Origin of the sequence: Rosenbergiella gaditana (assembly GCF_018494065.1) — a bacterium.
GTDB classification, from domain to species: domain Bacteria; phylum Pseudomonadota; class Gammaproteobacteria; order Enterobacterales; family Enterobacteriaceae; genus Rosenbergiella; species Rosenbergiella gaditana.
This window is the reverse complement of sequence record NZ_JABBFR010000004.1, coordinates 113,608-170,617: the sequence shown is the minus strand read 5'-3', so window position 1 is coordinate 170,617 and position 57,010 is coordinate 113,608. Positions and strand designations below refer to the sequence as shown.

The window sequence follows — 57,010 nt, the reverse complement described above, 5'->3', positions numbered from 1 at the left end:
TCAAACACTAAAGTCGAATTAGGTGGAATACCTGGCACGCCGTTTTGACCATAAGCTAGCGCTGGTGGGATCACTAACTGGATTTTACCGCCCTTCTTAATATGCTTTAACCCCTCAGTCCAACCTGGGATAACCCCATCAAGACGGAAAGATAATGGTTCGTGACGATCGTAAGAGCTATCGAACTGTGTACCATCGGTCAGCGTACCCTTATAGTTAACAACGACCGTATCACTGTCAGTAGGGGCTGCTCCGCTACCTAGCTTTTCAACCTTATAAAGTAACCCTGATGACGTTTTCTTCACGCCTTTTTCTTTGGCGAATTTCGCTGCGAAAGCATTACCTTTATCGGTATTCTCTTTGGCATCTTTTTCCATTTTCGCTTGTGCGGCAGCTTTTACGTTTCCTTCAAACGCTTTAAGTGTTTGCTCAACTTCGCTATCCGAAAGCTTGCTTTTCCCTGCGAACGCATCCTGCACACCTGCGATCAATTGCTTATTATCCAGCTTGATGCCTAATTTCTCTTGTTCCTTTAGAGAGTTCTCCATGTAGCGACCTAATGAGGCACCCAGGGCGTAGGCCGATTGTTGGCTCTGATCTTTAAATGCAGAGTTTACTGCAACTTGTCCTGAAGGCTGAGTAGTTGTCTCCGCAGCCATGACGAGAGGGGCGTTGAGGCCAACCGCTAAAGTTGCAGCCAACAATGAGACTTTAAACAATGATTTCATCCATATCTCCTAACCAAAGTCAGGTACTTTGGCGCTTTAAAAGTGTATAACACTACACAATGACTTTTTAATGGCTAAACATCAGAACCATTACGAGTTAAACGGCCCCTCTACGACAATACACTCACGATAAAGTTTCGAGGTTATCTCATCATATTGGGGCGAAAATTTATTTTTCAAGCGCTAATAAAATATAGCGAATTTCATAGGATTTCTTCTGGGAGTGAGCGGTATACTGTCGACAATTATCGTATTTTCAACGATGGAGACTAGATTATGAATGTTGAGGAATTGACTCAACGGCTGGACAGCCTTGAAACAAAGGTCGCTTATCAGGAACATACTCTCGAAGAATTAAACCAAACTTTGATAAGTCATGAACTTGAAATGGCAAAAATGAGAGAACATCTACGGTTGTTGATCAGTAAATTAAAAGCTGTTTCGCCTTCTATGGTTGCTTCCCAGTCAGAAGAAACACCCCCACCACATTATTAATAAAAAAGGCTGCATAAAGCAGCCTTCTTTACTTAGTGGTGACAACCACAGCCGCCAGTACCGCAACCTTCTTCGTTCTGGTCGTGGTCGTGGTCGTGATGATGGCCATCAGCACCGTGCACGTGACCGTGCGCTAATTCTTCTTCGGTCGCTTCGCGAATTGCAACAACTTCAACGTTAAAGCTTAAGTTTTGACCCGCTAGCATGTGGTTACCGTCAACGACAACATGATCGTCGCCAACTTCAGTGATTTCAACTGGAACTGGACCTTGATCGGTCTCCGCCAAGAAACGCATACCTGGTTGCAGCTCATCCACGCCCACAAAGACGTCTTTAGGAACGCGTTGAACTAAATTCTCGTCATACTGACCATAAGCGTCATTAGCAGGCACATTGATATCGAACTTATCACCGGCTTCGCGATTATCTAACGCGTTTTCTAAGCCAGAAATTAAAGAACCGTGGCCATGCAAGTAGTCCAGCGGTGCGGTAACAGGTGCTTCATCAACCAGCACACCATCTTCAGTACGTACTTGATAAGCAATACTCACTACCAAGTCTTTTGCAATTTTCATGATAACTCCTAACCGTTGAGCGCTGTGTTCCCGTCTCATTGGTCTATTTTTGCCTGCAATAATACCAACCAGAAAGGTCCTGACTATGTTGAAAAACTCTATCAGTTCTTCCGTAAACAATTATAGTGGGAATGATTGTAGCGAAATTCAATGCCTCAATCAGAAATTAGCGTAAAAAAAACTTACTCTGGCGTAAATACACCAATAATTTGTTCATCTTTACGTACCGCTGATTGCACTTGTTTATCCGCTTCACGCATTTGATCACCACATTTGACACATTCAACCACCTCCACGCCTGACTCTTTCCAGAGCGCTAAAGTATCTTTTGCTTGGCAGTGCCGACATATCGCTCCGGCAATAAAACGTTTACGCATAATATACCCTTAATGGTGGGGAAGAGAGACCGCATTAATCTGCAGCATCCCAGCGTCCCAATGTTTGTTTATCCTGCTGCATTTCCCTACGGAAAATATCTTCAAGCTCCCGCCGAGCCTCTTTAACTCGTGAGATATGGCCCGTTTCATCGTGATGCGGCATAAGGTCCTTCAGCATTTGTTCATCAAGTTGAGTAAAATATTGCTGAGCGCGCTCCGCTTGATAAGGGTGTATGCCTAAGGATACTAATGCTTTACCTGCTAATTGTACTGCGCTCAAAAAAGTCTCACGCGTAATATCTGTAATCCCGGCCTGTAATAGCTCATGGGCTTCCACCCGCCCTCTTGCTCGAGCCAAAACTTTTAAATGAGGAAAGTGTTGCTGGCATAGTGCTATCGTTGACATGGTATCGGAAGGATCGTCACAAGTAACAATAATCGATTGCGCTCGTTCAGCGCCAGCTGCCCGCAAGAGCTCTAGGTCGTTTGAATCACCGTAGTAGACTTTATACCCATAACTACGGGTCAAACTTACCACACTGATATCTTTCTCTAACACAGTAACCCGCATATTATTGGCCATAAGCAGGCGTCCAACCACTTGCCCAAAACGACCAAAACCGACCAAAATAACCTGCGGCTCATCGTCTTCGACGTAATGCTTTTCCGCGTTTTCATCATCTTGGTTATTAAACCGACGCACCAAAATGAGGTCAATCAACTTCATCAATAAGGGGGTAGTAATCATCGATAGCGTCACAATCACGAGAAGTAATGATAACTGCTCTTGATGGAAAAGACCCACACTTGACGCGGCAGAGAAGAGTACAAAAGCAAACTCTCCCCCTTGGCTAAGCACCCCTGAAAACTGTAAACGTTCCGAGCTTCTCATCCCATATAGACGCGCCAGCAGGTATAACACTAAGGCTTTGATTGCGACCAGTGTTACGACTGCTATCAAAACTTCAACAATATGAGTAAATAATACGCCAATGTTCAGCGCCATACCGACGGAGATAAAAAATAGGCCAAGCAGTAAAGCTTTGAAGGGATCAATAGCGACTTCTAACTCATGACGATACTCACTTTCCGCTAATAGGATACCCGCGATAAAAGTCCCCAATGCCATCGATAGCCCCAAGGCATCCATAAATAATGCGGAACCGATAACTAACAACAAGGCGGAGGCGGTAAAAATCTCTTTCACCCCGGATGCAGCAATATACCGAAAAATAGGTCGTAATAAGAAGCGCCCACCCACAAGCATTCCTGCAAAAGCGAGAACTTTCATTCCGATCTTCATCCAATCGGTTGGATGGCCAGAATCATTACCTGCTAGCAGCGGTACAAGGGCTAAAGCAGGTATCACGGCCAAATCTTGAAAGAGCAAAACCGAAAAACCGAGTTGCCCGGCTTCACTGCGGTTCATCCCCTTTTCCTGCATCAATTGTAATGCCATGGCCGTTGAAGACATCGCAAGACCAATACCGCCAATCATAGCGGCTTGCCAAGAAAATTGCGTGCCCCATAGGAGTCCAGCAAGTAATACACTTGAAAAAATAACTTGCCCGGCGCCGACACCAAAAATGGAGCGTCTTAACTGCCACAACTTACCTGGATTAAGCTCAAGCCCGATGATAAACATCAAGAACACCACTCCTAGCTCGGAGAAGTGCAGGATCTCTTCAACGTCACTAATAAATCCGGCGCCCCAAGGCCCGATGGCTATTCCCGCTAATAGATACCCAAGTACCGCACCAATTCCCAATCTTGCCGCAATTGGAACGGCGACAACTGCTGCCGCTAAATAAATAACGCCTGCGGTTAACAAATCAGATCCGCCCATCCATTATCTCCTCTGGTAATGGCTGAGTGAGCCAGTCTGAATACGCCGCGGCAAGGGATTTTAATACCTCTAAAGGCTGCCGCCTTGCATGATAAATGACCATTGGCGACATCCACTGCATATGGCAAGTCTGCGCGACCAGTTCAAATGGACGCATGATCTCGCCAAGAGGATAACGATTCAGACCCTGCGATTGATAAGCACTTTCTGGCTCGCCGGTTGTGACGACACAGCGTAATGTTTTCCCTTCTAATGCTGATTCACCCATTCCCGAAGCAAACCCCCGCGATAACACTCGATCTAACCATTCCTTGAGTAAAGAGGGACAACTGTACGTATAAAGAGGATATTGAAACACAATAATATCGTGCTCCCGTAACAATTGCTGTTCACGATAAATATCGATAAAAAAGTTGGGGTACGTCGCATAAAGATCATGCACCGTAACATGCTCAACTCGACGAGCCGCTTTCAGAAGCTTACTGTTTACCACTGATTCCTGCGCTTCAGGGTGAGCATAAAGCAAAAGTATTTTTGGTGAAGATGACATTGTCGTCCTCCAAGTTATCGTCTTAGTAATGGTTTTCCGTTACCATGCTGCGATACAAAGATGTGTGGTGAGCGATTTTAGTTATGCCACTAATTTACCATATTCCATAAATTACGGCGCTTATGATTGTCTTCTCTTCCTTACAATTACGACGCGGAACCCGCGTACTCTTAGACAATGCCTCTGCAACCATTAATCCGGGCCAAAAAGTAGGCTTAGTCGGTAAGAATGGCTGCGGGAAGTCAACCCTATTGTCACTACTCAAACAAGAGATCAGCGCAGAAAGTGGAAGTGTCAATTTCCCGACCAATTGGTCCTTAGCGTGGGTAAATCAAGAAACGCCTGCGCTCGCCACTTCGGCAATTGACTACGTGATTGATGGCGACAGAGAGTTTAGGGGCTTAGAAGCGCAGCTCGCCGCAGCTAATCAAGCGAATGATGGGAATCAAATTGCGCTGCTTCACGGTAAGTTAGAGGCCATCCAAGCATGGAGTATTCACGCCAGAGCGGCTAGCTTACTTTACGGATTAGGCTTTTCACATACTCAGCTCCAATCGCCAGTGAAAGATTTCTCGGGTGGATGGAGAATGCGCCTAAACCTTGCCCAGGCCCTAATTTGCCGTTCAGACCTTTTACTCCTGGACGAACCAACCAACCACCTAGATCTTGATGCGGTCATTTGGCTAGAGAAATGGCTGAAAAGTTATACAGGCACCTTAATTCTTATCTCTCATGACCGGGATTTTCTCGACCCAACTGTGGGTAAAATCTTGCATATCGAGCAAGAAAAATTAATGGATTATACCGGTAACTACAGTGATTTTGAGCGGCAACGCGCCACCAAACTGGCTCAACAACAGTCGCTGTACCAAAGCCAACAGACTAAAGTCGCGCATTTACAACATTATATTGATCGTTTCCGTGCGAAAGCGACCAAAGCAAAACAAGCACAAAGTCGCTTAAAAATGTTAGAACGGATGGAAATGATTGCCCCGGCACATGTTGATAATCCTTTTACCTTCCAGTTCCGCGCACCTGAGTCACTCCCCTCTCCACTGTTGACTATGGAAAAGGTGACCGCTGGCTACGACGATAAGGTTATTTTAGATTCGATCAAACTCAATCTCGTCCCCGGTTCTCGTATAGGTCTGCTAGGAAAAAATGGTGCCGGTAAATCCACACTGATTAAGTTGCTTTCAGGTGAACTTATCCCGCAATCCGGTGTGGTAACCCTTGCTAAAGGCGTTAAGCTCGGCTATTTCGCACAGCATCAACTAGAGTATTTACGTGCGGAAGAGTCGCCTTTACAACATCTTCAACGCCAAGCGCCTAAAGAACTGGAGCAACACCTACGCGACTATTTGGGTGGTTTTGGATTTCAAGGCGATCAAGTTAAAGCCCCTACTGCCCAGTTTTCAGGAGGAGAAAAGGCTCGCTTGGTCTTAGCGCTGGTTGTCTGGGAGCGTCCTAACTTGCTGCTGCTAGATGAACCGACCAACCATCTTGATTTAGATATGCGCCAAGCACTGACCGAAGCTCTCATCGATTTTGAAGGCGCATTGGTCGTGGTGTCGCACGATCGTCATCTATTACGGGCGACTACCGATGATCTTTATCTCGTTCATGGTGGCAGTGTCGAGATGTTCGCTGGCGATCTCGATGATTATCAGCAATGGCTTGCCGATCAACAGAAAGAAACGGCTACCGCCCAAAAAATTGATACTTCACGTGACAACAGTCAAAGCGCACAAGCGCGTAAGGATCAGAAAAGGCGTGATGCCGAACTGCGCACTAAGACGCAGCCTTTACGCAAGCAAATCGAGAAACTCGAAAAACAGATGAGCGAGTGTCAGCGTAAATTAGCTGAAGATGAAGAGAAGTTAGCTGACCCTGCAATTTATGAAGCAGGTCGTAAAACGGAGCTGACCGATACGTTACAGCATCGGACCTCAGTCCAGTCACAACTTGAAGACGTTGAGCTCGCTTGGCTTGATGCACAAGAAGAGCTGGAAACGTTACTCTCCAGTGAAAGCTAACTCACACTAAGTTTCAGGTTTAAGAGGTTACAACCAGATAAAGGCCACGCTCAGGGCGGTTAACAATCCCATGATAAGATTGAACTGACGCCATGCGCGTGGGCTGTGTAGCCAACGACCAATCACTGTGCCAAAGGCTAGCCATATACACCCCGCAATCAGGTTGACTAAAAACATGGCTAAACTAATGCCCGCAATCGAGGTAGTATAGGCTTTACCGTTTAAACTGAAACTGGCAACCGCACCGAGCGACATCAACCAAGCTTTAGGGTTGACGAGTTGTAATACCGCACCTTGCCATAATGGCAATGTCTTTTCTGGATGGTCTTTCACCTCAAGAGATTCATAAGCAGCCGTCGTGATTTTCCAAGCCAACCACAGTAAATAAGCGCTTCCTGCGATTTTTAAGAACATATGTAACGCAGGATAAAGGATAATAAGGTTACCTACACCGAAGGCAATCAGTAACAGCATGATTTGCATGCCAAACATTATGCCTAGCATCAATGGTATAGTTCGAACGAAACCAAAATTGGCGCCAGAGGTCGTAAGTAGCATATTATTGGGTCCCGGTGTAATCGCCGCGACCCACAAAAAACCAAATAATGAGAGAAAAAGACTGAGTTCCATAAAATTACCATCATCCAGATTAACCTTTGAAACTATACAGTGAGTTATGGATCAGACAAGCCCTGAGAACCTGAATAATTATCATAATGACGATCATAATTTTACCCCTATTCGTTGTTTGAGAAATGCGCATATTCAGACTCTATTACCCAGAATCTTACGCCGTATGGTCCGTATCAAACCTGTTTGGCAGCGCCTAGAGCTACCCGATGGGGACTTTGTCGATCTCGCTTGGAGCGAAGATCCGATGTTGGCGAAACATAAGCCACGCGCTGTGATATTTCATGGTTTAGAGGGAAGTGTAAAAAGCCCTTACGCTCATGGCCTATTAGCCTCTTTTCAGCAGAAGGGATGGTTAGGTGTCGTCATGCACTATCGTGGCTGTAGTGGTGAACCTAATCGATTGAAACAGAGCTATCACTCTGCTGATATCGAGGATGCTAGCTATTTTCTACGTTGGATGAAAGAGAAACTGGGGCCAGGCTGGACGTCCGCCACCGGATTTTCCCTCGGCGGGAATATGCTTGCCTGTTTAATGGGTAGCCAAGGTGACGAATGCTTATTAGATGCAGGAGTAATTGTCTCTGCACCCCTGATGCTCGAACCCTGCAGCGTTAAAATTGAAGATGGTTTCTCGCGTTTTTATCAGCATTACTTATTAACGCGACTGAAAAAAAGCCTGCGCCGAAAGCTAAAGGCCCACCCACATCTGTTTTCCATCGCACCCGGGGAACTGAAAAAGATCAAGAAATTACGCGAGTTTGACGATAAGATTACCTCACGTATTTATCATTTTTCTGATGCACTGGATTACTATCGTCAAGCCAGTGGTATGCCTTGGCTAGCCAGTGTCACTAAACCACTATTAATTATTCATGCGGCAGACGATCCCTTTATGACTGACGATGTCATCCCGCTACCGGGACAGTTATCGCCGACGATTGACTATCAATTAAGTGAATACGGTGGACACGTTGGATTCGTCACAGGCAGTCTACTTAAGCCCGTTATGTGGCTAGAACAACGCATACCACAGTGGCTTTCCACACAATTGGATACGAAATCATGATTATTCCTTGGCAAGAGTTACCGGCGGAGACGTTACAAAGTGTCATTGAGTCCTTTGTACTGCAGGAAGGGACCGATTATGGCGAACAAGAAAAAACCTTATCAGAAAAGGTTGCTGAAATTACCCAACAGCTCCATGCTGGTGATGTCGTAATTGTTTGGTCAGAATTACATGAATCCGTCAGTCTACGTGCTGCGCGCGATATACGCTGAAGGGTAAGCTTACTCCTCTGAAGTCGACCCCAACCCGCTAAGGAGACAATCATGTCAGCCAAACATCCCATTATTGCCGTAACAGGTTCAAGCGGTGCAGGAACGACGACGACCAGCCTAGCATTTCGTAAAATCTTTCAGCAACTCGGTATTCATGCCGCTGAGGTTGAGGGCGATAGTTACCATCGTTACACTCGTCCGGAAATGGATGTTGCTATTCGAAAAGCGAGAGATTTAGGTAAACATATCAGTTATTTCGGTCCAGATGCTAACGACTTTTCCCTCTTAGAACAGACGTTTAAGCAATACTCAGACACTGGCAGCGGTCGTTCACGTAAATATCTTCATACCTACGATGAAGCGGTACCCTGGAAACAAGTTCCAGGCACGTTTACGCCTTGGCAACCCCTCCCTGAGCTCACCGATGTCTTATTCTACGAAGGACTTCATGGTGCGGTAGTCACTGAGGAGCATAATGTCGCTGACCTGGTGGATTTATTGGTCGGTGTGGTGCCGATCGTTAACTTAGAATGGATTCAAAAGTTAGTCCGAGATATGCAAGAGCGTAGCCACTCTCGAGAAGCGGTAATGGATTCCGTTATTCGTTCTATGGAAGATTACGTAAACTACATCACGCCGCAATTCTCCCGCACCCATATTAACTTCCAGCGCGTTCCAATGGTCGATACCTCCAACCCCTTTGCGGCTCACGCGATTCCTTCAATGGATGAAAGCTTAGTCGTGATTCATCTTCGCGGTGTAGAAGAGATCAATTATCCTTATCTACTCGCCATGATCCAAGGGTCCTTCATTTCCGCCATGAATACCTTAGTGGTTCCCGGCGGAAAAATGGGGCTAGCGATGGAGCTAATTTTAACGCCAGTCATTAAAAAGCTTTCTGAAAAGCGGCAACAAACCTTATTGGCTACCTACTCTTAAGCAGGGAGTATTTCGTGGCTATGCGTAATCTCTACCGCCTTACCCAACATTAGCGCGACTGAGCAATATTTCTCTGCAGAGAGGGAAACTGCACGCTCAACCACTTTTTCGGTTAACGTCTTACCCGTTACAACGAAATGCAGATTAATATGTGTAAAAAGTCGTGGAGCCTCTTCTCTACGGATCGACGTTAACTTGACTTCACAGCCTTGAACTTCGTGACGACCTTTTTCTAAGATTGAAACCACATCGATCGCACTGCACGTTCCTGCCGACATCAGTACCATTTCCATCGGACTGGGACCATTTTCCCCACGATTACCATCCATTACCACTTGGTGACCCGATGCAGATTCCGCGACAAAACGTAACCCGTCCACCCATTTTACCTTCGCTTCCATCCACATGACTCCTGTTTCAGAATTTATTAGCTAAGATACTCTGAGGTGTATTAATTCGCAAACCACTCATTTGGACTCATACAATACAAGACAGTGGCGCTAACCTGTGCTAAAAACAGGTAAAGGATTATTTATTTCGTTAATCCCAAGATAAAATACCTCGGAGCGCGCTAAGGTAATTTTATCGTCCAATAAAAAAAGAAATGGCACTTGATGCTTTCATAGAGTCACAAAGGTGGCTCACCCTGGTTTATCCAGGTTCGATTACAATAGAGGATAGAAGCGAATGGTTCTCGGTAAACCACAAACAGACCCTACATTAGAATGGTTCCTCTCCCATTGCCATATTCATAAGTATCCGTCAAAAAGCACCTTGATTCATCAAGGTGAAAAAGCAGAAACGCTTTATTACATTGTTAAAGGTTCTGTCGCGGTACTGATTAAAGATGAAGAAGGCAAAGAGATGATCCTGTCTTACCTTAATCAGGGCGATTTTATTGGTGAGCTTGGCTTATTTGAAGAAGGACAAGAGCGTAGTGCCTGGGTCAGAGCTAAGTCAGCCTGCGAAGTCGCTGAAATCTCTTATAAGAAATTCCGCCAACTTATTCAAGTCAATCCTGAAATTCTTATCCGCCTTTCTGCACAGATGGCTCGACGCCTGCAAGTGACGTCAGAAAAGGTCGGGAATTTGGCGTTTTTAGACGTGACAGGGCGTATTGCCCAGACTCTTCTGCATCTTGCTCATCAACCTGACGCTATGACGCATCCAGACGGGATGCAAATTAAAATTACCCGCCAGGAAATTGGGCAGATTGTCGGTTGTTCACGCGAAACAGTTGGACGTATTCTTAAGATGTTAGAAGACCAAAACTTAATTTCCGCACACGGTAAAACCATCGTAGTGTACGGCACGCGCTAATCAGCGCACAAGGCAAGGAGACTCCTTGCCTTGCTCTCGTCGCTATTAATTCATACAACAAGCTGCAGCGGTAATGCTACGTCGACTTATTTATCATCCTGAAGTGAATTATGCGTTCCGCCAAACGTTGGTGCTCTGCCTGCCTATAACACTGGGTTGGCTTATTGGTGATCTCCACTCTGGCTTACTTTTTTCTTTAGTCCCTTCCTGCTGTAATCTTGCAGGCTTGGATACCCCCCATAAACGTTTTTTTAAACGGCTAGTGGTGGGTGGTTTGCTTTTCGCCTGCAGTAGTTTTTTACTGCTCTGGTGTCTACAGCAACAATATCCATTACCTATATTTCTTTTTGCGTTACCCCTCATCATCGGTGTTACTGGCGAAATTAGTCCGTTACATGGACGCTTACTACCCGCCTCATTAGTTGCCGCAGTACTCTCTATCAGCTTGGCTGGCCGTATGCCTCTATGGGGCCCCCCCCTTCTCTATTTAGGGGGAACGGTTTGGTACGGTGTATTTAACTGGGCCTGGTTTAAGTTCTCACAAGCGCAGCAGCTTCGTGAAACACTGAGCTTGCTATATCGTGAACTGGGCAACTACTGCGAACATAAATACCAACGTATTTTTAGTGCCACTGATTCTCCAGAAAGTTTGCAGGATTTACTCAAGCGTCAGCAGAAAGTGATTGATTTAATTACTCAATGCTACCAGCAGTTGCATATGTTACCGGCCGCAAGGAACCGAAATGACCGGTTCTTGATCCGTTATTTTCTGATGGCGCAAGATATTCAAGAACATATCACGATAAGTTTGAATCAACCTGATGAAATCAAAAAACTCTGCCACGATAGCTTTGGAGAGAAAATTTTTAATTGGAATGCCAACACGGTGACGACACAGCTTCACCGCTTGGCCGACGATATTTTATATCACCAATTCGTAAAGCCTTTTTCCATGAGTAAACAAATTTCAGCGTTAGAAAAGCTCGCTCAACAATTTCCTCATAACCCCGTCCCACAATTTTGCTTTTATCATTTCACGCGGATCGCTCGAGTCCTACAAAATGAAAAGCCGCTCTATCAGCGTGATCTAATGCGTGATCGGCAGCGTCGATTACCTTTACTGCCCGCCTTAAAAAGTTATTTATCATTAAAATCTACGGCATTACGTTCTGCCGCACGTTTTTCAATAATGTTGATGTGTGGCGGAGTAGTCGGTATGGCACTGAATATGCCGAAGCCATACTGGATTTTGATGACCATTGTTTTCGTTAGTCAAAATAACTACAGCGCAACGCGGGTACGCATACAGCACCGGGCGCTAGGGACCTTTGTGGGATTAATCATTGCTGCGGTCACGCTGAATCTGCATGTGCCCGAGTCATGGATCTTAATCATTATGTTACTGATTACCTTTTTCAGTAATCTATTCAATCGCCAATATTATGGATGGGCGACCATTGGATTCACAGTCACTGCAGTCTATTCATTACAACTCCTTTCCCTAAATGGTCACCAATTCCTTATACCACGCTTATTGGATACGCTACTCGGCTGCTTAATCGCTTTTGGCGGTACGCTTTGGTTATGGCCTCAATGGCAGAGCGCACTGCTACGAGATAACACGCTGGATGTCCTCAATGCTTATCAACAGGCATTAAAAGTCTTACTGGGGCCAGAGCAAAAAGATGAAGTCTTCGAAGCGGCGCGAGTGGATGCAAACCAAAAACATAACGCGCTATTCAATGCCCTTAATCAAGCAATGCAAGAGCCTGGTTTTGATGATGAGTATTTAGAGGAAATGCATTTATGGGTTAGCCATAGCCAATATATTGTCGAACATATTAATGAACTGACTGCGTTAGCCCGTGAACATACTATGCTGACCCCGACTTTAGCCGAAGGCTATTTACAAGCTTGTGAGATAGCGTTACAGCAATGCCAACAGCGTTTATTGTATGCCAACGATCAAGAGAACTATCACTCAACACATGTGATGGATGAAGCGGCTAATTTCGATAAAGGGCCAAGCACCATTGTAGAGCGACATATCGAACGGATTCTCGTGCATGTGAAGTCAATGCGGACAATCTCCGCTATTATCTGGACTCAGCGCCCTAAACACGGTGCGTGGTTTTCACGTGCTAACAAGAGCCCTGAGCAGTAAATAACTCAGGGCAAGTAAGTTAACCAATAACTTGGGCAATTGCTTGTTGTAATTTTGCCATCCCTTGTTGAACATCTTGTTCAGGAATAATTAGCGAAGGCGTAAAACGTAATACATCACTCCCGGCGGATAACAGCAGCAGGCCATGCTCTGCGGCCGCCTGAATGAAGTCGCGTAGGCGCGCTGCATACTCTGGCGCGAGTTGGGCTCCTATCAGCAACCCTTTACCGCGAATCGTGGTAAAGATGTGATAATGGTTATTAATCTCTTCGAGTGCCTTAATAAACCATTGATGCCGTTGTTCAACTCCCGCTAACAACTGACTATCGTTAATAATATCCAATGAGGCTTCTGCAACAGAACATGCTAGGGGATTACCGCCATAGGTAGTGCCATGGGAGCCAGGTGTCATCACTTTTGCGATGCCCTCTCGCGTCAGCATCGCACTTACCGGAAACCCTCCGCCCAATGCTTTAGCTGTCGTGAGAATATCGGGGACAACCTCTGAATGCTGGTAAGCAAAAAGTTTACCTGTACGCCCCATTCCGGTTTGCACTTCGTCGAAAACCAGTAAAGCTTGGTATTGGTCGCAAAGCTGGCGTAATCCGGATAAGAACGCTTCCGTTGCAGGTGTGACGCCCCCCTCACCTTGAATAGGTTCAACCACGATCGCACAGGTATGATCATCAATCACCGCTTTAACGGCATCGAGATCATTAAAAGGAACATGCACAATATCTGCCGGTTTAGGGCCAAATCCATCAGAATATTTAGGCTGTCCTCCAACCGTGACAGTAAAAAATGTTCTACCGTGAAAGGCATGATGGAATGCGATAATTTTTGTTTTGTAAGGACTTATGGTATTAGTCGCGTAATACCGCGCCAACTTAAAGGCCGCTTCATTGGCCTCAGCGCCAGAATTGGCAAAAAAAATACGATCAGCGAAGGTAGCGTCAGTCAATTTTTTAGCTAGGCGCAATGCAGGTTCATTAGTAAAAATATTACTTAAATGCCATAACTGCTCGCTCTGTTTTTGCAGGGTCTCAACCAGTACTGGATGACAATGGCCTAACGCCGTGACCGCAATACCGCCGGCAAAATCGATGTACTCTTTACCTTGCTGATCCCAGACCCGACTCCCCTGTCCTTTTACTGGGACAAATTGTGCAGGCGCATAAATAGGTAAGATCACCTCGTCGAATAACTCACGAGTAATAGGGGTCTGTGTTACCGGCATCTGACGTCCTTAGTAATTAAAAATTCTCAAGAATAAATATACATTTATATTGCATATAAAATCAATTATTCATCGAGTGGTAAAGTTATTCAATAATGACAGTCCTTGTTCACTCAAAATACTTTCGGGGTGAAATTGCACGCTCTCTATCTCAAGGTGTCGATGACGAAGCCCCATGATCGTAAGCCTACCATCCTCTTCTTCAACCCAAGCCGTCATTTCAAGCTCTTGAGGTAATGTAGCGGTCTCAACGACTAAAGAGTGATAGCGTGTCACGGTAAGCGGATCCGGTAGCTGTGAAAATAGCCCTTGCCGGTTGTGACGAATCACTGAGGTTTTACCATGCATCGCTTGACCCGCACGTATCACTTTGCCACCAAACGCTTGAGCGATGGCTTGATGACCAAGACAGACGCCCAATATAGGCAATTTACCGGCGAAATGTTGAATGGCCGATAACGAAATACCCGCTTCATTGGGTGTACAGGGGCCCGGTGAGATAACAAGATGGCTCATCCCCAGGTCCTCCATCTCTTGAAGTGTAATGGCATCATTACGAATAACCTTCACCTCTACACCACATTGGCAAAAGTACTGATAAAGATTCCAAGTAAAAGAGTCATAGTTATCTATGATTAACAGCATATGATTTCTCAGTTAGAGAAGATAATCGTAGTATTTGACGAGAAAGGTTCCAAGCACTCAACGAGTAGTGCTTGGATAGTCCATTAAGGTAAAACTTTTACGGAGATGATGGTGACAGGCTTTGCAGGAACGTTTTGGTAAGGCCCATTATTAGTGGTTTCGACATGGGAAATTTTTTCTGCCACATCCAGACCTTTTGTCACTTTACCAAACACCGCATAGCCGAAATCTCTCTGTCCATGATCGAGAAAAGCATTGTCCGCGACATTGATAAAAAATTGGCTGGTCGCACTGTCTTTATCCGCTGTTCTTGCCATAGAAATGGTACCACGGGTATTACGTAATCCATTATCAGCTTCATTTTTAATCGGTGCTTGGGTCGACTTCTGTTGCATGTCCGCTGTGAAGCCACCCCCTTGAATCATAAAGCTCGGGATCACACGATGGAAGATCGTATTGTTATAGAAACCGTTATTCACGTATTGAAGAAAGTTTTTGACAGTGACTGGAGCCTTCTCATCGTTCAAGGTTAACTCAATATTCCCTTCAGAAGTCGTCATTAACACATGCGTATCGGCCATCGCATGTTGAGCCGTGGCGGCTAATGAAAACAGGGTTAATGCTGTAGCCAATGTTTTTTTTAACATAATTGCGCGTCCTTAGCTGGGATAGAATAAATACTGACGATGATTGTAAGGAGTATTTACGCTCTACGGCTAGCGATTTCCTGACTTATATCTCGCCAACCACAGCATAAAATATGGCTCAGAGTGCTTTTTCTCTAACGACCACGGTTATTGGTTAAATATTCAATTCATTATGAGCATCATTATTTATAAACCGGAGCGATGGCATTACAATCGTTCGCTTCACTCTTCGGACTTTTCCTTTAACAGGTATTAATGATGATGCAAATAAAAAGAACCGGGCTTACCTGGATAAGCTTTCTTTCCTATGCGTTAACAGGGGCGCTGGTGATTGTAACGGGAATGGTGATGGACAACATCGCTCACTATTTCAATGTCCCCGTGACAAGTATGAGTAATACCTTTACGTTTTTGAACGCGGGGATTTTGATCGCAATTTTTCTCAATGCTTGGCTGATGGAACTAGTTCCTCTTAAAAAACAGCTGATATTCGGCTTTATTTTGATGCTAGTTGCGATTGCCGGGTTGGTTACTGGCCACTCTATCGCTATATTTTCGGCCTGTATGTTCATTCTTGGTGTTGTCAGTGGCATTACCATGTCGATTGGAACCTTTCTGATTACCCACCTGTACGAAGGTCGTCAACGTGGTGCTCGATTGCTGTTTACCGATTCTTTTTTCAGTATGGCTGGAACGCTCTTTCCAATAATCGCCGCGGCGGTATTATCGCGTCAGCTTCCTTGGTATGTAGTCTACTGCGCGATTGGGCTGATTTACGTCGCTATTTTCATCATTACGCTTTTCACCGAATTCCCGATACTCTCTAAAAACTCACAACAAAAGAGTGAGCCTAAAGAAAAATGGGGTCCAGGCGTCTTTCTGCTTGCGCTGGCAGCCTTATGTTACATTCTTGGCCAGTTAGGATTTATAGCTTGGGTGCCTGATTATGCGACTAAAGCGTTAGGTTTCGAATTAGGCCGTGCGGGCCAGCTTGTCGGTAATTTCTGGACAGCTTATATGGTCGGTATGTGGGTGTTTAGTGTTGTGCTACGTTTCATTGACTCACAGAAATTATTGGTATTACTCACAGCGTTAGCGTCCTTATTAATGTATTGGTTTAACCATGCACAGGACCCTAATATGCTTCATATTATCATCGCCGCACTAGGCTTTTTCTCTAGCGCGATTTATACCACGATTATTACTCTTGGCTCTCAGCAAACCAAGATCGCATCGCCTAAATTGGTTAACTTTATTCTGACCTGCGGTACAGTCGGAACCATGTTAACTTTTGTAGTAACAGCCCCTATCGTGAGTCACGATGGACCTCATGCAGCATTGACGACCTCTAATGGTCTTTATCTCACCGTCTTTATCTGTTGCTTACTGCTGGGTTTTGTCACTAAGCATCGCGCAAATCATTAATAAAAAAGGCGGTAGAAAATTTCTACCGCCTTTTTTATATCAGGGTAGCGCCTAATTAAGGACGGGCAACAAAACCAATCGCTTCATAGACTTTGTCAAGTGTTTGTTTAGCTTGTGAACTTGCCTTTTCCGCACCTTCTTTCATGATTTTATTGAGCAATACTTCATCATTACGGAAGTGATGATAGCGCGCTTGTAAATCAGTCAGCATACCCGATACGGCTTCAGCCACCGCACCTTTTAAATGCCCATACATCTGGCCTTCGAATGAACGTTCCAGTTCAGTGATCGGTTGACCGGTTACACCTGAAAGAATATCCAATAGGTTGGACACGCCCGGCTTATTTTTCACATCATAACGCACTACAGGTGGCTCATCAGAATCCGTTACTGCTCGTTTAATTTTCTTCACTACCGCCTTCGGTTCTTCAAGCAATCCGATAACGTTGTTGCGGTTATCATCAGATTTAGACATCTTCTTCGTTGGTTCAAGTAATGACATTACCCGAGCGCCCGATTTCGGGATGAACGGCTCAGGCACTTTAAAGATATCACCGTAAATTGCGTTGAAGCGTTGAGCTATATCACGGCTCAACTCAAGATGTTGTTTTTGATCTTCGCCGACCGGCACTTGCTGTGTTTGGTAAAGAAGAATATCGGCAGCCATCAGGACGGGATAGTCGAAAAGCCCGGCATTAATATTTTCTGCATAGCGTGATGACTTATCCTTGAACTGAGTCATTCGGCTTAATTCACCAAAGTAGGTATAGCAGTTCAGTACCCACGATAGTTGCGCATGCTCTGGCACATGAGATTGGACGAAGATCGTTGATTTTTCAGGATCGATACCACAAGCAAGATAAAGCGCCAAAGTATCAAGGGTAGCCTTACGTAAGGCCGCCGCATCTTGGCGTACAGTGATAGCGTGTTGGTCAACAATACAATAGATACAATGATAGTCATCCTGCATCTGAACCCATTGACGCAGCGCTCCCATGTAGTTGCCGATAGAAAGTTCACCGGATGGCTGCGCACCACTAAAGACGATAGGTCTTGTCATTATTTCTTATCCTGGAGATTACTTCCCAATAAGGGAGAGAAGGTGATCAAATTGATGAATAACTTGGTCTGGGTGGCTATCTTCAATCGGTTCGCCATAATTGTATCCATAGGATAACCCGACTGACTGAACACCCGCCGATTTTGCCGCTTGTATATCGTTACGTGAATCACCTACAAAAAGCAGTTCTTCTGTCAGCAGCCCAAATTGACCCAGTACCATAAAGATTGCAGCGGGATGAGGTTTTTTAACTGGAACGTCATCTCCACCAATGATTAAATTAAAATAGTGATCAATACCAAGGCTTTCCAATAACGGGCGAACAAAGGGTGTCGGCTTGTTGGTAACAATCGCTAAAGGGATATCTTCCGCTCGCAAAACCGCTAATACGTCAGTTACGTGGTCAAATAACTGACTTCCGGTCTCCGCTGTCTGCAGATAATGGTGGTCAAAGCAGCTGCGTGCTTGAGCAAGCTGAGTATCATCTGGCGCTTCACCAAGGGCCCATGTCAGCGCCCGAGTGACCATTATATCCGCACCGTTGCCGATCCAACGGGTCACATTGTCACTCCCGGCTGCAGGTAATTGCAGATCAGCGAGCATTAAATCGATTGCACTCGCTAAGCCCGGAGCACTGTCGATTAATGTCCCATCTAAATCGAATGCTATTCCGCGAATATTAGTGAAATGAGCCATGTGCTTTCTCCACTTCGCGACGCATTTCGGCAATAACCGTTCTATAGTCTGGCTGATTGAAAATAGCGGAGCCCGCAACGAACATATCCGCGCCGGCAGCAGCGATTTCTGCGATATTATCGACTTTTACGCCACCATCGATTTCTAATCGAACATCATATCCACTTTGGTCAATGCGCTTACGCACTTCACGGAGTTTGTTTAACGTGGAAGGGATAAAACTTTGCCCACCAAAACCTGGGTTGACCGACATCAGTAACACTATATCAATCTTATCCAACATATAATCAAGGTAGGTAAGCGGCGTGGCCGGGTTAAAGACTAGACCCGCTTTACAACCGTGCTCTTTGATCAGTTGTACCGTACGGTCAACATGCTCGCTGGCCTCAGGATGAAAAGTGATAAAGCTTGCTCCCGCTTTGGCAAATTCTGGAATCAACGCATCAACTGGTTTAACCATCAAGTGCACATCGATAGGCGCCGTAATGCCATAATCCCGGAGCGCTTTTAACACCATTGGGCCCATCGTTAGATTTGGCACATAGTGATTATCCATTACATCGAAGTGGACAACATCACCCCCGGCCGCAATAGCCTTGGCCGTATCTTCCCCTAATCGAGCGAAGTCGGCGGATAAAATGGATGGCGCAATTAAATAATTTTTCATGCAATTCTCCGAGAGTATGATTTCCGGTTTCAGCAATGCTGAGCTACCGCTACAACATTATGTATACAGTGCTAGCAATTCATCGACCTTAGTTCGGCCCTTAGCACTACGGCTAATGGAGCGCCTTGCTGTAACAACATGAAGTGTAGCCTCTTCATACCATTTTCGAGTTAATTCCGTATCGTGGTTCGAGATTAACACAGGCACCGATTTTTTTTGTGCCAACTTATAGGCTAATTCCGCTAACAGTGCTTGCTCCTTAGCAGAAAAGCTATTGGTATGATAGGCCGTAAAATTGGCAGTCGATGAGAGCGGTGCATAGGGTGGGTCGCAATAAACGACCGAGCCTCGTCTGACTTGAGATAGCGTTTGAACGTATGACTCGCAAACAAAAGTGGCTTGCTGCGCACGTACCGCAAACCATTCTAGTTCCGCTTGCGGAAAGTATGGCCTAACATATCGCCCAAAAGGTACGTTAAATTGCCCGCGTAAGTTATACCGGCACAGACCGTTATAGCCATGTCGATTCAAGTAGAGAAAGAGTAGTGCTCGATAGTAAGGATCGTCGCTCTGATTAAACGCACTACGATGCGCGTAATAGGTGTCGGCATTATTCGTTTCAGGCGTAAAAAAACCACGAGCGTCCGCGATAAATTGACTACTACTGTGCTTGACAATGTTGTAGAGGTTAATCAAGTCACTATTAATATCAGCAAGATAGTACTTCTTATAATCAGTATTAAGGAATACTGATCCAGCCCCCACAAAAGGTTCGACTAGGCAGTCGCCTTCTGGTAGATGGCGTTGGATATCTTCTAATAGGAGATACTTGCCTCCAGCCCACTTCAAAAAAGCGCGATGTTTCTTCATGTTGTCGTATCAAAGATTAATTATGAGATGTTGCGGTTATCCGGACAACAGATTGGCGCTTAAATCGAGGGCTGCTTATTGCAGCCCTATTGAGATTACTGAGCTGATTCTTTCATTGGCTTAACCCATGGACTCTTAGCTTTTACAGCCTCTGGAAGAGATGAGATAGCGCTTTTTGCTTCAGCGGGTGTTTTATAGTTTCCTGTGGTCAAGACATACCACGCTTGTCCATTGCGAGACGTCTTATGAACCTGGTAGCTGGAAAGATTCTGCTGTTTTGCCCAAGCATTCAACGTATCTTCACGGCTTGCGCCACTGAGCTGTAGTGTATACCCCTTGCCTGACACGGCTTCACGAGAAGGTGCTGGTGTAGCCTTCGCGGGTTGAGATGTCGTGGTTATGGTCACTGGAGTCTGCTTTTCAGCGATTTTTACTGGAGCTTTAGGGGCTACAGTCTTTTTCGCTTCACGGTGTTCAGGCTGACGATGGCTGACGGTGGTCTCACGGCGTTCAGGTACAGCATGACGCACTTCAGAACGATGGCTTGGTTGACGAGCCTCTGTATGCACCACGGGAGGCTTAGCACGCGCATGTTGTTCGCTAGGCGCTGAGTGATGAACCGGTGGCGTTGGTGCAACGTCAGTAGGCTGTTGAGCTGTCTGAGCCGTATTGCTGAGTTTCGCATTGCGATCAAGTGTCGCCGCACCCGTTGGTAGAGATGCAGCTGATACTTGATCAACTGACGACTGGGTATCTTGAGCCATGCCGTTGGTCGACGCCATCGACCCATTCGAGGTGCTATCGCTTGGCGCTGCAGGTTGAGTACCTGCCGGTTGATTTTGCTGATCGTTTACTGCAGCGGTTGAATTATCTGCTGAAGTATTCCCAGACAGGTCGACGTTTCTTTCATTGCCTTGGCCATTAGCAGCTTCGTCGGGTTTAGACTGACTGTTCATTGCTGACCCAATGCCTAAAACTAGTAGTAGCAATACCAAAATCCCCACAGCGATCATGAGATGCTGCTTAGAGATTGGTAGCTTAGAGGACGGTGCAGGTTTTTTTCCACGAGAAGCAGGACGGTCGCTCGTGTCAGGTTTTAATTCATCTTCCGGTTGAAAGTCATCCATTGATCCACCTCATACGTATTCGGCTAAGTACCACTAGAGTGGCCCCGCTGACATTATTAGTTATTGTCTTACCTTAGCTAACACTTAGTTATGGCAGCTAAAACAGTATCATGTCCCACTCCAGAACGCACCTCGGCCTTACCTAAATCGGTAGGCAAGACTAAGCGTAGCTCTCCTGATAACACTTTCTTATCCCGCATCATATGAGGTAAGTAGTCTTCGGCCGACATTTGCTGCGGTCCGTTAACCGGCAGTCCAGCACGCAACAATAGCGTGATGAGCCGTTCTGTTAATGAGGCACCGAATGTCCCAAGTTGTTCCGCAGTACGTGCAGCCATGACCATACCTGCCGCTACCGCTTCACCGTGTAACCAATTGCCATATCCCATATGCGCTTCAATAGCGTGTCCAAAAGTATGTCCGAGGTTTAACAGCGCGCGATTACCCTGTTCCCGTTCATCCGCTGCCACGATCTCAGCCTTAAGTTCACAACAACGTCTGATACAATAAGCCAGTGCTTTTTGATCTAAGCGTCGAAGCGCATCGATGTTCTCTTCTAACCATTCAAAAAAGGCATAGTCGAGGATAACACCGTATTTGATCACTTCAGCTAACCCAGAGGATAACTCTCGAGGTGGTAGCGTTGCTAAGCAATCAAGATCAATGACAACCGATGTAGGTTGATAGAATGCGCCAATCATATTTTTCCCTAAGGGATGATTGACGGCCGTCTTACCACCTACCGATGAATCAACTTGAGATAACAGCGTGGTGGGCATTTGTATAAAACGCACACCACGCTGGTAGCTAGCTGCAGCAAAACCTGTCATATCGCCGATCACTCCACCCCCTAACGCAATGAGTGTCGTGTCACGACTATGTGGCTTTTCCAATAACGCAGTAAATACTGTATTGAGTACTGTTAATGACTTGTATTGCTCACCATCAGGTAATACGACGGAGTCAGCGTTGATACCTAATGCAGAAAGTTGCTCTAAAACCGGTTGTAGATAGAGCGGTGCAATAGTTTCATTAGTCACAACCATGACTGATTGATGAGCAGTTAGTGGCCAGTAAGATGCAGATTCACTGAATAAGCCTGCGGCGATCGTGATGGGATAGCTGCGTTCGTCAAGTGAAACCATCATCTTCTGCATCATGTTACTGACCCTCAACTGATTTAACTGCGATATATCAACTTAATTGTTTTCCAACATATGGATGATCTGATTGGCAACCACTTTTGCACTCTGCTCATCGGTGCGGATAGTCACGTCAGCAATCTCTTCATACAGAGGATTGCGCTCACCCGCGAGATCTTCTAAGACATCCCGAGGAGGAGAATCAACTTGTAAAAGAGGACGACGTTTATCACGTTGCGTCCGAGCAAGTTGTTTCTCGATAGTCGTCTCAAGATACACAACGACTCCACGTGCCGATAAGCGGTTACGTGTCTCACGAGATTTAACTGAACCGCCGCCTGTCGCCAAGACAATGCCTTGCTTCTCAGTCAACTCATTGATGATTTTTTCCTCACGATCGCGGAAGCCTTCTTCGCCTTCAACATCGAAGACCCAGCCCACATCAGCCCCGGTACGACGTTCAATCTCTTGATCGGAATCGTAAAATTCCATATTAAGTTGTTGAGCTAACTGACGACCAATAGTGCTTTTGCCGGCACCCATAGGCCCAACCAGAAAGATATTACGTTTCTCTGCCATTTTTATCGGTACTACTAAGAATTCGTTGATGATACCCCGTAGTCACTATAGACAACGAGACAGAAACTGAGACCTCATAAGCATGTAACAAGAGTCAGGTGAAAAATTATCTCAACACTCAAGACCATTTGGCAACCAATTAAATGATTTATCAGTAACCCTTCACCTATTTATACCGTGAAGCGCTCCTGTCAGTCACTCTTATAGTACTATATCCAGACTCATTGAGTGATGATTTATTAAACTCAGTGCTTAAGGTTCTTAAAAATTGATAACCTTTTATGCTAATTAGCGCTTTACGTCAACGGTGAACCTCAATCTATCCTGAATTTACGGAATATTAACTATCGGTAACAGGCGTGGAGTGATAAAAATCACTAACTCTCTTTTTTGACGTTGCTGTGTCTGTTTTTGAAATAATATCCCCAACAGCGGTATCTTCCCTAACCAAGGCACGGTGGCGATTCCATGCTGATGTTGTTGTTGAAAGACCCCGCCTAAAGCAATAGTCGTTCCATTCGCCACCAAGACTTCAGTCGTGATTTCCTGTTTATCAATTGAAGGGGGGCCCTTACCGTCACCCTGCAAAATTTTCCCAGGCACGTCTTGGTTTAGCCTGAGTCGTAAACGAATATATTCTCGTCCAACCCGTTCAGGCGTTACTTCCATCCCCAATACGGCCTCTTTAAAATTTATTACTGGGTTTTCATTTTTACCACTCACCGTTTGATAAGGAATTTCTGTGCCCTGTTTGATTGATGCTGTACGACCTTGAGAGGTCACTAAATGAGGGCTAGCGATGATTTCTAACTGATTTTCTTGTTCCAATGCGGAGAGTTCAAGAAACAATAATTGGCTATCGATTTGAGTTATTGCCGTTTTGACTTGTGATGTCGGTACAGCAACGCCTAATGACGTCGTGAAGTGGTGTCTCGCTACTCGTCCCTCCCCCAGACTTGAAGTATCGTTAAACCATGAAACCCCGAGTTCACGTAAATTGTCTTGGCTAATCGAAATCATTTGAGCCGTAATTTCTATTTGTGGCTGAGGGTGGTCGTGCAACTGAATCCACTGCTCTATCCTCTGTAAGGATTCTGCATCATCCCAAATAATAAGCTGCTGTTGTTCATGGTCCACAAAGCGTTTTCCTTTCCCACCTGCACTTTCGAAAGGTAGTGCTTTTAACTGTTTTTCAAGCTCAGCAGCCTCGATAAACTTTAAGGAGAAAACTCTCTGTTCCATTTTCGTTTTCTGAAGGGAAAAGGTTAACGTTTCACGCCCATCGTCGGGGTCCTTTTGCGCCATCATACGAATCACTAAAATATTGGCGTATTGAACGACCTCTACTTTTGCTAAATCCTTAATAATATCTAACGCATCTTGCCACTCGACATCAATAAGATGCAGAGTTAGAGATTGCTCAATACTAGGGTCCACCACGAGATTGAGGTCTTTTGCTGACGCAAGTAAAGAAAAAATATGCGCTACAGGCGTATTCTCAACATTAATTGATATTCTTGTACTTGCATGGGCGCCACAGGTAAAAATAACCATTAAAGTGAATAAAGAATAGAACCTCGTTACACGCATTATGAAGCTCCTTTAAAATAAAGTGTTATCCGTTTAGATGGGCAAGGCGGTAAAACGCTAATCTCGATATGCGTCAATTGGATCTGTGTCACCCGTCCATTAATAAAAGAAGGCTGTGACCCCAATGCGACTCTCCTAGTCCCCAATAAGGTGTGTGAAATAACGGCTTCACGACTTGAGGTGCTGGTGAGTACTGCGTTTAATTTCCACCCATTTAGTTGCGTTACGAAAGAAGTACATTGAGATAAATCAAATGGTTGAAAAGGATCTTTTCCTACTGCTTGGTTTTTTATTCCCACCATCAAGAGGGCAAGTAAATAAAGAGAGATTTTATTTTTTTTCATAAGTCAGCTTTATTAAAATTGAGCCATTTTGCGCAGAGAGTTGAAGCTGATGAGGCTTTACATTACGGTCCAACTGGATCAAATGTTCCCAAAACTGCAAAAAACTCTGCCAACCCAGGATCAGTGTAGCCTTCTGCTGAGCGTCACTTTCTTGCCAGTTCGAAATAGCTGCTCCATATGACAAGATGAACACCGGAAATGCCTCACTCTGTTTTCTTTCTGAGCGAGCCTGTTGCTGCGATAACAAGTAATAAGGTTTTGTCTGCCGATATGCATCGAGTCGCTGGTTAACTTGGCCGAGTGAGGTTTGTAGTAAAGCTAACTGCCGTTTTTGATGGCTATACACCGGCGATAAAAAATATGATGTTAGAAAAACCCCTAACAGAGCCACTACACCGAGGGTGAGCGCCCACTGAATAAAAATTGGTAAGCAAATGATTTTAAACCATAAATTATCTTCCATTAGTCGCGTGTTCCTCCCCTGCTGAGATTAAAAAACTTACTCTAAATTCGTAATACTCCGCTTTTCTTTTTAAGTCATTAAGGCTTAATGCCGTAACCTGTTTTACGCTTAACAACTGTTGAATAAACTGTTCAATCTCTTCCAACCTCAAGCTTTGCCCGGTAATCATCCAACCTGATTGACCTGCGGTCAGCGTTGTCAGCCAAAAATGTTCAGGTAAACGTTCAGTTAACCATTGGAAAAAAAAACGATAGGTGATCAATTCATCCCGAACCCCTTCAATCCGCTTGCGTTCCAGATCGGCTTGCTCGAGTTGGTGTAATACAGTCTGCTGTTGATGGAGTCGTTGAGATAACTGGGTGACGAGGTGTTGATAGAGATCATTTAGCGTGTCAAGTTCACGGAGACTTTGCTGATAATAGACAACGCCTACACGAGCGAGAACGATTAATAAGATAAGCAGCAAAGCTCCGGTGATGACAATAACAAAACTACGCTGAGACAGTTTTTTTCTCCGCCAGTTAAGTAAGTTAACTCTACTCATAGTTGGTCCGCCTTACGCAAGGCGAGTCCTAAAGCAACGACTAAATCATGGCGCGATGATATCGCTGAGCGCGAATGCCCTATGGATGTTAATAAAGAAAATGATTCCATGTTTTTCTGGTAAGCATCATCCTGTTCTCCAGCATAGAAGTACGATTCGCTATGGATAGTGATTGAGTGGATAACGGATTCAGGAGTAGGAAAATCTTCTTTTAAACATTGCCCGTGATGATAATGTTGATTATGACAAATCGCCCATAACCAAATTTCACGATCCTCAACGATAAGAGCACTACTGCCACTGGGATCAAGCAGCGGATAAAGAGCGGTTGAGGCCAATTCGACTACATCTACGGCCAACCCGACGTCCTGGAATACCGCACAATAGTCATTAAGGACTTTACTCCTCGTCACCGTCACACTGATTTCAGATGATTTATCCGGGCCTAAACAGTAATCCCAGGTTAACTCATGAAGGTGAGAGAATAGTCGCTCAACGGAGAGCTGGACAAAACGCTCTAAAGGTAACCCCTTCAGCGCTGTGCTAGGTAACGAAATTGTTCGGAGCAATACACATTGCACGGGATAGCTCACTCGCAACGAATAACGGTAAGGCAAATGAGTGCGAAGGTTTACCAAAATAGAATGAAATTCTTGGGTATTGACCAATAATCCTGTTGAAGTGAATATCGGTGCGTTTAATGGGAACACCCACCAGCGCTGTAAAGACCACTTATGTTGGCTCCCTTTGACGGCCACAACACTGACTTGAGCCGTATTAATATGAAGACCTATTTGCCATCCTTGGCTAAACATTTTACAACCTCCCGAAGTCGATGAGATATTTTGACGTATCAAAGCAGCGATGATGTCTTTATACTACGGGGCAATTGTTTATAAACTACCCAATATCGTTCGAGTGAGAGAGTTTAGGTGAAGTTCTTAAAGTATTTATTCATATTATTTATTTGCTGCATTTTTCTGGGAGTAGGCTCTATATATGGCTTATATAAATATATTGAACCTCAATTACCCGACGTAAATACCCTTAAAGATGTTAAAATGCAGACCCCGATGCAGGTATACAGCGCAGACGGAGAGTTAATTGCACAATTTGGTGAGAAGCGTCGTATCCCTCTAACATTGCAGCAAATGCCCCCTGATCTTATTCACGCATTTATTGCCACCGAAGATAGCCGCTTTTACGAACACCACGGTGTTGACCCAATTGGGATTTTTCGTGCTGCCTCTATCGCGCTCTTCTCTGGGAGGGCTTCGCAAGGAGCAAGTACGATAACCCAACAGCTAGCGCGTAATTTTTTCCTCTCACCTGAGAAAACATTATTACGTAAAATTAGAGAAGCTTTTCTTGCCATCCGTATTGAACAACTTTTTACCAAAGACCAGATTCTCGATCTTTACTTAAATAAAATTTATCTTGGCTCTCGTGCTTACGGGGTTGGAGCCGCCGCTCACGTCTATTTTGGTAAAGATGTTAATGAGCTCAGTTTAAGCCAGATGGCAATGATTGCCGGATTACCTAAAGCCCCTTCTACCTTTAATCCGCTCTATTCACATACCCGCGCGCGCGCTCGACGCAATGTGGTGTTAGGCCGGATGTTAGATCAAAAGTATATTAGCCAACAGCAATATGAGCAGGCGGTTAATGAGCCGCTAATCTCACAATACCATGGCCCGCAGGTCGCCTTTACGGCTCCCTATATCAGTGAAATGGTGCGTCAAGAGATGGTGAAACGTTATGGTGAAGATGCCTATAACGACGGATACCAAGTCAACACCACTATTACTCGGACGCTACAAGAAGGTGCTCAACAAGCCGTAGTGAATAATGTTTTAAATTATGATATTCGACATGGCTATCGTGGCCCAACAAAATTGCTTTGGAGCGATGGGCAACCTGCTTGGGACGAGAAAAAAATTGATAATACGCTTGCAGATTACCCTACTTACGGACCGCTTATCCCCGCTGTAGTCCAACATGTTGACTGGAATTCAGCACAAGTAAGACTAAAGAATGGTACCGTTCAAACCCTAACCCTCGCGGGTATACGTTGGGCAAGACCGTTTAAAAATGACAATCTGCAGGGGGCAACTCCCCGTTCCGTCAGTCAAGTATTAGCATCAGGACAATTAATTTGGGTCAGAGCGGTAGGACAAGATTGGTGGCTAGCACAAGTACCACAGGTTAACTCGGCACTGGTTTCGCTGGACTCGCATAATGGTGCAATCAAAGCCTTAGTAGGTGGTTTTGACTTCTCTCAGAGTATGTTTAACCGTGCGACTCAGGCATTGCGTCAAGTTGGCTCGAACATCAAACCTTTCCTGTATACCGCGGCGATGGATAAAGGCCTGACGTTAGCCACTATCTTGAATGATTTACCTATCTCTCGTTGGGATGCCGGCGCGGGTTCCGATTGGCGTCCTCATAATTCGCCAAATGTTTATGCGGGACCCATGCGTCTTCGACAAGGACTCGGTCTGTCCAAAAATGTCGTGATGGTACGGGCGATGCGTGCCATGGGCGTTGATTATGCAGCCAAATATCTCTTACGCTTCGGTTTTCCTGAGCAAAACATTATCCATACCGAATCATTAGCCTTGGGGGCCGCCTCATTTACACCGATTCAAGTGGCTAGAGGTTATGCAATATTGACCAATGGTGGCTTCCAAGTAGAACCTTGGTTAATCAGTAAAATTAGCGATCAGCAAGGAAACGTCGTGTTCCAAGAGAATGCTAAGATCGCCTGCCCAGAGTGTAATTCCCTCCCCCTCTTCGCGAACACACCAGATATCGCGCAATTGGATGATGCAAAAATAGAAAACGTGGCACATGCAGAGCAGCCCGTTCCAAACGGTGCACCACAAACAGACTTACAAACAGTGAATAAGGATTCAAATAATGATCCTTATGCCCCTCACGTTATCAGTACGCCGCTCTCCTTTTTAATCAAGAGTGCGATGAATTCAAATATCTTCGGTGAGCCCGGTTGGCAGGGAACTGGGTGGCGAGCAGGGCGTGATTTACACCGTAACGATATTGGCGGAAAAACAGGGACCACTAACAATTCCAGAGACGCATGGTTTTCTGGCTATGGTCCGGGCATCGCCACATCTGTCTGGATTGGTTTTGATAATCCTAGCCATGCCCTAGGCCGCACCACCGCATCGGGGGCGATAGCAGACCAAGTATCAGGCTATGAAGGTGGGGCAAAGAGTGCCCAGCCTGCGTGGGACGACTATATGAAAATAGCGCTACAAGGTGTGCCATTACAACCGTTAACCCCGCCAGAAGGGATCACGACAGTAACGATAGATAGGACAACGGGTAAATTATCACATGGTGGCGGGAATAGCCGCCCTGAATACTTCGTAACCGGTACCGAGCCTAAAGAGTATTCGCCTCAGGAAACCAGCACCACGATAGGTTCGGGCGCAGAGAGCCAAGACTTATTTTGATCATCACTGCGGGCTATGGATTAGCCCGCGTGTTCATTCGAATAAGAAATATGCGACTTTTTCGCTATCCATTCACGTAATAAAAACATTGCACTCATGTTTCTCGCTTCTTGGAATTGTGGATGATTGAGCAGGTCAATCAGCTTAGCCACAGGCCAGCGATGGATAACTAAAGGCTCTGGTTCATCCCCTGTCAGCCATTCAGAATAAAGTTTCTCGGCCACGAGGATGTGCATCCGGCTCGAAAAATAAGAGGGGGCCATAGTGACATGCCCCAGAGCCGTCAGCTGTTCCGCGCCCATCCCCACCTCTTCCTTTAATTCCCTAACCGCCGCCTGCTCAGGGGTTTCACCAGCGTCGATCAATCCTTTGGGAAAGCCTAATTCGTAGCCTTCAATTCCTACGGCGTACTCCTCAATCATCAAGACATTTTCGCCTTCCAGCGCGAGGATCATAACCGCTTCACGCCCCGCAGGTTTCATACGCTCATAAATACGTTCGACACCATTGCTGAAACGAAGCTGAACAGATTGAATAGTAAACAGTCGTGAGCTCGCGACTTCTGAAATACGCAAAATTTGCGGTTTTTTTAGCGCGGACATGGTTTACCTCGTGATGATAATCAGTATGTCGCTATTGAATCATAGCCAGAGAATGGCAACCAGCCCAAATTTGCGGTCTTTTATTCGCAAGATCTCTTTTCAGACTTGTAATAATAAGATTATCCTGATTTATTATTTTAGAGTGCGAGACTAGATTGACACAGGATAACGCCAATTATTTAATTCATTGTCTTACTGATATAGGTATCATTGTACTCGATATATTTTACTGGCCATGAGGCTCACCACTTCTTTGCTCTGGGTAACGCATGAGTGTTTTTATTTTCTTACTACTTGTAATTTTGTTCTGCATACTCTTTGTTTGGACAAAAATACTGCTACCCAAAAAACAGCTCCGCGCCCAACACAAAAAATTAAATGCCATCGATCAACATCAGCTAACGGAAGAAGAACTGAGGCTTTGTTATGCCTATTTAAAACAACGACAGCCCAAACCCACTGGGTTTATTGATCGTTTATTAAAAAAAATTAACCTACCACGCAACGCCTGTACGCTGCGTGATAAATCGGTGTACACGCTCAATCACTCCATTACCCATTACAGTCTGTCAGCCAGCGTTCCAGAACTTAATCGGTATTATCTCGATGCTTTTGAGGTCCACCTTCCCCCCAACGGTCAACCTTTCATCGCCGCAGATAACACTATCGAGCTAGTCTATACCAATCAGTTACCGTTAGTTATTAGCCTCAATGGCCACCGATTACTCCATGACCTCGAGAATACCGGCCCGCAAACTACTTTTTCTGCTATCACTGATACCTCGATTCGTAAAGAGACCAGTGAGCGTGTCGCCATACTCAATGTTCGTCGTCAAACGCATGAGGAATATACCTTAACTCACGCAAATAATATCAGTGAGGCGCTAATACTCTGCTGTGCGCTGTTGCTCATTTTCTGTAGTTTATTGACGCCGTTAAAGTTGATGCCATGGATTTTACTCGCCAGCTTACTGATAATTTTACCCTGTTTATGGTTAATGTACCGCCGCCCCCCACGTAGCCATTTACAAGAAATTAGAACGATGCGTGGCCTGCTAAAACCTTGGGACCTTTTTGGCGAAGCCAACCCTAAACAGCAGAGTCTCTCTTTGGGGATTCTTGACCTCTATTACCCAGAACATTGGTACCCCTATATTCAGCAAGATATCGGTAAAGAAACCGTTATTGAAATTGATGATCAAAACCGTGTGGTACGACACGGTCCGCTGCTCTCGCTCACTAGTGAAGTAAAAAAGTTTCCACTACAAAACTGGCGTCACAATCTGACTTTAGCAGCCGGATCCTTACTGATCCTAATTATGACCACCAGTTGGCTACCTACTGCCGTCTCATTCAAGATTGCTTTAGCGCGACTGCAAGGCGAACAGCGTGTTACTGTGACCGATGTCAAACAGCTGACTCAACATACATTACAGGTTGGCGATGTGATCAATATTAAAGGTACGGGAAGGTGTGTTATTCCCCAAACTTATCAAAGTAACCGAACCTACGATTTTTTACCTTTTGATTGTTCTGCCGTCTATTGGAATAAACAGTTATCCAAGACCTTACCCTCATCCCCAATTATTGAGCAGACTCAAGCGCTACTGGCCACTACCTCGCAACAGCTTGCGCCAGACAATCATTTAAAAGGAATAAACCCACAGCTTGCGTCTGCAATACAGAAATCGGGGATGATATTACTGAATAATTTTTCAGATATCGTTTTAAAAACTGCCCAACTTTGCTCTGCCGAAAATGATTGCCCCCGTTTAAAGAGCGCCTTGGTGAATCTTGAAAATGCTAAAGACTGGCCCCTCTTAGTCGACCAGGCAAAATCAGGGAAACTCGATGGATTAAATGTTCTATTGAGACCTAATAGCGCACAAAACTTAACAAATTTAGTTGATGCCGCGACGACAACCTTTATGAGTAATGAGACCCGTAAAACAATTGCGTTGCTGAGCCATTTACCCAAGAACGGCTACCTCTTTGTTAACGGACAAGGTCAGTTGCTGGTCGATCAAGAGCAACCTGAAACCTCACTTTTCGATTTAGCTCCTGCAGCACAATGGAGAGAATTACAACGTATTTCAGGACAGTTATTAAATACACCTTTTACCTTATCGGGGATAATCACCTCCCTACAATATGATAACCAAGGGACGGTTCATGTTGTTGTACATCAAGAACCTAATACTCATGCGCTGTGGCGTTATGTTGTTACCACACTATTCTTAGCCGGTTTAATCATTCTTGTCGTAGTGAACACGTTCTTGGGTATTCATCGTCTACGCTCTCATTTCACACGTTATGCCCGTATTCAAGAAGACTATAACGCCTCTATAGCGAATACCTCTTCGCTTCTACCCCACCCATTTAAAGAATGATGGTTAAGGTTAAGTCTTGCTGCTAAGCTTATGCTAGTTTGTCTCTAGGAGGCACAGATGCAAACGACCCAAACACATCCTGCACTCGATAAAGTAAGACTCGATAAATGGCTTTGGGCTGCGCGATTTTATAAAACGCGAGCGGTTGCCAGAGAGATGATCGAGGGAGGGAAAGTTCAGTATAATGGCCAACGGAGCAAACCCAGTAAATGGGTGGAACCTGGCGCCCAGGTACAAGTCAGACAGGGTAATGATCTGCGTACCGTCATCGTCGTATCTCTTAGCGAACATCGCCGTAGCGCACCCGAAGCTGAGCGACTCTATCAGGAAACTGAAGAGAGCATTACCAAGCGCGAATCGATCGCACAGGCACGGAAAATGAACGCATTAACGATGCCACATCCCGACCGTCGCCCTGATAAAAAAGAGCGCCGTGATTTAATTAAATTTAAGATAACGGGCGAATAAACACGCCCTAAAGAGAAAATAATGTCCGTTCAAGATCAACTTCACCGTTATTTATTTGCTGATGCCGCCGTTCGTGGCGAACTGGTTAATGTCAGCCATACACTACAAGCTATCCTTGAAGGTCATGACTACCCTGCCGCGGTAAAAAAACTGATGGCAGAGATGTTGGTCACGACAAGCTTAATGACGGCTACGCTAAAATTTGAGGGCGATATCACTGTACAATTACAAGGTGATGGTCCATTAGCAATGGCGGTGATCAATGGTAATGATAAACAAGAGTTACGAGGTGTTGCTCGTGTGCGTGCGGAGATTGATGACAATGCTACGCTCGCTCAAATGCTAGGCCAAGGTTACTTGGTCATCACCATCACCCCCGCTAAAGGTGAACGTTACCAAGGTATTGTTGCGTTAGAAAAACCTACTTTTGCAGAGTGCATCGAAGAGTATTTCTTACGTTCAGAACAGCTACCGACACGGTTAGTCATTCGAAATAATACAAAAGGTGCAGCCGGTATCTTGCTGCAAGTGTTACCTAGCGAGGATAAAGATAGTGAAGCACTTACCCATCTCACAACACTTGCTACAACCGTAACGGAAGAAGAGCTTATAAGCCTACCCGCGAACGATGTTTTGTGGCGCCTATTCCACCAGGAAGAAGTGACTGTTTATGATCCGCAACCGGTACAATTTAAATGTAGTTGCTCTAGACAGCGCTGCGGAGAAGTTTTAAAGACCGTTTCGGTAGAGGAAATTGACGCGATTTTAGCTGAAGACGGAAAAATCGATATGCATTGTGATTACTGCGGTAGCCACTATTTATATGATGCCGTAGATGTTGCCAATATTCGTAATGATGTACCGTTAAGTAATGCCTCAATTCATTAGTGAGGTTGCAGCGGGGTTTATCCCCGCTTGCTTTAGCTAGCTTCGCGAGAATGTTTCTCTTTTTTAAGTAGTAATTTAACTCTGCTCACACTTTAGTCCCTCTCTGCTTTCCCCCCCGACGATTCAGGGTACACTTTTCTGACATTGACGTATTTTTGCTAAGCCACTTTTTTATCGAAGGAGTTGCGATTCATGTCAGCTACACCCCCGCTTCCAGATCTGAGTACTATCGGGATCACTGGTTCTACCGAAATTGTCCATAACCCCACATATGAACAGCTTTTTACCGAAGAAACATCACCAGACCTCGTTGGCTTTGAAAGAGGAGTTGTAACACAATCTGGTGCTGTGGCGGTCGATACAGGAATTTTCACGGGACGTTCGCCTAAAGATAAATATATCGTCCGTGATGCAACCACCGAGCAGACAGTATGGTGGAACGACACCAGTGCCGCCAAAAATGCTAACCAACCTCTCTCCCCACAAATTTGGGATCACTTAAAAGGGCTGTTATGTGAACAGCTTTCAGAAAAGCGATTATTTGTCGTTGATGCCTTTTGTGGCGCCAATCCAGAAACACGGTTGAGTGTTAGGTTCGTTACAGAAGTTGCTTGGCAGGCCCATTTCGTTACCAATATGTTTATCGTCCCGAGTGCTGAAGAGTTGGCTGTCTTTGAACCAAATTTCGTCGTCCTGAACGGTTCAAAATGCCATAACCCTTTGTGGCGTGAACAGGGGCTTAACTCGGAAAACTTTGTTGCCTTCAATCTCACTGAACGCATGCAGCTTATCGGTGGTACGTGGTATGGCGGTGAAATGAAGAAAGGCATGTTTTCAGTCATGAACTATTTATTGCCTCTACAGAATATTGCGTCAATGCACTGTTCTGCCAACGTGGGTAAAGAGGGGGATGTGGCGGTGTTCTTTGGCTTGTCGGGTACAGGGAAAACCACCCTATCCACCGATCCCCTACGCCAGCTAATTGGTGATGATGAGCATGGATGGGACGATGATGGCGTTTTCAATTTCGAGGGAGGGTGCTACGCAAAAACGATTAACCTTTCTGAAACCGCTGAACCTGAAATTTATAAAGCAATCCGTCGTAATGCATTACTTGAAAATGTTGTCGTTAATAGTGATGGCAGCGTTGATTTCAATGATGACAGTAAGACCGAGAATACCCGTGTTTCTTACCCGATTAACCATATTGATAATATTGTCCGCCCCATCTCGAAAGCTGGGCACGCTAAAAAAGTGATCTTCTTAACAGCGGACGCATTTGGTATCTTCCCACCAGTATCGCGATTAACCTCTGAGCAGACTCAATATCATTTTTTATCGGGTTTTACGGCAAAATTGGCTGGTACAGAGCGTGGCATAAAACAGCCAACCCCGACTTTCTCCGCCTGTTTTGGGGCCGTTTTCTTGACGCTACACCCGACACGTTATGCCGAAGTTTTAGTAAAACGGATGCAGGCCAGTGGGGCGAAAGCTTACTTAGTGAATACTGGATGGAATGGACAAGGAAAGCGCCTTTCATTAAAAGACACGCGCCAATTAATTAATGCCATTTTACATGATGAACTCGATCACGCTGAATGCCACACCCTTCCTCTCTTTAACTTACAATTCCCCAAACATATCCAAGGCATCGATCCGGCCATTCTCGATCCAAGATCCAGTTGGAACAACTCACTCGAATGGGAATCCAAAGCAGAAGAACTGGCACGGCAATTTATCAACCATTTTACGCCTTATACTGATACTGAAGCAGGTAAAGCTTTAGTCAGCGCTGGGCCGCAACTTAACTCGTGACCGTCCTCTCACCACCCACTGAGTAGGTGGTGAGAGGGGCATTAAGCGCTCTCACTTACCGCTGGTTGTTTGCTGGAAGGTAAAGGCAGCCATGCTCTAATCTTAAGGCCGCCTTTTTCACTCGTATCAAAACTAAGCTCTCCCTGATGCGCATCAATAATTCGCTGCACTATCGCCAACCCTAATCCCGTACCGCTAGTCGTTCTGGCACTATCTCCCCTTACGAAGGGTTGTAAAAGATGTGCGATCTGCTCTTTATCGATACCTGGGCCATCATCTTCGACTTGGAACCAAGCACGATCAAGCTCACGCCCGCTGCTCACTCGAATCCAACCATTTCCATAACGGGCAGCATTGACAACCATATTAGCCACGGCTCGTTTAATGCCAAGTGGATTAATATCAAGTAATAGCTCGTTACTCATTACTTGATTATCGATTTCTCGTTCGTAACCACTTTCCGCCGCAACCACTTCACCCAATACAGTATTGAGATCAACTCGCTCTTTTTGAATTTCTTGGCCCGTACGTAGATAGTCAATAAACTGTTCTATTATGGCATTACACTCTTCAATATCTTTATTAATAGAATCAGCAAGATATTGTTCATCTGCACCAATCATCTCCGTCGCTAAGCGAATTCGGGTTAAGGGGGTACGCAGATCATGACTCACTCCGGCCATCAACAGGGTCCGGTCATCCGATAGTTGCTTAACACCCGAGGCCATTTGATTGAAGGCTCTCGTTACCGATCGGACTTCTGATGCGCCATATTCTCTCAGTGGTGGCGGGATTTGGCCTCTACCTACCTGTAAAGCCGCATGTTCAAGCGCCACGAGTGGGCGGTTCTGCATGCGAATGAATAACCAAGCGCCCACTATAGCCAATAACATAATCATTAAGGTATAACGGAATAGCGGTGAAAAGTCGCCCTGATGAATTTCGGTAAGCGGGACTCTGACCCAGATATCCGGGGATAGCCAAGTCTTTAACCACACCACAGGGGTTTTCTTATTCACTTCAACACGAACATCAGTCGGACCACCGAGCTGGTGTGCCATCTGTTCGCTTAAAAACTTGTAATGTTGCGCCCAACGTAACCCGCTTTCTTCTGCGGCAGAGTTAGTATAGAGCGAAATCCCTAACTCACGATAGATTTCCCGCCTAAAGGCCGGAGGTACCTCTAGCTGAGTACCGTCTTCAAGCTGAAGCTTGTCAGTCATTAGCATTCTAACTTCATAAGCCAGAACCTTATTAAACTGCTGTAAGCTGGGTAAGATCGCAAAGTTAAGGACCACTAGATAAGTGGTCACCAAACTCACAAAGAGAAGTGAAACAATCAGTAGCAACATCCGCGCAAAGGAGCTGCGCGGGGAGAAGCGAAATTTCTTCATGCTTTACTGCCATCGGGAACAAAGACATAGCCTAGGCCCCAGACCGTTTGAATATAACGGGGGTGAGCCGGATCTTCTTCAACCATTCTTCTTAGTCGTGAAATCTGCACATCAATGGAACGTTCCATGGCACTGTATTCACGCCCCCTCGCTAAATTCATAAGTTTATCACGAGAGAGCGGCTCACGAGGATGACTGACTAATGCCTTAAGTACTGCAAATTCACCACTGGTCAGTGGCATAGGCTCGTCTTCACGAAACATTTCGCGCGTACCCAGATTAAGCTTAAACTTACCAAAGGTGATCACTGCCTCTTCTTGAGACGGTGCGCCAGGCAGCTCATTCGCTTGACGACGTAAGACTGCGCGGATACGTGCCAGTAATTCACGTGGATTAAACGGCTTAGGAATATAATCATCGGCACCGATTTCTAACCCAACAATCCTATCGACTTCTTCGCCCTTTGCCGTAACCATAATAATCGGCATTGGGTTACTCTGGCTACGCAAGCGACGGCAGATTGATAGTCCGTCCTCCCCAGGTAACATCAAGTCGAGTACCATCAGATGAAAAGATTCACGGGTTAACAAACGGTCCATTTGTTCGGCGTTCGCTACGCTGCGCACTTGGAAACCTTGCTCAGTGAGATACCTTTCAAGCAATGCCCGTAAACGCATATCGTCATCGACAACTAAAACTTTGTAATTTTCCTGCATTCTAATGACTCCCAAAGGCATTATCGCCAGCTATGCTATTTTTAAAAATAATGCTTACAGTGACAAATTTTATTGGTTTATATTCTTACTGAAATTGTTACAAAGCATATTTAACAGTACGTTAAGTAAAGATCTAACTATAGGTGATAGAGGACAATAATGTGAAAACCCAACTTATCACTCGTGAAGGCTACAACAAGTTAAAACAAGAGCTCGACCAACTCTGGCGAGAAGAGCGTCCTGAAGTAACGAAAAAAGTGACTTGGGCTGCCAGTTTGGGCGATCGCAGTGAAAATGCTGATTACCAATATAACAAAAAGCGTTTAAGAGAGATTGATCGCCGAGTCCGTTATCTACGTAAGAGCCTTGAATCGTTACGTATTGTGGACTATTCCCCTCAACAAGAGGGTAAAATTTTCTTTGGTGCACAAGTGGAAATTGAAAATGATGACGGGGAAATCCTCGCCTTTCGGATTGTTGGTTACGACGAGATCTTTGGTCGTAATGACTATATCTCGATCGACTCGCCCATGGCTAGAGCATTGCTGAAAAAAGAAGTTGGCGATAGCGCTACCGTCCAGACACCATCAGGACCAGCCGTATGGTACGTCAATGATATCCGTTATCTCGGCCCACCTCAGGAAAATCCTTAATCTGATCACCTAGACTGGAAATTCAAAGAGCATCTCCGTATAACTGTCAGAAAATTTACCTCCTTAAAAGCTACGAGCCACAATGAAAAAGCCGCTAAGTCAGATCATTGCTAACGAACTTCAGGTCCGCATCGAACAAGTTGATGCCACGATAAAACTTTTTGACGAAGGTAACACTGTCCCTTTTGTTGCCCGCTACCGTAAGGAAGTTACTGGTGGGCTGGATGATACCCAACTTCGTCAATTAGAAACACGTTTGACCTACCTACGGGAACTTGATGAGCGTCGACGTACTATCCTTAACTCCATTTCAGAACAAGGAAAGTTAACCGACGAACTCGCCCAGTCTATCGAATCCGTGTTAAGTAAAACTGAACTTGAAGATCTCTATTTGCCTTATAAACCTAAGCGTCGTACTCGTGGGCAAATCGCGATCGAAGCGGGTCTTCAGCCCTTGGCGGATAAGTTGTGGACATCCCCTCAGCTCGATCCTGAAGCGACTGCAGCCGAGTTTGTTAACGCCGATACCGGTATTGCCGATACGCGTGGCGCATTAGATGGCGCTCGCTATATTTTGATGGAGAGATTTGCTGAAGATGCCTCTTTGCTCGCTAAAGTACGGCAATACCTTTGGAAAAATGCGCATCTAGTCTCAAAAGTGGCAGTAGGAAAAGAAGCTGAAGGGGCAAAATTTCGCGATTACTTCGATCATCATGAACTCCTTGCTACAACGCCTTCCCACCGAGCGCTCGCAATGCTTCGAGGTCGTAATGAAGGTATTCTACAGCTGTCACTGAATCCTGATCCTCATAGCGAGGAGACCCCGAAAGAGAGTTACGGCGAAACGTTAATCAGCGAACACCTTCAAGTCCGCATCGCCAGTGCGCCAAGTGATACCTGGCGTAAGTCAGTGATTAGTTGGACATGGAAAATAAAAGTGCTATTGCACTTAGAAACGGAACTGATGGGATCGCTACGTGAACAGGCCGAACTCGAAGCGATTGATGTCTTCGCACGTAATCTTAATGCACTGTTGATGGCCGCCCCTGCGGGGATGCGTGCGACTATGGGGCTTGATCCAGGATTACGAACCGGCGTAAAAGTGGCAGTGGTGGATGCTACAGGTAAATTAGTCACGACCGACACCGTTTATCCTCATACCGGTCAAGCCGCTAAAGCTGCTACGGCGGTAGCGATGCTCTGCCAACGGCATAACGTCGAATTAGTAGCGATCGGTAACGGTACCGGCTCACGGGAAACTGAGCGCTTCTTTGTTGAACTCAAAAAACAGTTCCCCGATGTTAAAGCCGAGAAAGTGATCGTCAGTGAAGCCGGAGCATCCGTCTATTCAGCCTCTGAACGTGCAGCGCTAGAATTTCCAAGCCTAGATGTTTCACTACGGGGTGCAGTCTCCATTGCACGAAGACTTCAAGATCCTCTGGCAGAATTAGTGAAAATCGATCCTAAATCTATCGGTGTCGGCCAATATCAACATGACGTTAGCCAGACCCAATTAGCCAAGAAACTGGATACGGTGGTCGAAGACTGTGTTAACGCCGTTGGTGTCGACCTTAATACCGCTTCGGTCCCTCTGTTGACTCGCGTCGCCGGTTTGAGCAGTATGATCGCACAAAATATTGTTCAATGGCGCGATGATAACGGTCGTTTTATGAACCGAAAGCAGCTCCTCAAAGTTGCTCGACTCGGTCCCAAGGCCTTTGAGCAGTGTGCTGGGTTTTTAAGGATTAACCAAGGTGATAACCCCTTAGATGCTTCGACGGTACACCCTGAAGCTTATCCTGTGGTTGAGCGGATCATTGCGCAAACTCATGAGCAACTCGCATCACTGATGGGTAACAGTACTGCTATTCGTGCCTTATCCGCCTCACAGTTCACTGACGAGCGATTTGGGCTACCAACAGTCACCGATATTCTCAAAGAACTTGAGAAGCCGGGTCGCGACCCCCGTCCGGAATTCAAGACAGCTACCTTTGCGGAAGGCATTGAAACGATGGATGACCTCACTCCAGGCTTAATTCTAGAGGGAACTGTCACCAACGTTACTAATTTCGGGGCATTTGTTGATATAGGTGTCCATCAAGACGGATTAGTCCATATCTCTTCATTAGCTAACCGCTTTGTCAGCGATCCACACGAGGTGATTAAAACGGGCGAAATCGTCAAAGTAAAGGTACTCGAAGTCGATAATGGGAGAAAGCGTATCGCATTAACCATGCGCCTCGATGAACAACCGGGTGAAACACAATCCCGCCGTAGCGCAGCCCCTGAGAAAGCTTCACCTAAGCAAGCTCGCCAACCAACAAAGCAAATCTCAACGCAAGGTAACAGCGCGATGGGCGATGCACTCGCTGCGGCGTTTAAGAAAAAGTAGCCGTATATCAATCCTGCCTTCGGGCAGGATTGATACTTTTACAACCTACCAAGCGTTTTCGTTACCACGACTTCAAGTTCAGCGAATCCATCAATCTCAGCGAGAAGCTTTTTAAACGCAGGTTGCTGCATATGCGTATCAAGCGCTTCTTGACTGCTCCAGCATTCCAACATGACATAACGTCGCGGTTGCTGAGTATCCTGAGTTAACACGTATGATTGACAACCTGCCTCAGCTTGTACCGCCTGCTCTGCCGCTTTGAGCGCACGTTCAACAACCCCTTCATTCCCAGGTTTTGCCGTAATGTAAGCAATAACATTGATTAATGGTTGCATCATTTTCCCCTCATTTGATTCTTAGTCGCCGCGATACTGCAAAAGAGTACTCTTTAACTCTAGTGGGCGATTATGCTAATAGGTAAATTTAATAATTGCCTCGCAAAATTCGTCAGGATGAGAAATGAATGGTGCATGGGCTGCGTGTTCAATCACCGCAGATTGACTGGCTGGCCACAATCTATCCGTCAGGGGAATACTTCTTCGAGGCACTAGGCTATCCAACGCTCCGTAAATTCGTAGTGTTGGCGCTTCTATCGCACAGAGTTTTTCACGTAAATCATCGTACTGTAGGATCTTGAGCCCCTGATTTAATACGGCTAATGAGGCTTGAGGCTGATTGATAATCGCCTGCTTTAGTATTTTTGTATTCAGCGAGGCATTCGCGGTGCCCAAACTTTGTAAGGCGATAAATCGCTCAATAGTTCGGCGAAAATCGGTCGCTAATTGTGTTTGAAAATTATCTAGGACTTGTGGCGTTATCCCAGGCCACTGATCCCTTTCGCTAAAACAGGGAGAAGAGGCAACAAAAATGAGCTGCTTGACCTTATCTTTGAAGTCGATCGCTAATTGCGCAGCAACCAATCCTCCTAGTGACCAGCCGAGTACAACACTTTGCGAAGGGATATGCGGTGCAATATTGCTGGCCATCGCGTCGAGACTCAATGTGCCATAAGGTTGGCTTCGACCATACCCGGGTAAGTCGATTACCGTAATTGAAAAATGAGCGCTGAGCGGCGTTAAAATGAAATCCCACACTTGTGAATTCAATCCCCATCCGTGTAGTAGCACAAGTGATCGATCGCCCTGTCCATAGTGTTGTTTAAATATGGTCATATTCTCTATTCTCTTGGAGGTATAGCCCTATGTTAACAATCAAAAGCAGGTGTTGGATATGTATGCTGCCCGTTTGGTATGCATCAGTCGGTATTTGCCACTGGTGCGAACAAAAGTTATCTCTCGATCAGCCTCGTTGCTTGAGCTGTGCCTTACCTACTGATACCGTAAGTCACTCCTGCGCCGCCTGCCAACAACAGCCCATACTTTGGCAGGGTACGATCACGGCAGCTGATTATCTTCCGCCACTCAGCAAATTACTTCATCAATTCAAATTTTCTTCACATACAGCACTTGCCGCCATGCTTTCAAGGCTGATTTTGCTAAACTATCTTCGTTACCGACGGCATTATCAGTGGCAGAAACCCGATACTGTCGTCGCCGTTCCATTACATCCTAAGCGTTATCAACAGCGAGGCTTTAACCAAAGCGATCTTCTCGCAAGACCTCTCGCTCGTTGGTTGGCTTGTCAATATTGGCCTAATGCCATACGTTGTACGAAATTAACGGCGACGCAACATACTCTCGATAGGGCAAGCCGTCAAAGTAACCTTGGCCAAGTGTATGACGCCACAACTAATCTATGTGGCAAACACGTTGCCATCGTTGATGATGTGGTCACGACAGGTGCGACGGCTAGAGAAATCGTCAAGCTTTTACAGCTACAGCAGGTCGCTAGCGTACAGGTGTGGTGCCTGTGCCGTACCTTGTAGAGTGGCAGTGATACGCGTAAGATGACTTTTAACATAGATAACATTGAGCGATGTCTTATGATCCATATAACCGATACAGCCCAACAACATTTTGCGAAATTGCTCACTAAGCAAGAGCCAGGGACTCAGATCCGTGTCTTCGTCATTAACCCTGGTACCCCTACCGCTGAGTGTGGTGTCTCTTATTGCCCACCGGATGCAGTGGAAAGCACCGACACTGAATTAAAATATGAGTATCTCACCGCCTATGTCGATGAGCTAAGCGCACCCTATTTGGATGAAGCGGAGATTGATTTTGTCACTGATAATCTCGGTTCTCAGCTTACATTAAAAGCACCTAACGCTAAGATGCGTAAAGTGTCAGATGATGCGCCATTAATTGAACGCGTTGAATACCAATTACAAGCCCAAATTAACCCGCAGCTGGCGAGTCATGGCGGTAAAGTGTCCCTAATGGAAATTACGCCAGAAGGCTACGCAATCTTGCAGTTTGGTGGTGGATGTAATGGCTGTTCGATGGTTGATGTCACCCTGAAAGAAGGGATTGAGAAAGAGCTATTGGCGACTTTCCCTGAGCTAAAAGGTGTACGTGATTTAACCGAGCACCAGCGTGGCGAACACTCCTATTACTAAGCGTAAATTCTGCCCGGTTGTCGGGCAGAATCATTAGCATATTTCAATCTTAACCGCATGTTGAGAAAGTAAATGCAGAATAGGTTCTGGCGGTAATTTATCCGTAAAGAGTGAATCTAACATTTCCATTCCCCCTAAACTTACCATGGCTTTACGACCAAACTTAGATCCATCGGTTACCAACATGACGCAGCGTGAATTTTCAATAATGGCACGTTTGGTACGGACTTCGTGATAATCAAACTCTAGCATCGTACCTGCTTCATCAATTCCGCTAATACCAATCACTCCAAAATCGAGTCGAAATTGCGAAATAAAATCCATGGTAGCTTCACCAATAATCCCACCGTCACTGGCGCGTAGCGTCCCTCCGGCAATAATGACGCGAAAGTCTGTCTTCGCCATCATTAGTTGAGCAACGTTTAGGTTATTGGTCACAATTTGTAAATTATGGTGGCCCATTAATGCATGAGCCACAGCTTCTGGTGTGGTGCCTATATCAATAAAAAGTGTTGAGCCATCCGGGATTTGCTGGGCAACTTTCATCGCAATACGTGTTTTCGCGCTGGAGTGCATCATCTTACGATCGTGCCAATCCGTATTTTCAGCGCTGGAAGGTAGCGCAGCGCCACCATGATGCCGCTGAATCAGGTTTTTCTCAGCTAACTCATTGAGATCGCGACGGATCGTCTGCGGTGTCACTGAAAAAAACTCGACCAACTCTTCAGTACTGACATACCCTTGGCGTTTGACGAGTTCAACAATAGCATCGTGTCTCTGCGTCTGTTTCATTTAAAGTCCTTCACTTACGCCTTTTCAGAGCCGCTTGGCTATCGACGAAAGCCATCGCTAACCCAATTACTAATCCAATAATATAGGCCATATTGCTCATTGGAGCACCGAAAATACCGTAGTAACCAGCCGCTAACCAGAGTAACGCAAACACAATCAGGCCACGTTCTAAATAGATACCACTGTCGGTATCACGCTCACCTCGTAGCCAGCTGTACCCCATGAGGGCATAAACCACCCCTGACAGGCCACCAAACCAAATACCGCTGAACTTAGCCTGCATCCAGCCAGATAATAACGCTGAGATAACAGTAATCACAAACAGCTTACCGCTCCCCAGACGTTTCTCAATCACTCCACCTAAATACCACCACCACATCAAATTAAAGACAATCTGTAATAGACTGAAGTGGATAAAGATATGGCTCACCCAACGCCAAACTTGAAGTCCTTGCTCATTATTAGCGGGCCAACTCAGCCAATAGAAAAGTGGCTGTTCCCCAACAAACATCAATAATAAGTAAGTAATGACAACTAACGCCATTACCGTCAAAGTCAGAGGCCCCGCGCGATCTTTGATATTTCGCCATAACTCAGCTTTAGGGTAACCAAGACGCGTCCCCGCTCGACCACTCTGCCAACTCGCCGCAAGATAACGCGGGTTGGAGGGGTCGCGGATAAATAGCTGTAGTGCAGCGTTAACGTCGTCCAATTTTTGCTCGTCTTCGAGGAATAAGACATAATTCTGCTGTTGTTCAATATGTAATGTAATGCCTTGCGTAGCCATGTAATCAACAAATGCATAGGCCATACGCGGGTTGGTGAATTCTGTGACTCGAAGCATATCGTCCTCAGTACCTTGTTTAATGGGGATTAGATCTCTTTAATCACTTGATCTGGGAAACGTGCATACCATGCATCAAACCCACCATCCACACTATAAACTTGGTCAAATCCTTGGTTAATCAAATATTGTGCCGCACCTTTACTGCTATTCCCGTGATAACAAAGAACCAGCACAGGTTGGTCATAATCACTTTCTTCAACAAATTGATTCAACGAACCGTTTGTTAGATGAAATGCCCCGCGAATATGAGCATGTTCAAAACTTTGAGGATCACGAATATCAACCAGACGCGCCCCTTCTTGTAAGTGCTTTTCTGCGGTCAGTACATCAATGCATTCGTAAGTATCCATAACTGTTCTCAAAATTATTGCAGGTCTCTTATATTGTACCTGTAATTTCGCCTCGATTAACCCTCTACGCTGAGCTATTCAGTCTCCGCCCAACTTAAATGTTATTTCTGTCACGCTAATATGTTTTTTACGGTTAAATATTGGCAAATATGTTTGGTTTCGATTACTATATTTTCGAAAACGAACATTATTGATAGCCAATAAGCGAGGAGTGCACGTGGAAACCAAAGACCTGATTGTGATCGGAGGCGGTATTAATGGGGCTGGCATCGCGGTCGATGCAGCAGGCCGCGGATTATCTGTGTTGCTGCTCGAAGCGAAAGACTTTGCCTGCGCAACCTCCTCTGCAAGTTCAAAACTCATTCACGGTGGTTTACGCTATTTAGAACATTATGAATTCCGCTTGGTTAGTGAAGCCTTGGCTGAACGGGAAGTATTATTAAAAATGGCACCGCAACTCGCCTTCCCTATGCGCTTTCGCTTACCCCACCAGCCTCATCTCCGTCCAGCATGGATGATCCGTGTAGGGCTGTTTATGTACGATCATCTAGGTAAACGCACGAGCTTACCTGCCAGCAAAAGTCTAAAATTTGGTGCGCAATCAGCACTAAAATCCGATATTACTAAAGGCTTCGAATACTCGGATTGCTGGGTCGATGATGCGCGTATGGTAGTGGTTAACGCCCAAGAGGTCGTTGAAAAAGGCGGCGAAGTTCGCACCCGTACGCGAGTGACTCGTGCTTGGCGTGAAAATGGCTTATGGCAAGTTGAAGCCGAAAACGTCGATACGGGTGAAGTCCTGCGTTGGCAGGCAAAAGGCCTAGTCAATGCGGCGGGGCCATGGGTTAAAGATATTTTCGACAACCAATTAGCAATCAAATCCCCTTATGGTATCCGACTCATTAAAGGTAGCCATATCGTCGTCCCTAAAGTCCATGACGAGAAACAAGCTTATATTCTTCAAAATGAAGATAATCGCATCGTATTTATCATCCCGTGGATGGATGAGTTCTCAATCATTGGGACTACCGATGTTGAGTATAAAGGCGATCCGTTGGCGGTTAAGATCGATGAGAAAGAGACGGCTTACCTGCTCAAAGTCTATAACCAATACTTTAAACGTCCGTTGAGTACAGAGGATATTGTCTGGAGCTATTCTGGTGTCCGTCCTTTATGTGACGATGAATCAGATTCTCCTCAAGCAATAACCCGTGACTACACCTTAGATGTTCACGATGAACAAGGTAAAGCTCCACTTCTTTCAGTATTTGGTGGAAAGCTGACAACCTACCGCAAATTAGCAGAACATGCTTTAGAAAAATTAGCCAAATATTACCCAAATATCGGGCCAGCGTGGACAAAAGAGTGCGTATTACCGGGAGGTCATTTTACGGGGACTCGCGAGGAATTTACGCAGAATCTACGTAAGCGCTATCCGTTTATGGGTACAGAAATGTCTCGCCACTACGCAAGAACCTACGGCAGCGATACCGATAAGTTACTTGATGGCATCACAAGCTTAGAGCAACTGGGCCATCATTTCGGCCACGACTTTTACGAAAAAGAACTTCGCTATTTAGTCGATAATGAATGGGTGCGTACGGCTGAAGATGCACTTTGGCGTAGAACGAAACAAGGTATGTGGCTCTCACAAGAACAACAAGAAGATGTGTCACGTTGGTTAGCACAGTATCTCTCTTCATCCGTGAAGTAAGCCTATACCTTCGGCCTTTACTGGCTATTAAAAAAATTGGGTAAGTGAAGTGACCCCCGATAGTTGGACAACCAATTATTGGGGGTTTTTTATTTAACCCACCAATTGGCGGAGCATTCTTCTTAACGGCTCTGCAGCGCCCCATAGCAACTGATCACCGACAGTAAAGGCTGAGAGATATTCAGGTCCCATATTTAATTTACGAAGACGCCCTACTGGTGTGGTGAGGGTTCCTGTCACCGCAGCGGGCGTCAGTTCACGCATCGTCAGCTCACGATCGTTAGGGATAACTTTTACCCAAGGGTTGTGCGCACCGAGCATCTGCTCAATATCTGCCAAAGGAATATCTTGCTTTAACTTAAGAGTGAAGGCTTGACTATGGCAGCGTAACGCGCCAACTCGTACACATAACCCATCAACCGGGATAATCTGCTGCGTTGCCAAAATTTTATTGGTCTCAGCCTGTCCCTTCCACTCTTCTTTACTTTGACCGCTGGGCAGCTGCTTATCGATCCAAGGAATAAGGCTCCCCGCAAGCGGCACACCAAAATTATCGGTTGGTAAGGTCCCTGAACGCGTAAAATCTGTCACACTGCGCTCAATATCTAAGATAGCCGAAGCGGGATCGTGTAAAGAGGTCGCCACGTGATCGTGTAGCATACCCATCTGCGTGAGCAATTCACGCATATGACGTGCACCGCCTCCTGATGCAGCCTGATAGGTTGCCACAGACGCCCATTCGACGAGATTTTGTGAAAACAACCCGCCCAGCGACATCAACATCAAACTTACCGTACAGTTACCACCAACAAAAGTTTTTACGCCACGATTGATCCCATCTTCGATGACTTTTTGGTTTACCGGATCAAGGATAATAATCGCATCATCCGCCATCCGAAGCGTTGAGGCTGCATCAATCCAATAGCCTTGCCACCCAGCTTGACGCAAACGCGGGTAAACGTCGCTCGTGTAATCGCCACCTTGGCATGTAACAATGATATCAAGGCTTTTTAATGCATCAATATCATAAGCATCCTGTAAGGTCCCTTGGCTATGCCCTGCGAAAACAGGCGCTGGCTGACCATGCTGTGAAGTCGAAAAAAAGACTGGATTAATGACAGAGAAGTCATTTTCTTCATTCATACGCGACATTAGCACGGAACCCACCATGCCACGCCATCCGATAAACCCTACATTTTTCATGATGTGCCTGCTGTAATATTAAATATGCTGCATACCGATAAACGGATATGTCTGCACTCCCACCTATGGGAATGATACTATCAAACTCTACAAAAACTGGACGTACTAGCAAGTGAAAAAAATCGATATTACTCGATTAATTTATCATCTGGCTAATACTAGTCGCCTGTAAGGATCACGATGAGTCATGACTGAACTTTTTTCTGCCGCAGTATTGCTGGTTTTGATTATGGACCCGCTTGGTAACCTACCGATTTTTATGTCGGTGCTAAAGCATATTGATCCGAAACGTCGGCGGGTGATTATCATTCGTGAATTGCTGATTGCATTAGTGATCATGCTACTTTTTTTATTCACCGGCGAAAAAATGTTGGCCTTTCTGAATTTACGAGCGGAGACCGTCTCCATCTCTGGCGGGATTATTTTATTTTTAATCGCGATAAAAATGATATTCCCTTCACCTGAATCTAATAACTCGGGATTGCCGGCCGGTGAAGAGCCCTTCTTAGTCCCCTTGGCTATCCCCCTGTTAGCAGGTCCTTCATTACTCGCCACTCTAATGCTGATGTCACATCAATATCCTGGAGATATGGGGATGTTAGTCATCGCGCTATTCATCGCTTGGGGGATTACTGCTGCGATACTCATGATGTCAGGGCTGTTCTTACGTCTGTTGGGGTCGAAAGGAGTCAATGCGTTAGAGCGGTTGATGGGACTGATTCTTATAATGATTGCGACACAGATGTTCTTAGATGGGATTCGGGCATACCTAAAACTCTAATAAAAAAAAAGGGTCGATATATCGACCCCTAATTCTACTAAGATAACAATTCAAAGGCTATCATACCAATAATCCCCCCAGTTACCCCGAGGATGGTTTCCATCATCGTCCACGTCTTTAGGGTTTCCACCTCAGTTGCCCCAGTGAAGCGTCCAAATAACCAGAAGCCCGCATCGTTCACGTGACTGACAATAATTGAGCCACCACCGATACAAATTGAAAGCGCAGCTAGCTGAGCACCACTGTAATGTAACGGTTCAATTACAGGCATAATTAGCCCTACTGCCGTCAAACACGCTACAGTCGCCGAACCTTGAATAATACGGACCACTCCAGCCAGGATGAAACAAGAGAGTGCGACCGGTAGCCCTAAACCTGTTAAGGAGTGACCAAGCGCTGGACCGACTCCTGAATCGACCAGTACTTGTTTAAAGACACCACCCGCCCCGATAACGAGTAAAATAATCCCTGCCGGTTGTAACGCTTCACCACAAATCGCCATAACGCGTGACTTATCCATACCCTGGCGATAGGCCAAACCATAGATAGTGATTAATACCGCGACCAGAATCGCAATGAAAGGATGACCAATAAATTCAAAGCATTCATAAAGGCGGCTTCCCTTATCGATAAAGTTAGCAGCAATCGTTTTTAAACCGACCAAAATTAGCGGGAAAAGGATCAGGGATAAACTGAATCCAAAAGAGGGTAATTTATCTTTCGCCACTTCAGGGAAGCTGTCTACTGCAGGGGAGGCAAATTGTACGCGTTTCGCAATGAAATTACCGAAGAGAGGGCCAGCGATAAGCATTCCAGGGATAGCCGCACAGAGGCCTAATAAGATCATCCAGCCGAAATCCGCATGCATTTGCGAAGCGAGTAACATCGGTGCTGGGCCAGGTAAGACGAATGCCGCCGCCGCCGCAACTCCTGCAAAGAGAGGAATAACCAGTTTCACCATATTGTCGTTAGTACGGCGAGCCACTGCAAAAGCAATACTAATTAATAAAACAATCGCCACTTCGAAAAATAGAGGCAGCGCGCAGATAAAGCCCGCTGCTCCCATCGCAAAATGTGAACGTTTTTCACCAAAGGTTTTCAACATCCGTATCGCTATTTGGTCAACTGCGCCGGTTTCATGCAAAATTTTTCCGAACATTGCGCCCAAGGCGACCACAACTGCCAGAAAGCCCAGCGTGCCTCCCATCCCTTTTTGCATCGTGTCAGTAATTTTATCGAGTGGCATTCCTGAAAAAATACCTGCACCGACTGAAACCAACATTAATGCGACAAAAGCATGCATCCGCGCTTTCATCACTAAAAAAAGAAGCAGTATGACAGAGCCTGCTGCCGTTAAAACAAGTGTTGCCGTGCTCATGAATCAACCTTATTGGATATTATTTTTAATCGTTGCAACTGTCTCAGCAATGACATCATCAAGTGAATGGCTAATATCAACGACTAAAACATCAGATTCTGAACCGCTAGGTTCTTCCAACGTATCGAATTGAGTCACTAACATGTTCGTTTTAAAGAAGTGGCCTTTACGCGCTTTGAGACGCTGCTCAATGGTCTCAAAATCACCTTTCAAATAGATGAATTTAAGATTTTTATTACCATTACGTAAAATATCTCGATAACTTTTCTTTAAGGATGAACAAACGATGATTGAAACTTTTTGTGTACGCTGCATTGCAAATGCAGCGTCATTGATTGCTTGTAACCAGGGTGCCCGATCTTGGTCGTTCAGCGGCTCACCCTCAGCCATTTTTAATATATTAGAACGAGGATGTAAAAAATCACCGTCTAGAAAAGCGGTCTGCAGCTTTTGTGAGACTTGATTAGCAACAACTGATTTTCCGCTACCTGAGACACCCATCAGGACAAATACAAAATGTTGAGAAGAGGCTTCTGTCATAACTGCTCCAACCTTAGTCATTCACAATGTTACCGATAACAATTTAATAACTATTGTTATAGCTTGTCGGTTAAAGCGCAATCTATTCGTTAATAAAAGGCTTAAAATGTGAACTCAATCATAAAAATGATTAAATACTGCCGCCCAATCTAAGTGAAAATCCCAAATCAATACAGGGTGACTCACACCCTTTACCTGCCAGACGGGTCAGTAACATTTCTGCTGCTATTTTGCCCATTGTTTTCCGAGGGGTGACGACCGTGGACAACGTTGGCGAAACGTTTTCAGTAATATCATGACCATGAAAACCGGCAATCGCCATCTGATTGGGGACGGTAATTCCTTGACGCTGACACTCAAACATCGCGCCGATAGCGAGATCGTCGTTGGTACAGAATATTCCATCAACCTCAGGATAACGTTGCTGGGCCAGTTTCAACAGTTCGCCTCCTGTGCTAAATGAAGAAGGTTGCTCACTCATCACAGTGCGTGGCACTAATCCTGCCTGTTCCATCGCCTCAATATACCCTGCTTTCTTCTGTAACGTTCGCTCATCAAGGCGAGCGCCAAGATAGACGAGGTGTTGATGGCCTTGAGCGATCATGCTACAGGTCATTTGTCGGGCCGCCTCGATATTATTAAACCCTACAGCCATATCTAAATAAGGTGAGGAAGAGTCCATAATTTCAACAACTGGGATCCCCGCGACTTCCAGCATACGCAACGTCCCTGGAGTATGTTGGCGTTCAGTTAAGATTACACCGTCAACATTCCAGCCGAGAAGCGAGCGGAGTTGACGTTCTTCTTTCTCGGTATGATAGCCGAAGTGGGCGACCAGTGTTTGATATCCCGCTTTATCCGTTATCGACTCAATACCTTGCAGTACGTCGGCAAAAACATGGTTAGTTAGGGAAGGGAGCAATATACCAATAGCTCGACTTGTCGCATTCGATAGCATATCGGGTACGCGGTTAGGAATGTAACCGAGCTCATCAAGCGCAATAGCAATCCTCTCGCCAAGAGGGGTGGATACTTGTTGAGGATTGCGTAGATAACGGCTGACCGTCATTTTGGTGATCCCAACGCGATCAGCAACGTCTTGCAATATAGGCCTTTTTTTCTTCATTGCGCTCAATTGGGTAGGCAGTATAGGTGGTTTAATTGTAACACTATTTTATACCAGCCAGAAAAAAGAGACGGCTATCTGGAAGCCGTCTCACATTACCAATTATTTTTTACACTGGTGGCAGGTCAAAAATTAATAGTTCCGTCTCTTGATCCGCAGAGAAGACGATAGTTTTCTCGTCCCACACTGCTGCTGCATCACTCATCTCAAGACGCTGGTCATTAATCGTCACATCCCCCTTAACCACTTGAATCCAGACTTTACGAGAAGGTGCGGGATCAAAGCTGCCCTCTTCCCCTGCAGCCAGTACCCAGCGTGATAAGGTCATGTCCTGATGAATTTTCAACGAGTTTTCTCTCGCATCGGGCGTCAAGATGTATTGACGACCCGATTGGTCAGGAAACTTACGCTGTTCATAACGTGGAGTAATATTTTGCTGATCAGGCATTATCCAAATTTGGTAGAGATGCAGAGCCTGTTGGTTGTCCGGATTATACTCTGAGTGACGAACGCCCGTTCCCGCACTCATAATCTGGAATTCTCCTGCCGGAATTTGTTCTTTATTCCCCATGCTATCTTGGTGTTCAACGACTCCAGAGAGAACGTAAGTGAGAATCTCCATATTTTGATGTGGGTGAGTCCCAAATCCTTTACTGGGTGCAATCGTGTCTTCGTTAATCACCCTTAACGCAGAAAATCCCATAAAATTCGGATCATAATATTCAGCAAATGAAAATGTATGCCAACTGTCCAACCACCCATGGTGAGCATGGCCACGTTCTTGCGCTTTACGGATATAAATCATGGAAACCTCCTCAATTTTTTCTATAGTTTGAAGAGATCATGAGAAAAAAAATAGCTGAAAAACTTCACCGCTCTGTTCAAATTTTATGAACAACAGTGAAAAAAAAAGCCAGCACGCGGCTGGCTAAATACTGGAAGCAATGTGAGCAATGTCGTGTTCCGTTGAATATCAGTCTCACCGGAATAGGATAAATGTTAATCGCAATCATTATCATTTGCAATAGCATTGTGGAAATTAATGAGGCTTTTTATGAAAAAATTAATTATTTTAATAACGTTCCTAAATTCGGCTGCTACTTTCGCAGGTTATCCCCCTAACCAATCGCCCCTCTCACCCTCTGTAACGCAGCAGCGTTTACAAAATGAGATGTCGACTCAACAGCAATTACATCAACAACAACTTCATCTAGAACAACAAAATAGTGCTCAAAGGTTTCAGCAGGAAAATCAGCTTCATCAACAAAAAATGTTGCGCAAAGTCGAAAGAGATCAACCTTAACCAGCGAAGTGTGGCCCGATCAGATCGATACGGTCAGTACATAGCATATCAACCCCTTGTTCTAACAGTTCAATGGCATTACAAGGATCATTGACGGTATAGGCGAGAATACGTAATCCCGCCTGCTTAATTTGATGGATACGTGTGGGGGTTAATAAACGGTAATTGAGATGCAATGAGACGCACTCAAGTTGTTGCGTAGTCCGCAGCCAATCATCCTGCCACTCATGCATTAAATATCCGCGTGGCAGATCCGGCTGCTCTTGCTGCGCTGCCTGTAACGCTTGACGAGAAAATGAGGAGAGGAGTGGCATGGTCATCTCTTGCCAATATTCCGCTGCCGCGCGCGCCACCAATGTCCCGGTGAGAGCCTCCAAACCTGTGGTAGGCTTGATTTCGATATTTGCTAATAGCCCATAACGTCGACAGCGTTCAGCGACCTCAGAGAGCAGTGGCAATTTTTCTCCTCTAAACTTGTTAGAGAACCATGTTCCAGCATCGAGCTGTTTTAATCTGTCCCACGTCAAATCCCCCGCCACCCCCTGCGTACTACTGGTACGGGTGAGCGTATCGTCGTGTAATAAAAATATCTGCTGGTCGGCTGATAATTTTGCATCGAATTCAATCATGGTATGGCCATAGTAATGGCCACAGTCAATGGCGGCTAAGGTATTTTCTGGCGCTAACTTCCCTCCCCCTCGGTGAGCGACAATTCTGGGGTAAGGCCATTTTTCATTAATCATCTAAACACTGTCCTGAGGTCGTATCAAAATAATGTAAGGCTTGAGTCGGTAGCGCCACTCGTAATAATTCGCCCACTCTTGAGCAAGTCGATTGCGCGACGCGAATGATCAACGGTTGGGCACTAATTTTACCATGAATGATATTATCAGTACTGAGCATATCCACTGCTTCGACTTTAAGGATAAGCCATCAAGCCACTGCGTAACAGGTTGAACGTTGATATGCTCTGAACGTCTGCCGATAGTCACTGTCTGCTTGGCTTACTTAGTAGCAAGGGCTCCTAAGGGAATGGAATAGCATTTCTCCACTCTCCAAAACTAGCCGTCACGACTTATTTCAACGGATAATAATTTCATCGCTGGTGCACCTAAAAAGCTGGCAACAAAAGTAGATGAACATTTTCGATAAGGCGCCCACCAGGTAGTAAAGGGAGCCGCCTTTACTCAGCTTGTTGCTCGTTTAGTGTGGCCGTAATCAGCACAATATAAAGAGGGCCAAGGATAATAAGCCCCGATCCCTAGGGAGTAAGATGGCTGAGCAGTATCCGTTTACGATGTTGTTCAATCATCGATAACGTACCTTACGGTCAATAAACCTAAACTAAGCAACAGTCAGCAAGATAACTATTCCCATCAGAATAACGGATTGAGCAGCTGAAGAGCCTAGATCTAACCCAGTCAATCCCTGACGATAGATTTATAAATTAAAGTCGTCGTCGCTTCTGCCGAGGAGCGCTAACCAATGACTTACGATATTTGGCCCTGGATTAAATAAGGCAAGCCACATCACCGCAATAATAGCCGGTGCCTTAGCGTAAGGAATTAGTTTGGTTAAAAATGGAGCAAAAAGGGAGCGGCGCAACTTGTTTCATAACACAATCATATCCCAATAGATGCAGTAAAAAATGACAAATATTGGTCATAACCATGACAGCGAAGCATGACAGAAATGGAATAGACTAATAAAAATTTATGATAGCACGATTTTTTTAACGTATAAAAAAGGAGATGACTGAGCATCTCCTCTTATCGTTACGCTTTTATTTAAGCTTCAATAGCAACTCGTAACTTCTTCATAGCATTTTTTTCAAGTTGGCGAACCCGTTCTGCCGAGACGCCATATTGGTCAGCCAATTCTTGTAACGTAATCTTATTATCGTCGTCCAACCAACGAGCACGGATAATATTTTGACTACGCTCATCAAGTGTCATCATGGCATCACTCAGTTTATCTGCTGCGTGCGAATCCCAGTTATCTTCTTCAATACCGTCGGCAAAGTCAGAGGTTTTATCTTGAAGGTATAACACTGGCGCCAACGACTTACCTTCTGCATTATCGTCATCAGAAGTGAGGTCGAAAGTCATATCCTGAGCCGCCATCCGAGATTCCATCTCTCGCACATCTTTGCTGCTTACCCCTAATTCACGTGCAACCATTTCAACTTCGTCTTGGTTAAACCAACCCAGACGTTGTTTAGTTTTACGTAGATTAAAGAATAGCTTACGTTGTGCTTTGGTGGTGGCAACCTTAACGATCCGCCAGTTACGCAATACGTATTCATGGATCTCGGCTTTAATCCAGTGCACCGCAAAGGACACCAGCCTTACGCCAACTTCAGGATTAAAGCGACGCACCGCTTTCATTAAACCAATGTTACCTTCCTGAATAAGGTCAGCTTGAGGCAGACCATAACCAGAATAGTTACGAGCAATGTGAACCACAAACCGCAGATGTGACAGGATCAGCTTCTTCGCTGCATCCAGATCAGACTGGTAATGCAGCCGTTCTGCTAATGCTTTTTCTTCTTCGGCCGACAGCATCGGACAGCCGTTGGCAGCTCGGACGTAAGCATCGAGATTACCTAAAGGAGCAATAGCTAAAGCTTGCATTTCGTTGGTCATTCAAACCCTCTCAATTAATTATGCTGTTCGTCCCTAAAACAGACTCATACCCTAACGCTAACGTTATTTAATCACCCTAAACAACTGGTTCTAGATGATTAGAACGCAAACTTATCCACAGGTTCAATTTTTGTTGTGAATAATTTATCCTAGCGTTTATCCCTTCTATGCCGATAGAGTCGGCCTGATAACAAGTAAATAGTATAACAAAAAGTATTTCTGTGCATTAATCCGGTGTAAAGCGGCGTAAATGCTGGACAGTTGCCAGCCAAGCAGCCAGCCAGCCTATCATCGAGGAAACCAATAATAATAATAGCGCTTCGTCCCAAGAAAACCCGGAAAGATCAAACGAGGCACTGAATACGGATGCCACATGTGATACCACTGACTCTAGACGAAAAACGAGTATCTCAGAGAAAATTAGCGAGAGAAATGCGCCACTAAGGCCAAGCATCGCTCCACCGTATACAAAGGGTCTCAAGATAAAACCGTCGGTAGCACCAATCAACTTCTGAACATTTATCGTATCGCGACGAGAAAAAATACTTAATCTAACGCTATTGCCTATCACTAAGAAGACAGCAACAACCATCAACATACCAATCATCAATGCGACGTGTCCAGCTAACCCGGTGAGCGCTGAGAGCCGTGCAAACCAACTGTCATCCATGCGTACTTCATCGATACCGTTCATTTTGGTAATACGGTCACGTAGCGTGTTCATCGTATCGGCGTTCTGAAAATCGAGTTTAGGCGTCACCACGGCTACTGCTGGAAGTGGGTTTTGCTCTAGCATATCCATCGCACCACCAAAACCTGACCAGTTACGAAACTCACTTAAGCTCTCTTCACGAGAGAGGTAGTCAACATGCTGAACACCTTCCAATTGTTTAAGCTGCTGTGTGACGTTCTCCGCTGCGTTATCATCAAGTGTTTTAGAAAGATAAACGGTAAGCTGTGGAGCCGGATACCATTGCTTAGCTGCCTGATCGACGTTCTTCCAGACGATATAACAGACGCTGGGTAGCGTTAACGAAATCGC

The 57,010-nt window shown here is 45.4% G+C and carries 59 protein-coding genes and 1 pseudogene (2 of these 60 running past the window's edge); 20 read left to right on the top strand and 40 right to left on the bottom strand.

What is annotated here, in order from left to right; genetic code table 11:
- A protein-coding gene (gene fkpA, locus HH682_RS04820) for an FKBP-type peptidyl-prolyl cis-trans isomerase (RefSeq protein WP_214236478.1) crosses the window boundary here: on the bottom strand, positions 1–728 show its 5' portion. The gene continues 91 nt to the left of window position 1, outside the view; 728 of the gene's 819 nt are visible here — the first part of the coding sequence; the start codon lies at positions 726–728; the stop codon falls past the left edge of the window.
- Between the two features lie 276 nt (positions 729–1,004).
- On the opposite strand from fkpA, the gene HH682_RS04815 reads away from it, so the two are divergent.
- Positions 1,005–1,223 (top strand): SlyX family protein, encoded by a 219-nt coding sequence (locus HH682_RS04815; RefSeq protein WP_214236477.1) that lies wholly within the window; start codon positions 1,005–1,007, stop codon positions 1,221–1,223.
- 32 nt (positions 1,224–1,255) lie between these two features.
- Here HH682_RS04815 and slyD read toward each other — a convergent pair whose 3' ends face one another.
- The 4 genes from slyD to kefG all read right to left on the bottom strand — a co-directional run bounded on the left by slyD (position 1,256) and on the right by kefG (position 4,571).
- On the bottom strand, positions 1,256–1,798 hold the full coding sequence (gene slyD / locus HH682_RS04810; RefSeq protein ID WP_214236476.1) for a peptidylprolyl isomerase: 543 nt from the start codon (positions 1,796–1,798) through the stop codon (positions 1,256–1,258).
- Between the two features lie 182 nt (positions 1,799–1,980).
- Positions 1,981–2,175 (bottom strand): YheV family putative zinc ribbon protein, encoded by a 195-nt coding sequence (locus HH682_RS04805; RefSeq protein ID WP_048912880.1) that lies wholly within the window; start codon positions 2,173–2,175, stop codon positions 1,981–1,983.
- A gap of 34 nt (positions 2,176–2,209) precedes the next feature.
- Positions 2,210–4,021 (bottom strand): glutathione-regulated potassium-efflux system protein KefB, encoded by a 1,812-nt coding sequence (kefB, locus tag HH682_RS04800; RefSeq protein ID WP_214236475.1) that lies wholly within the window; start codon positions 4,019–4,021, stop codon positions 2,210–2,212.
- The gene (gene kefG, locus HH682_RS04795; protein ID WP_214236474.1) at positions 4,008–4,571 is read right to left on the bottom strand and encodes a glutathione-regulated potassium-efflux system ancillary protein KefG; all 564 of its coding nucleotides are present in this window, start codon (positions 4,569–4,571) and stop codon (positions 4,008–4,010) included. Before kefG ends, kefB begins: the two co-directional genes overlap by 14 nt.
- Before the next feature lie 122 nt (positions 4,572–4,693).
- Here kefG and HH682_RS04790 point away from each other — a divergent pair, with 122 nt between their 5' ends.
- Positions 4,694–6,607: an ABC transporter ATP-binding protein gene (locus HH682_RS04790; RefSeq protein WP_214236473.1), complete on the top strand. Its 1,914-nt coding sequence runs from the start codon at positions 4,694–4,696 to the stop codon at positions 6,605–6,607.
- Positions 6,608–6,634: 27 nt separating this feature from the next.
- Here the strand turns inward: HH682_RS04790 and HH682_RS04785 are convergent, their stop codons facing one another.
- Positions 6,635–7,237 (bottom strand): LysE family translocator, encoded by a 603-nt coding sequence (locus tag HH682_RS04785; RefSeq protein WP_214236472.1) that lies wholly within the window; start codon positions 7,235–7,237, stop codon positions 6,635–6,637.
- A 46-nt stretch (positions 7,238–7,283) separates the two neighbouring features.
- On the opposite strand from HH682_RS04785, the gene HH682_RS04780 reads away from it, so the two are divergent.
- From HH682_RS04780 to HH682_RS04770, 3 genes are read left to right on the top strand one after another with little or no spacing between them, the layout of a single operon-like run.
- Positions 7,284–8,306, top strand: coding sequence for a hydrolase (locus HH682_RS04780; protein ID WP_214236471.1), 1,023 nt, complete (start codon positions 7,284–7,286; stop codon positions 8,304–8,306).
- Complete coding sequence (locus tag HH682_RS04775; protein ID WP_214236470.1) at positions 8,303–8,518, top strand: YheU family protein; 216 nt, start codon at positions 8,303–8,305, stop codon at positions 8,516–8,518. Before HH682_RS04780 ends, HH682_RS04775 begins: the two co-directional genes overlap by 4 nt.
- A gap of 51 nt (positions 8,519–8,569) precedes the next feature.
- Entirely contained in the window at positions 8,570–9,457 is an 888-nt protein-coding gene (locus HH682_RS04770; protein ID WP_214236469.1) for a phosphoribulokinase, read from the top strand.
- Here HH682_RS04770 and HH682_RS04765 read toward each other — a convergent pair.
- On the bottom strand, positions 9,454–9,858 hold the full coding sequence (locus HH682_RS04765) for an OsmC family protein (protein ID WP_214236468.1): 405 nt from the start codon (positions 9,856–9,858) through the stop codon (positions 9,454–9,456). The genes HH682_RS04770 and HH682_RS04765 overlap by 4 nt on opposite strands.
- Before the next feature lie 286 nt (positions 9,859–10,144).
- On the opposite strand from HH682_RS04765, the gene crp reads away from it, so the two are divergent.
- Positions 10,145–10,777 (top strand): cAMP-activated global transcriptional regulator CRP, encoded by a 633-nt coding sequence (gene crp, locus HH682_RS04760; RefSeq protein WP_048912889.1) that lies wholly within the window; start codon positions 10,145–10,147, stop codon positions 10,775–10,777.
- Positions 10,778–10,850: 73 nt separating this feature from the next.
- Complete coding sequence (locus HH682_RS04755; RefSeq protein WP_214236467.1) at positions 10,851–12,941, top strand: YccS/YhfK family putative transporter; 2,091 nt, start codon at positions 10,851–10,853, stop codon at positions 12,939–12,941.
- A 19-nt stretch (positions 12,942–12,960) separates the two neighbouring features.
- Here HH682_RS04755 and HH682_RS04750 read toward each other — a convergent pair whose 3' ends face one another.
- The 3 genes from HH682_RS04750 to ppiA form a co-directional block, all read right to left on the bottom strand.
- Positions 12,961–14,178 carry an aspartate aminotransferase family protein gene (locus HH682_RS04750; protein WP_214236466.1) on the bottom strand — a complete coding sequence of 406 codons (1,218 nt, stop codon included), beginning with the start codon at positions 14,176–14,178 and terminating at the stop codon, positions 12,961–12,963.
- 69 nt (positions 14,179–14,247) lie between these two features.
- A complete protein-coding gene (locus HH682_RS04745; RefSeq protein WP_214236465.1) occupies positions 14,248–14,823 on the bottom strand; it encodes an anthranilate synthase component II in 576 nt (191 codons plus the stop codon).
- Positions 14,824–14,906: 83 nt separating this feature from the next.
- Positions 14,907–15,470, bottom strand: coding sequence for a peptidylprolyl isomerase A (gene ppiA / locus HH682_RS04740; RefSeq protein WP_214236464.1), 564 nt, complete (start codon positions 15,468–15,470; stop codon positions 14,907–14,909).
- 258 nt (positions 15,471–15,728) lie between these two features.
- Between ppiA and tsgA the strand changes: the two genes are divergently transcribed.
- Positions 15,729–16,895: an MFS transporter TsgA gene (gene tsgA / locus HH682_RS04735; protein WP_214236491.1), complete on the top strand. Its 1,167-nt coding sequence runs from the start codon at positions 15,729–15,731 to the stop codon at positions 16,893–16,895.
- Between the two features lie 55 nt (positions 16,896–16,950).
- Here tsgA and trpS read toward each other — a convergent pair whose 3' ends face one another.
- The 12 genes from trpS to HH682_RS04675 form a co-directional block, all read right to left on the bottom strand.
- Positions 16,951–17,955, bottom strand: a complete 1,005-nt coding sequence (gene trpS / locus HH682_RS04730) for a tryptophan--tRNA ligase (RefSeq protein WP_214236463.1) — start codon at positions 17,953–17,955, stop codon at positions 16,951–16,953.
- An 18-nt stretch (positions 17,956–17,973) separates the two neighbouring features.
- Entirely contained in the window at positions 17,974–18,651 is a 678-nt protein-coding gene (locus HH682_RS04725; protein WP_214236462.1) for a phosphoglycolate phosphatase, read from the bottom strand.
- Positions 18,635–19,318 carry a ribulose-phosphate 3-epimerase gene (gene rpe / locus HH682_RS04720; protein WP_099823268.1) on the bottom strand — a complete coding sequence of 228 codons (684 nt, stop codon included), beginning with the start codon at positions 19,316–19,318 and terminating at the stop codon, positions 18,635–18,637. Before rpe ends, HH682_RS04725 begins: the two co-directional genes overlap by 17 nt.
- Positions 19,319–19,375: 57 nt before the next feature.
- Positions 19,376–20,188: an adenine-specific DNA-methyltransferase gene (dam, locus tag HH682_RS04715; protein ID WP_214236461.1), complete on the bottom strand. Its 813-nt coding sequence runs from the start codon at positions 20,186–20,188 to the stop codon at positions 19,376–19,378.
- 95 nt (positions 20,189–20,283) lie between these two features.
- A complete protein-coding gene (locus HH682_RS04710) occupies positions 20,284–21,315 on the bottom strand; it encodes an SPOR domain-containing protein (protein ID WP_214236460.1) in 1,032 nt (343 codons plus the stop codon).
- 77 nt (positions 21,316–21,392) lie between these two features.
- Entirely contained in the window at positions 21,393–22,472 is a 1,080-nt protein-coding gene (gene aroB / locus HH682_RS04705; protein WP_214236490.1) for a 3-dehydroquinate synthase, read from the bottom strand.
- Between the two features lie 42 nt (positions 22,473–22,514).
- Positions 22,515–23,036 carry a shikimate kinase AroK gene (gene aroK, locus HH682_RS04700; protein WP_048912898.1) on the bottom strand — a complete coding sequence of 174 codons (522 nt, stop codon included), beginning with the start codon at positions 23,034–23,036 and terminating at the stop codon, positions 22,515–22,517.
- 330 nt (positions 23,037–23,366) lie between these two features.
- Positions 23,367–24,626 carry a type IV pilus secretin PilQ gene (gene pilQ, locus HH682_RS04695; protein WP_214236459.1) on the bottom strand — a complete coding sequence of 420 codons (1,260 nt, stop codon included), beginning with the start codon at positions 24,624–24,626 and terminating at the stop codon, positions 23,367–23,369.
- Entirely contained in the window at positions 24,626–24,970 is a 345-nt protein-coding gene (locus tag HH682_RS04690) for a hypothetical protein (RefSeq protein ID WP_214236458.1), read from the bottom strand. The genes pilQ and HH682_RS04690 overlap by 1 nt, the downstream gene beginning before the upstream one ends.
- Positions 24,957–25,433, bottom strand: coding sequence for a hypothetical protein (locus HH682_RS04685; protein ID WP_214236457.1), 477 nt, complete (start codon positions 25,431–25,433; stop codon positions 24,957–24,959). Before HH682_RS04685 ends, HH682_RS04690 begins: the two co-directional genes overlap by 14 nt.
- Positions 25,423–25,977 (bottom strand): PilN domain-containing protein, encoded by a 555-nt coding sequence (locus HH682_RS04680; protein ID WP_214236456.1) that lies wholly within the window; start codon positions 25,975–25,977, stop codon positions 25,423–25,425. The genes HH682_RS04685 and HH682_RS04680 overlap by 11 nt, the downstream gene beginning before the upstream one ends.
- On the bottom strand, positions 25,974–26,792 hold the full coding sequence (locus tag HH682_RS04675; protein ID WP_214236455.1) for a type IV pilus biogenesis protein PilM: 819 nt from the start codon (positions 26,790–26,792) through the stop codon (positions 25,974–25,976). The genes HH682_RS04680 and HH682_RS04675 overlap by 4 nt, the downstream gene beginning before the upstream one ends.
- A 117-nt stretch (positions 26,793–26,909) precedes the next feature.
- Between HH682_RS04675 and mrcA the strand changes: the two genes are divergently transcribed.
- A complete protein-coding gene (mrcA, locus tag HH682_RS04670) occupies positions 26,910–29,453 on the top strand; it encodes a peptidoglycan glycosyltransferase/peptidoglycan DD-transpeptidase MrcA (RefSeq protein WP_214236454.1) in 2,544 nt (847 codons plus the stop codon).
- 20 nt (positions 29,454–29,473) lie between these two features.
- Here mrcA and nudE read toward each other — a convergent pair whose 3' ends face one another.
- Positions 29,474–30,055, bottom strand: coding sequence for an ADP compounds hydrolase NudE (nudE, locus tag HH682_RS04665; protein WP_214236453.1), 582 nt, complete (start codon positions 30,053–30,055; stop codon positions 29,474–29,476).
- A 269-nt stretch (positions 30,056–30,324) separates the two neighbouring features.
- Between nudE and HH682_RS04660 the strand changes: the two genes are divergently transcribed.
- The 4 genes from HH682_RS04660 (at position 30,325) to pckA (ending at position 35,616) form a co-directional block, all read left to right on the top strand.
- Entirely contained in the window at positions 30,325–32,445 is a 2,121-nt protein-coding gene (locus HH682_RS04660) for an IgaA/UmoB family intracellular growth attenuator (RefSeq protein WP_214236452.1), read from the top strand.
- Positions 32,446–32,502: 57 nt separating this feature from the next.
- Positions 32,503–32,913 (top strand): ribosome-associated heat shock protein Hsp15, encoded by a 411-nt coding sequence (hslR, locus tag HH682_RS04655; protein WP_214236451.1) that lies wholly within the window; start codon positions 32,503–32,505, stop codon positions 32,911–32,913.
- Between the two features lie 21 nt (positions 32,914–32,934).
- On the top strand, positions 32,935–33,801 hold the full coding sequence (gene hslO, locus HH682_RS04650; protein WP_214236450.1) for an Hsp33 family molecular chaperone HslO: 867 nt from the start codon (positions 32,935–32,937) through the stop codon (positions 33,799–33,801).
- Between the two features lie 192 nt (positions 33,802–33,993).
- Complete coding sequence (gene pckA, locus HH682_RS04645; protein ID WP_214236449.1) at positions 33,994–35,616, top strand: phosphoenolpyruvate carboxykinase (ATP); 1,623 nt, start codon at positions 33,994–33,996, stop codon at positions 35,614–35,616.
- A gap of 41 nt (positions 35,617–35,657) precedes the next feature.
- Here the strand turns inward: pckA and envZ are convergent, their stop codons facing one another.
- Together envZ and ompR are read right to left on the bottom strand one after the other, a co-directional pair.
- A complete protein-coding gene (gene envZ / locus HH682_RS04640) occupies positions 35,658–37,010 on the bottom strand; it encodes a two-component system sensor histidine kinase EnvZ (RefSeq protein ID WP_214236448.1) in 1,353 nt (450 codons plus the stop codon).
- A complete protein-coding gene (gene ompR / locus HH682_RS04635; RefSeq protein WP_048912907.1) occupies positions 37,007–37,726 on the bottom strand; it encodes an osmolarity response regulator transcription factor OmpR in 720 nt (239 codons plus the stop codon). The genes envZ and ompR overlap by 4 nt, the downstream gene beginning before the upstream one ends.
- Before the next feature lie 161 nt (positions 37,727–37,887).
- Here ompR and greB point away from each other — a divergent pair, with 161 nt between their 5' ends.
- Together greB and HH682_RS04625 are read left to right on the top strand one after the other, a co-directional pair.
- The gene (greB, locus tag HH682_RS04630) at positions 37,888–38,379 is read left to right on the top strand and encodes a transcription elongation factor GreB (RefSeq protein WP_214236447.1); all 492 of its coding nucleotides are present in this window, start codon (positions 37,888–37,890) and stop codon (positions 38,377–38,379) included.
- A gap of 82 nt (positions 38,380–38,461) precedes the next feature.
- Entirely contained in the window at positions 38,462–40,771 is a 2,310-nt protein-coding gene (locus tag HH682_RS04625; RefSeq protein ID WP_214236446.1) for a Tex family protein, read from the top strand.
- 38 nt (positions 40,772–40,809) lie between these two features.
- On the opposite strand, the gene HH682_RS04620 is transcribed toward HH682_RS04625, so the two are convergent.
- Both HH682_RS04620 and bioH read right to left on the bottom strand, forming a co-directional pair.
- On the bottom strand, positions 40,810–41,109 hold the full coding sequence (locus tag HH682_RS04620; protein ID WP_214236445.1) for a putative quinol monooxygenase: 300 nt from the start codon (positions 41,107–41,109) through the stop codon (positions 40,810–40,812).
- Positions 41,110–41,181: 72 nt separating this feature from the next.
- Positions 41,182–41,943 carry a pimeloyl-ACP methyl ester esterase BioH gene (gene bioH, locus HH682_RS04615; RefSeq protein ID WP_214236444.1) on the bottom strand — a complete coding sequence of 254 codons (762 nt, stop codon included), beginning with the start codon at positions 41,941–41,943 and terminating at the stop codon, positions 41,182–41,184.
- Between the two features lie 62 nt (positions 41,944–42,005).
- Between bioH and HH682_RS04610 the strand changes: the two genes are divergently transcribed.
- The gene (locus HH682_RS04610; protein WP_214236443.1) at positions 42,006–42,656 is read left to right on the top strand and encodes a phosphoribosyltransferase family protein; all 651 of its coding nucleotides are present in this window, start codon (positions 42,006–42,008) and stop codon (positions 42,654–42,656) included.
- A 57-nt stretch (positions 42,657–42,713) separates the two neighbouring features.
- Positions 42,714–43,289, top strand: coding sequence for a Fe-S biogenesis protein NfuA (gene nfuA, locus HH682_RS04605; protein WP_214236442.1), 576 nt, complete (start codon positions 42,714–42,716; stop codon positions 43,287–43,289).
- Between the two features lie 33 nt (positions 43,290–43,322).
- On the opposite strand, the gene HH682_RS04600 is transcribed toward nfuA, so the two are convergent.
- Genes HH682_RS04600 through glpE form a run of 3 tightly spaced genes read right to left on the bottom strand, consistent with a single transcriptional unit; the run spans position 43,323 to position 45,278 of the window.
- The gene (locus HH682_RS04600) at positions 43,323–44,081 is read right to left on the bottom strand and encodes a DeoR/GlpR family transcriptional regulator (RefSeq protein ID WP_214236441.1); all 759 of its coding nucleotides are present in this window, start codon (positions 44,079–44,081) and stop codon (positions 43,323–43,325) included.
- 10 nt (positions 44,082–44,091) lie between these two features.
- Positions 44,092–44,925: a rhomboid family intramembrane serine protease GlpG gene (glpG, locus tag HH682_RS04595; protein ID WP_214236440.1), complete on the bottom strand. Its 834-nt coding sequence runs from the start codon at positions 44,923–44,925 to the stop codon at positions 44,092–44,094.
- A gap of 29 nt (positions 44,926–44,954) precedes the next feature.
- Complete coding sequence (gene glpE, locus HH682_RS04590; protein ID WP_214236439.1) at positions 44,955–45,278, bottom strand: thiosulfate sulfurtransferase GlpE; 324 nt, start codon at positions 45,276–45,278, stop codon at positions 44,955–44,957.
- Between the two features lie 217 nt (positions 45,279–45,495).
- Between glpE and glpD the strand changes: the two genes are divergently transcribed.
- Positions 45,496–46,992, top strand: coding sequence for a glycerol-3-phosphate dehydrogenase (gene glpD / locus HH682_RS04585; protein ID WP_214236438.1), 1,497 nt, complete (start codon positions 45,496–45,498; stop codon positions 46,990–46,992).
- Between the two features lie 93 nt (positions 46,993–47,085).
- Here glpD and asd read toward each other — a convergent pair whose 3' ends face one another.
- Complete coding sequence (gene asd, locus HH682_RS04580) at positions 47,086–48,195, bottom strand: aspartate-semialdehyde dehydrogenase (RefSeq protein WP_214236437.1); 1,110 nt, start codon at positions 48,193–48,195, stop codon at positions 47,086–47,088.
- 187 nt (positions 48,196–48,382) lie between these two features.
- Between asd and HH682_RS04575 the strand changes: the two genes are divergently transcribed.
- Positions 48,383–48,976, top strand: coding sequence for a YhgN family NAAT transporter (locus HH682_RS04575; protein ID WP_214236436.1), 594 nt, complete (start codon positions 48,383–48,385; stop codon positions 48,974–48,976).
- Positions 48,977–49,013: 37 nt separating this feature from the next.
- On the opposite strand, the gene gntU is transcribed toward HH682_RS04575, so the two are convergent.
- From gntU to HH682_RS04555, 4 genes are all read right to left on the bottom strand, one after another.
- A complete protein-coding gene (gene gntU, locus HH682_RS04570; RefSeq protein WP_214236435.1) occupies positions 49,014–50,354 on the bottom strand; it encodes a gluconate transporter in 1,341 nt (446 codons plus the stop codon).
- Positions 50,355–50,363: 9 nt separating this feature from the next.
- Entirely contained in the window at positions 50,364–50,894 is a 531-nt protein-coding gene (gene gntK, locus HH682_RS04565) for a gluconokinase (RefSeq protein WP_214236434.1), read from the bottom strand.
- 130 nt (positions 50,895–51,024) lie between these two features.
- Positions 51,025–52,020, bottom strand: coding sequence for a gluconate operon transcriptional repressor GntR (gene gntR, locus HH682_RS04560; protein ID WP_214236433.1), 996 nt, complete (start codon positions 52,018–52,020; stop codon positions 51,025–51,027).
- A gap of 109 nt (positions 52,021–52,129) precedes the next feature.
- Positions 52,130–52,825: a pirin family protein gene (locus tag HH682_RS04555; protein ID WP_214236432.1), complete on the bottom strand. Its 696-nt coding sequence runs from the start codon at positions 52,823–52,825 to the stop codon at positions 52,130–52,132.
- A 249-nt stretch (positions 52,826–53,074) separates the two neighbouring features.
- On the opposite strand from HH682_RS04555, the gene HH682_RS04550 reads away from it, so the two are divergent.
- Positions 53,075–53,323: a hypothetical protein gene (locus HH682_RS04550; RefSeq protein ID WP_214236431.1), complete on the top strand. Its 249-nt coding sequence runs from the start codon at positions 53,075–53,077 to the stop codon at positions 53,321–53,323.
- Here the strand turns inward: HH682_RS04550 and ugpQ are convergent.
- The 5 genes and pseudogenes from ugpQ to ftsX form a co-directional block, all read right to left on the bottom strand.
- Positions 53,320–54,066: a glycerophosphodiester phosphodiesterase gene (ugpQ, locus tag HH682_RS04545; protein ID WP_214236430.1), complete on the bottom strand. Its 747-nt coding sequence runs from the start codon at positions 54,064–54,066 to the stop codon at positions 53,320–53,322. The genes HH682_RS04550 and ugpQ overlap by 4 nt on opposite strands.
- A complete protein-coding gene (locus tag HH682_RS04540; protein ID WP_214236429.1) occupies positions 54,059–54,226 on the bottom strand; it encodes a hypothetical protein in 168 nt (55 codons plus the stop codon). The genes ugpQ and HH682_RS04540 overlap by 8 nt, the downstream gene beginning before the upstream one ends.
- Before the next feature lie 441 nt (positions 54,227–54,667).
- Positions 54,668–54,789: pseudogene (locus HH682_RS16085) on the bottom strand (glycerol-3-phosphate transporter permease); the annotation flags it as partial.
- A 321-nt stretch (positions 54,790–55,110) separates the two neighbouring features.
- Positions 55,111–55,968, bottom strand: coding sequence for an RNA polymerase sigma factor RpoH (gene rpoH, locus HH682_RS04535; protein WP_214236428.1), 858 nt, complete (start codon positions 55,966–55,968; stop codon positions 55,111–55,113).
- A gap of 226 nt (positions 55,969–56,194) precedes the next feature.
- A protein-coding gene (ftsX, locus tag HH682_RS04530; RefSeq protein WP_214236427.1) for a permease-like cell division protein FtsX crosses the window boundary here: on the bottom strand, positions 56,195–57,010 show its 3' portion. Its footprint extends 183 nt past the window's final position; the window shows 816 of its 999 coding nt (coding positions 184–999); the start codon falls outside the window, past its right edge; the stop codon is at positions 56,195–56,197.

Excerpts from the sequence above, each read along its gene's own strand:
- HH682_RS04815 (WP_214236477.1), top strand. The coding sequence starts at position 1,005 with ATGAATGTTGAGGAATTGACTCAACGGCTGGACAGCCTTGAAACAAAG.
- slyD (WP_214236476.1), bottom strand. The coding sequence starts at position 1,798 with ATGAAAATTGCAAAAGACTTGGTAGTGAGTATTGCTTATCAAGTACGT.
- HH682_RS04805 (WP_048912880.1), bottom strand. The coding sequence starts at position 2,175 with ATGCGTAAACGTTTTATTGCCGGAGCGATATGTCGGCACTGCCAAGCA.
- kefB (WP_214236475.1), bottom strand. The coding sequence starts at position 4,021 with ATGGGCGGATCTGATTTGTTAACCGCAGGCGTTATTTATTTAGCGGCA.
- kefG (WP_214236474.1), bottom strand. The coding sequence starts at position 4,571 with ATGTCATCTTCACCAAAAATACTTTTGCTTTATGCTCACCCTGAAGCG.
- HH682_RS04790 (WP_214236473.1), top strand. The coding sequence starts at position 4,694 with ATGATTGTCTTCTCTTCCTTACAATTACGACGCGGAACCCGCGTACTC.
- HH682_RS04785 (WP_214236472.1), bottom strand. The coding sequence starts at position 7,237 with ATGGAACTCAGTCTTTTTCTCTCATTATTTGGTTTTTTGTGGGTCGCG.
- HH682_RS04780 (WP_214236471.1), top strand. The coding sequence starts at position 7,284 with ATGGATCAGACAAGCCCTGAGAACCTGAATAATTATCATAATGACGAT.
- HH682_RS04775 (WP_214236470.1), top strand. The coding sequence starts at position 8,303 with ATGATTATTCCTTGGCAAGAGTTACCGGCGGAGACGTTACAAAGTGTC.
- HH682_RS04770 (WP_214236469.1), top strand. The coding sequence starts at position 8,570 with ATGTCAGCCAAACATCCCATTATTGCCGTAACAGGTTCAAGCGGTGCA.
- HH682_RS04765 (WP_214236468.1), bottom strand. The coding sequence starts at position 9,858 with ATGGAAGCGAAGGTAAAATGGGTGGACGGGTTACGTTTTGTCGCGGAA.
- crp (WP_048912889.1), top strand. The coding sequence starts at position 10,145 with ATGGTTCTCGGTAAACCACAAACAGACCCTACATTAGAATGGTTCCTC.
- HH682_RS04755 (WP_214236467.1), top strand. The coding sequence starts at position 10,851 with ATGCTACGTCGACTTATTTATCATCCTGAAGTGAATTATGCGTTCCGC.
- HH682_RS04750 (WP_214236466.1), bottom strand. The coding sequence starts at position 14,178 with ATGCCGGTAACACAGACCCCTATTACTCGTGAGTTATTCGACGAGGTG.
- HH682_RS04745 (WP_214236465.1), bottom strand. The coding sequence starts at position 14,823 with ATGCTGTTAATCATAGATAACTATGACTCTTTTACTTGGAATCTTTAT.
- ppiA (WP_214236464.1), bottom strand. The coding sequence starts at position 15,470 with ATGTTAAAAAAAACATTGGCTACAGCATTAACCCTGTTTTCATTAGCC.
- tsgA (WP_214236491.1), top strand. The coding sequence starts at position 15,729 with ATGATGCAAATAAAAAGAACCGGGCTTACCTGGATAAGCTTTCTTTCC.
- trpS (WP_214236463.1), bottom strand. The coding sequence starts at position 17,955 with ATGACAAGACCTATCGTCTTTAGTGGTGCGCAGCCATCCGGTGAACTT.
- HH682_RS04725 (WP_214236462.1), bottom strand. The coding sequence starts at position 18,651 with ATGGCTCATTTCACTAATATTCGCGGAATAGCATTCGATTTAGATGGG.
- rpe (WP_099823268.1), bottom strand. The coding sequence starts at position 19,318 with ATGAAAAATTATTTAATTGCGCCATCCATTTTATCCGCCGACTTCGCT.
- dam (WP_214236461.1), bottom strand. The coding sequence starts at position 20,188 with ATGAAGAAACATCGCGCTTTTTTGAAGTGGGCTGGAGGCAAGTATCTC.
- HH682_RS04710 (WP_214236460.1), bottom strand. The coding sequence starts at position 21,315 with ATGGATGACTTTCAACCGGAAGATGAATTAAAACCTGACACGAGCGAC.
- aroB (WP_214236490.1), bottom strand. The coding sequence starts at position 22,472 with ATGCAGAAGATGATGGTTTCACTTGACGAACGCAGCTATCCCATCACG.
- aroK (WP_048912898.1), bottom strand. The coding sequence starts at position 23,036 with ATGGCAGAGAAACGTAATATCTTTCTGGTTGGGCCTATGGGTGCCGGC.
- pilQ (WP_214236459.1), bottom strand. The coding sequence starts at position 24,626 with ATGCGTGTAACGAGGTTCTATTCTTTATTCACTTTAATGGTTATTTTT.
- HH682_RS04690 (WP_214236458.1), bottom strand. The coding sequence starts at position 24,970 with ATGAAAAAAAATAAAATCTCTCTTTATTTACTTGCCCTCTTGATGGTG.
- HH682_RS04685 (WP_214236457.1), bottom strand. The coding sequence starts at position 25,433 with ATGGAAGATAATTTATGGTTTAAAATCATTTGCTTACCAATTTTTATT.
- HH682_RS04680 (WP_214236456.1), bottom strand. The coding sequence starts at position 25,977 with ATGAGTAGAGTTAACTTACTTAACTGGCGGAGAAAAAAACTGTCTCAG.
- HH682_RS04675 (WP_214236455.1), bottom strand. The coding sequence starts at position 26,792 with ATGTTTAGCCAAGGATGGCAAATAGGTCTTCATATTAATACGGCTCAA.
- nudE (WP_214236453.1), bottom strand. The coding sequence starts at position 30,055 with ATGTCCGCGCTAAAAAAACCGCAAATTTTGCGTATTTCAGAAGTCGCG.
- HH682_RS04660 (WP_214236452.1), top strand. The coding sequence starts at position 30,325 with ATGAGTGTTTTTATTTTCTTACTACTTGTAATTTTGTTCTGCATACTC.
- hslR (WP_214236451.1), top strand. The coding sequence starts at position 32,503 with ATGCAAACGACCCAAACACATCCTGCACTCGATAAAGTAAGACTCGAT.
- hslO (WP_214236450.1), top strand. The coding sequence starts at position 32,935 with ATGTCCGTTCAAGATCAACTTCACCGTTATTTATTTGCTGATGCCGCC.
- pckA (WP_214236449.1), top strand. The coding sequence starts at position 33,994 with ATGTCAGCTACACCCCCGCTTCCAGATCTGAGTACTATCGGGATCACT.
- envZ (WP_214236448.1), bottom strand. The coding sequence starts at position 37,010 with ATGAAGAAATTTCGCTTCTCCCCGCGCAGCTCCTTTGCGCGGATGTTG.
- ompR (WP_048912907.1), bottom strand. The coding sequence starts at position 37,726 with ATGCAGGAAAATTACAAAGTTTTAGTTGTCGATGACGATATGCGTTTA.
- HH682_RS04625 (WP_214236446.1), top strand. The coding sequence starts at position 38,462 with ATGAAAAAGCCGCTAAGTCAGATCATTGCTAACGAACTTCAGGTCCGC.
- HH682_RS04620 (WP_214236445.1), bottom strand. The coding sequence starts at position 41,109 with ATGATGCAACCATTAATCAATGTTATTGCTTACATTACGGCAAAACCT.
- bioH (WP_214236444.1), bottom strand. The coding sequence starts at position 41,943 with ATGACCATATTTAAACAACACTATGGACAGGGCGATCGATCACTTGTG.
- HH682_RS04610 (WP_214236443.1), top strand. The coding sequence starts at position 42,006 with ATGCTGCCCGTTTGGTATGCATCAGTCGGTATTTGCCACTGGTGCGAA.
- nfuA (WP_214236442.1), top strand. The coding sequence starts at position 42,714 with ATGATCCATATAACCGATACAGCCCAACAACATTTTGCGAAATTGCTC.
- HH682_RS04600 (WP_214236441.1), bottom strand. The coding sequence starts at position 44,081 with ATGAAACAGACGCAGAGACACGATGCTATTGTTGAACTCGTCAAACGC.
- glpG (WP_214236440.1), bottom strand. The coding sequence starts at position 44,925 with ATGCTTCGAGTCACAGAATTCACCAACCCGCGTATGGCCTATGCATTT.
- glpE (WP_214236439.1), bottom strand. The coding sequence starts at position 45,278 with ATGGATACTTACGAATGCATTGATGTACTGACCGCAGAAAAGCACTTA.
- asd (WP_214236437.1), bottom strand. The coding sequence starts at position 48,195 with ATGAAAAATGTAGGGTTTATCGGATGGCGTGGCATGGTGGGTTCCGTG.
- HH682_RS04575 (WP_214236436.1), top strand. The coding sequence starts at position 48,383 with ATGACTGAACTTTTTTCTGCCGCAGTATTGCTGGTTTTGATTATGGAC.
- gntU (WP_214236435.1), bottom strand. The coding sequence starts at position 50,354 with ATGAGCACGGCAACACTTGTTTTAACGGCAGCAGGCTCTGTCATACTG.
- gntK (WP_214236434.1), bottom strand. The coding sequence starts at position 50,894 with ATGACAGAAGCCTCTTCTCAACATTTTGTATTTGTCCTGATGGGTGTC.
- gntR (WP_214236433.1), bottom strand. The coding sequence starts at position 52,020 with ATGAAGAAAAAAAGGCCTATATTGCAAGACGTTGCTGATCGCGTTGGG.
- HH682_RS04555 (WP_214236432.1), bottom strand. The coding sequence starts at position 52,825 with ATGATTTATATCCGTAAAGCGCAAGAACGTGGCCATGCTCACCATGGG.
- HH682_RS04550 (WP_214236431.1), top strand. The coding sequence starts at position 53,075 with ATGAAAAAATTAATTATTTTAATAACGTTCCTAAATTCGGCTGCTACT.
- ugpQ (WP_214236430.1), bottom strand. The coding sequence starts at position 54,066 with ATGATTAATGAAAAATGGCCTTACCCCAGAATTGTCGCTCACCGAGGG.
- HH682_RS04540 (WP_214236429.1), bottom strand. The coding sequence starts at position 54,226 with ATGCTCAGTACTGATAATATCATTCATGGTAAAATTAGTGCCCAACCG.
- rpoH (WP_214236428.1), bottom strand. The coding sequence starts at position 55,968 with ATGACCAACGAAATGCAAGCTTTAGCTATTGCTCCTTTAGGTAATCTC.